The 57671-nt window shown below is 55.2% G+C and carries 45 protein-coding genes, 2 pseudogenes and 1 riboswitch (1 of these 48 cut by a window edge); of the genes and pseudogenes, 19 read left to right on the top strand and 28 right to left on the bottom strand.

The features are described 5' to 3' along the window. From ybaL to HB779_RS17985, 3 genes and pseudogenes are all read right to left on the bottom strand, one after another. On the bottom strand, window positions 1-1567 hold the 5' portion of the coding sequence (gene ybaL / locus HB779_RS17995) for a YbaL family putative K(+) efflux transporter (RefSeq protein WP_188343620.1). It extends 191 nt beyond the left edge of the window; 1567 of the gene's 1758 nt are visible here — the first part of the coding sequence; its start codon is at window positions 1565-1567; its stop codon lies off the left edge, out of view. Between the two features lie 185 nt (window positions 1568-1752). Next, window positions 1753-4286, bottom strand: a pseudogene (secD, locus tag HB779_RS17990) (protein translocase subunit SecD). A 108-nt stretch (window positions 4287-4394) separates the two neighbouring features. Continuing rightward, entirely contained in the window at window positions 4395-4811 is a 417-nt protein-coding gene (locus HB779_RS17985; protein WP_188343619.1) for a hypothetical protein, read from the bottom strand. Window positions 4812-5052: 241 nt separating this feature from the next. Here HB779_RS17985 and HB779_RS17980 point away from each other — a divergent pair, with 241 nt between their 5' ends. From HB779_RS17980 to HB779_RS17965, 4 genes are all read left to right on the top strand, one after another. After that, on the top strand, window positions 5053-5763 hold the full coding sequence (locus HB779_RS17980; protein ID WP_188343618.1) for a 2OG-Fe(II) oxygenase: 711 nt from the start codon (window positions 5053-5055) through the stop codon (window positions 5761-5763). A gap of 360 nt (window positions 5764-6123) precedes the next feature. Then, entirely contained in the window at window positions 6124-7353 is a 1230-nt protein-coding gene (locus tag HB779_RS17975) for a urate hydroxylase PuuD (RefSeq protein WP_188343617.1), read from the top strand. After that, window positions 7350-8666, top strand: a complete 1317-nt coding sequence (gene guaD / locus HB779_RS17970) for a guanine deaminase (protein WP_188343616.1) — start codon at window positions 7350-7352, stop codon at window positions 8664-8666. The genes HB779_RS17975 and guaD overlap by 4 nt, the downstream gene beginning before the upstream one ends. Window positions 8667-8747: 81 nt before the next feature. Continuing rightward, on the top strand, window positions 8748-9965 hold the full coding sequence (locus tag HB779_RS17965; RefSeq protein WP_188343615.1) for an FAD-binding oxidoreductase: 1218 nt from the start codon (window positions 8748-8750) through the stop codon (window positions 9963-9965). On the opposite strand, the gene HB779_RS17960 is transcribed toward HB779_RS17965, so the two are convergent. From HB779_RS17960 to HB779_RS17950, 3 genes are read right to left on the bottom strand one after another with little or no spacing between them, the layout of a single operon-like run. Next, complete coding sequence (locus tag HB779_RS17960) at window positions 9966-10553, bottom strand: sarcosine oxidase subunit gamma family protein (protein ID WP_188343614.1); 588 nt, start codon at window positions 10551-10553, stop codon at window positions 9966-9968. It abuts the gene before it with no gap. After that, complete coding sequence (locus tag HB779_RS17955) at window positions 10546-13536, bottom strand: sarcosine oxidase subunit alpha family protein (protein ID WP_188343613.1); 2991 nt, start codon at window positions 13534-13536, stop codon at window positions 10546-10548. Before HB779_RS17955 ends, HB779_RS17960 begins: the two co-directional genes overlap by 8 nt. Further along, window positions 13533-13820 (bottom strand): sarcosine oxidase subunit delta, encoded by a 288-nt coding sequence (locus HB779_RS17950; protein ID WP_188343612.1) that lies wholly within the window; start codon window positions 13818-13820, stop codon window positions 13533-13535. The genes HB779_RS17955 and HB779_RS17950 overlap by 4 nt, the downstream gene beginning before the upstream one ends. Before the next feature lie 408 nt (window positions 13821-14228). Here HB779_RS17950 and HB779_RS17945 point away from each other — a divergent pair, with 408 nt between their 5' ends. From HB779_RS17945 to HB779_RS17930, 4 genes are all read left to right on the top strand, one after another. Next, window positions 14229-16688 (top strand): mechanosensitive ion channel family protein, encoded by a 2460-nt coding sequence (locus HB779_RS17945; RefSeq protein WP_188345994.1) that lies wholly within the window; start codon window positions 14229-14231, stop codon window positions 16686-16688. A gap of 147 nt (window positions 16689-16835) precedes the next feature. Further along, window positions 16836-17099: a hypothetical protein gene (locus HB779_RS17940; protein WP_188343611.1), complete on the top strand. Its 264-nt coding sequence runs from the start codon at window positions 16836-16838 to the stop codon at window positions 17097-17099. 325 nt (window positions 17100-17424) lie between these two features. Then, window positions 17425-19941: an FAD-dependent oxidoreductase gene (locus tag HB779_RS17935; RefSeq protein WP_188343610.1), complete on the top strand. Its 2517-nt coding sequence runs from the start codon at window positions 17425-17427 to the stop codon at window positions 19939-19941. 174 nt (window positions 19942-20115) lie between these two features. Then, entirely contained in the window at window positions 20116-20913 is a 798-nt protein-coding gene (locus HB779_RS17930; protein ID WP_244642413.1) for a DUF1194 domain-containing protein, read from the top strand. A 203-nt stretch (window positions 20914-21116) separates the two neighbouring features. Here the strand turns inward: HB779_RS17930 and HB779_RS17925 are convergent, their stop codons facing one another. Both HB779_RS17925 and HB779_RS17920 read right to left on the bottom strand, forming a co-directional pair. Continuing rightward, on the bottom strand, window positions 21117-22115 hold the full coding sequence (locus HB779_RS17925; protein ID WP_105732279.1) for a GlxA family transcriptional regulator: 999 nt from the start codon (window positions 22113-22115) through the stop codon (window positions 21117-21119). Between the two features lie 218 nt (window positions 22116-22333). Next, window positions 22334-22594: a hypothetical protein gene (locus tag HB779_RS17920; protein WP_188343608.1), complete on the bottom strand. Its 261-nt coding sequence runs from the start codon at window positions 22592-22594 to the stop codon at window positions 22334-22336. Between the two features lie 141 nt (window positions 22595-22735). On the opposite strand from HB779_RS17920, the gene HB779_RS17915 reads away from it, so the two are divergent. After that, window positions 22736-23638, top strand: coding sequence for a LysR family transcriptional regulator (locus HB779_RS17915; protein WP_188343607.1), 903 nt, complete (start codon window positions 22736-22738; stop codon window positions 23636-23638). Window positions 23639-23871: 233 nt separating this feature from the next. On the opposite strand, the gene HB779_RS17910 is transcribed toward HB779_RS17915, so the two are convergent. From HB779_RS17910 to HB779_RS17870, 9 genes are all read right to left on the bottom strand, one after another. Further along, window positions 23872-24597, bottom strand: coding sequence for a copper homeostasis protein CutC (locus HB779_RS17910; RefSeq protein WP_188343606.1), 726 nt, complete (start codon window positions 24595-24597; stop codon window positions 23872-23874). Beyond that, complete coding sequence (locus tag HB779_RS17905) at window positions 24594-25508, bottom strand: ROK family protein (protein ID WP_188343605.1); 915 nt, start codon at window positions 25506-25508, stop codon at window positions 24594-24596. Before HB779_RS17905 ends, HB779_RS17910 begins: the two co-directional genes overlap by 4 nt. Window positions 25509-25586: 78 nt before the next feature. Beyond that, window positions 25587-27614 carry an ASKHA domain-containing protein gene (locus HB779_RS17900; protein WP_188345993.1) on the bottom strand — a complete coding sequence of 676 codons (2028 nt, stop codon included), beginning with the start codon at window positions 27612-27614 and terminating at the stop codon, window positions 25587-25589. Window positions 27615-27879: 265 nt separating this feature from the next. Further along, window positions 27880-28836 (bottom strand): methyltetrahydrofolate cobalamin methyltransferase, encoded by a 957-nt coding sequence (locus HB779_RS17895; protein WP_188343604.1) that lies wholly within the window; start codon window positions 28834-28836, stop codon window positions 27880-27882. An 11-nt stretch (window positions 28837-28847) separates the two neighbouring features. Further along, window positions 28848-29744, bottom strand: coding sequence for a methylenetetrahydrofolate reductase (locus HB779_RS17890; RefSeq protein ID WP_371823868.1), 897 nt, complete (start codon window positions 29742-29744; stop codon window positions 28848-28850). Beyond that, entirely contained in the window at window positions 29731-30033 is a 303-nt protein-coding gene (locus HB779_RS17885) for a virulence factor (RefSeq protein ID WP_188343603.1), read from the bottom strand. Before HB779_RS17885 ends, HB779_RS17890 begins: the two co-directional genes overlap by 14 nt. A 123-nt stretch (window positions 30034-30156) precedes the next feature. Next, window positions 30157-30828, bottom strand: coding sequence for an exopolysaccharide biosynthesis protein (locus tag HB779_RS17880; RefSeq protein WP_188343602.1), 672 nt, complete (start codon window positions 30826-30828; stop codon window positions 30157-30159). A 68-nt stretch (window positions 30829-30896) separates the two neighbouring features. Beyond that, window positions 30897-31481, bottom strand: coding sequence for a DUF4893 domain-containing protein (locus HB779_RS17875; protein WP_188343601.1), 585 nt, complete (start codon window positions 31479-31481; stop codon window positions 30897-30899). Between the two features lie 75 nt (window positions 31482-31556). Beyond that, window positions 31557-32189 carry a DUF1638 domain-containing protein gene (locus HB779_RS17870; RefSeq protein WP_188343600.1) on the bottom strand — a complete coding sequence of 211 codons (633 nt, stop codon included), beginning with the start codon at window positions 32187-32189 and terminating at the stop codon, window positions 31557-31559. Window positions 32190-32258: 69 nt separating this feature from the next. Here HB779_RS17870 and HB779_RS17865 point away from each other — a divergent pair, with 69 nt between their 5' ends. Continuing rightward, window positions 32259-32414 carry an entericidin gene (locus tag HB779_RS17865; protein ID WP_188343599.1) on the top strand — a complete coding sequence of 52 codons (156 nt, stop codon included), beginning with the start codon at window positions 32259-32261 and terminating at the stop codon, window positions 32412-32414. 87 nt (window positions 32415-32501) lie between these two features. Here the strand turns inward: HB779_RS17865 and HB779_RS17860 are convergent, their stop codons facing one another. Beyond that, complete coding sequence (locus HB779_RS17860; protein WP_188343598.1) at window positions 32502-33200, bottom strand: B12-binding domain-containing protein; 699 nt, start codon at window positions 33198-33200, stop codon at window positions 32502-32504. Window positions 33201-33452: 252 nt separating this feature from the next. Between HB779_RS17860 and HB779_RS17855 the strand changes: the two genes are divergently transcribed. From HB779_RS17855 to HB779_RS17835, 4 genes and pseudogenes are all read left to right on the top strand, one after another. After that, a complete protein-coding gene (locus HB779_RS17855) occupies window positions 33453-35039 on the top strand; it encodes a trimethylamine methyltransferase family protein (protein WP_188343597.1) in 1587 nt (528 codons plus the stop codon). An 86-nt stretch (window positions 35040-35125) separates the two neighbouring features. Next, the gene (locus tag HB779_RS17850; RefSeq protein ID WP_188343596.1) at window positions 35126-35812 is read left to right on the top strand and encodes a 4Fe-4S dicluster domain-containing protein; all 687 of its coding nucleotides are present in this window, start codon (window positions 35126-35128) and stop codon (window positions 35810-35812) included. Between the two features lie 80 nt (window positions 35813-35892). Beyond that, window positions 35893-36477: an RNA polymerase sigma factor gene (locus HB779_RS17845; RefSeq protein ID WP_188343595.1), complete on the top strand. Its 585-nt coding sequence runs from the start codon at window positions 35893-35895 to the stop codon at window positions 36475-36477. Window positions 36478-36479: 2 nt separating this feature from the next. Next, window positions 36480-38556: pseudogene (locus HB779_RS17835) on the top strand (von Willebrand factor type A domain-containing protein). A gap of 195 nt (window positions 38557-38751) precedes the next feature. Here the strand turns inward: HB779_RS17835 and HB779_RS17830 are convergent. The 3 genes from HB779_RS17830 to HB779_RS17820 form a co-directional block, all read right to left on the bottom strand. Beyond that, window positions 38752-39705, bottom strand: coding sequence for an IS110 family transposase (locus HB779_RS17830; protein ID WP_188343404.1), 954 nt, complete (start codon window positions 39703-39705; stop codon window positions 38752-38754). Between the two features lie 233 nt (window positions 39706-39938). After that, entirely contained in the window at window positions 39939-40952 is a 1014-nt protein-coding gene (gene bmt, locus HB779_RS17825; protein WP_188343593.1) for a betaine--homocysteine S-methyltransferase, read from the bottom strand. Window positions 40953-41040: 88 nt separating this feature from the next. Then, window positions 41041-41877, bottom strand: a complete 837-nt coding sequence (locus HB779_RS17820; protein ID WP_188343592.1) for a helix-turn-helix domain-containing protein — start codon at window positions 41875-41877, stop codon at window positions 41041-41043. Window positions 41878-41992: 115 nt separating this feature from the next. Between HB779_RS17820 and HB779_RS17815 the strand changes: the two genes are divergently transcribed. Next, on the top strand, window positions 41993-43027 hold the full coding sequence (locus HB779_RS17815; RefSeq protein WP_188343591.1) for a fatty acid desaturase: 1035 nt from the start codon (window positions 41993-41995) through the stop codon (window positions 43025-43027). Window positions 43028-43036: 9 nt separating this feature from the next. Further along, window positions 43037-43795, top strand: a complete 759-nt coding sequence (locus HB779_RS17810) for a PhnD/SsuA/transferrin family substrate-binding protein (protein ID WP_188343590.1) — start codon at window positions 43037-43039, stop codon at window positions 43793-43795. A gap of 206 nt (window positions 43796-44001) precedes the next feature. Here the strand turns inward: HB779_RS17810 and HB779_RS17805 are convergent, their stop codons facing one another. From HB779_RS17805 to HB779_RS17785, 5 genes are all read right to left on the bottom strand, one after another. Beyond that, window positions 44002-46578 carry an FAD-dependent oxidoreductase gene (locus HB779_RS17805; RefSeq protein ID WP_188343589.1) on the bottom strand — a complete coding sequence of 859 codons (2577 nt, stop codon included), beginning with the start codon at window positions 46576-46578 and terminating at the stop codon, window positions 44002-44004. 63 nt (window positions 46579-46641) lie between these two features. Then, window positions 46642-48174 (bottom strand): trimethylamine methyltransferase family protein, encoded by a 1533-nt coding sequence (locus HB779_RS17800; RefSeq protein WP_244642683.1) that lies wholly within the window; start codon window positions 48172-48174, stop codon window positions 46642-46644. A gap of 383 nt (window positions 48175-48557) precedes the next feature. Further along, window positions 48558-49628 (bottom strand): glycine betaine/L-proline ABC transporter ATP-binding protein, encoded by a 1071-nt coding sequence (locus HB779_RS17795; RefSeq protein ID WP_188343588.1) that lies wholly within the window; start codon window positions 49626-49628, stop codon window positions 48558-48560. Continuing rightward, window positions 49621-50508: a proline/glycine betaine ABC transporter permease gene (locus tag HB779_RS17790; RefSeq protein WP_188343587.1), complete on the bottom strand. Its 888-nt coding sequence runs from the start codon at window positions 50506-50508 to the stop codon at window positions 49621-49623. The genes HB779_RS17795 and HB779_RS17790 overlap by 8 nt, the downstream gene beginning before the upstream one ends. A 129-nt stretch (window positions 50509-50637) precedes the next feature. Next, window positions 50638-51639 carry an ABC transporter substrate-binding protein gene (locus HB779_RS17785; protein WP_188343586.1) on the bottom strand — a complete coding sequence of 334 codons (1002 nt, stop codon included), beginning with the start codon at window positions 51637-51639 and terminating at the stop codon, window positions 50638-50640. A 447-nt stretch (window positions 51640-52086) separates the two neighbouring features. Between HB779_RS17785 and HB779_RS17780 the strand changes: the two genes are divergently transcribed. Continuing rightward, window positions 52087-52506, top strand: coding sequence for a carboxymuconolactone decarboxylase family protein (locus HB779_RS17780; protein ID WP_188343585.1), 420 nt, complete (start codon window positions 52087-52089; stop codon window positions 52504-52506). After that, window positions 52503-52931 (top strand): hypothetical protein, encoded by a 429-nt coding sequence (locus tag HB779_RS17775; RefSeq protein ID WP_188343584.1) that lies wholly within the window; start codon window positions 52503-52505, stop codon window positions 52929-52931. Before HB779_RS17780 ends, HB779_RS17775 begins: the two co-directional genes overlap by 4 nt. Window positions 52932-53533: 602 nt before the next feature. On the opposite strand, the gene mmsB is transcribed toward HB779_RS17775, so the two are convergent. Next, window positions 53534-54424, bottom strand: a complete 891-nt coding sequence (gene mmsB, locus HB779_RS17770; protein WP_188343583.1) for a 3-hydroxyisobutyrate dehydrogenase — start codon at window positions 54422-54424, stop codon at window positions 53534-53536. Window positions 54425-54468: 44 nt separating this feature from the next. Then, a complete protein-coding gene (locus HB779_RS17765) occupies window positions 54469-55635 on the bottom strand; it encodes an isobutyryl-CoA dehydrogenase (RefSeq protein ID WP_188343582.1) in 1167 nt (388 codons plus the stop codon). Window positions 55636-55754: 119 nt separating this feature from the next. Between HB779_RS17765 and HB779_RS17760 the strand changes: the two genes are divergently transcribed. After that, complete coding sequence (locus HB779_RS17760; protein WP_188343581.1) at window positions 55755-57269, top strand: cobyric acid synthase; 1515 nt, start codon at window positions 55755-55757, stop codon at window positions 57267-57269. 160 nt (window positions 57270-57429) lie between these two features. Then, window positions 57430-57664: riboswitch (cobalamin riboswitch) on the top strand. The last annotated feature ends 7 nt before the right edge of the window (window positions 57665-57671 follow it).

Below are 57671 nucleotides of genomic sequence, written 5' to 3'. Positions count from 1 at the left end.
CAATCTGTCCTGCTTCAAAAGCGTTGGGAATAGCAATGATCAGCTGACGCGCCTCCGCAAGATTGGCTGCTGCCAGAACATCCCCATTTGCAGCATTTCCAACAATTGTTTCGACCTCATCATCGCGGAGTTTTGCGACGGTTTTGTCAGCGTCCTCGATAACGAGAAACGGTTTGCCTGCTTCCTTCAGCGCATCGCCGACCAGACTGCCGACGCGTCCATAACCGATAAGGACAGCGTGACCGGTAAGCGATGTCTGATGCAGTTCCTCCACATCAGGCTCTTCAACAATGACGGTTTCCGGGCTCGCGTCGACCGCAGGCGCTGATCGTTTTTCCAGCCAGGGTTTGAGATAACCGACGCCGGCAAACACCAGCGGATTCAAAAGAATCGAAAGGATCGCGCCACCCAAAATGAGATCCCGGCCTTCTTCCGGTAGCATGCCGAAACCAACACCAAGCTCAGCGAGAATGAACGAGAATTCGCCTATCTGCGCCAGACTCGCCGAAATAATCAGGGCCGTGCCGGTGGGATAACCAAAAGCCAGTACAATGAAAAATGCGGCGATGGATTTGCCGACGACGATGATGGCCAGAGTAGCCAGCAGGGGCAGGGGATCGTTGATGATCGTCATCGGATCAAACAACATACCGACCGACACGAAGAACAGCACGGCAAAAGCGTCGCGCAATGGCAGGGATTCCTCGGCGGCACGATGGCTGAGTTCGGACTCGCTCATGATCATGCCAGCAAAGAACGCGCCGAGCGCCAGCGAGACGCCGAACAGTTTTGAAGCGCCGAAGGCTACGCCCAAGGCAATTGCCAGAACGGCTAGGCGGAAAAGTTCACGCGAGCCGGTGTGGGCAATGGTGTGGAGCGTCCACGGAATGACACGGCGGCCAACCACGAGCATGAGCGCAACAAATGCCGCAACCTTGCCCAGTGTCAGCGCAATGATGCCGCCAATACCAAGATTGAAATAGGCAGCTATTGGATCACTTGCCACATGGGCAGCAGCATCAGCGGCGGGGTTCTTGCCATTGACGACATCGGCGATGGCCGGCAAGAGTACCAGAGCCAGAACCATGGCAAGGTCTTCGACGATCAGCCAGCCAACGGCAATGCGTCCGCGCTCAGTCTCGATCAGGCGGCGTTCCTGCATGGCCCGCAGGAGCACAACGGTACTGGCAACCGATAGGGCAAGACCAAAGACAAAACCGGCCTGCATGCTCCAGCCGAGAATCCAGGCGAGGCCTGCACCCAGCAGAGTCGCGACCATGATTTGCACAATCGCGCCGGGAATGGCGATCGCGCGGACGGACAGCAAATCCTTCAGGGAGAAATGCAGACCGACACCGAACATCAGCAGAATGACGCCGATTTCGGCGAGTTCTGAAGCCAATTCCTGATCGGCGACAAAACCGGGTGTATGGGATCCGGCAAGCACACCGGCGAGCAGGTAACCGACAAGGGGAGGAACGCGCAGACGGTTGGCAATCGCACCGAATATGAAGGCCACCACAAGGCCCACAACGATTGTCGCAATCAGCGGCGTTTCATGAGGCATATGTCGGTGTCTCCCCCTTGGTCGTGATGAAAAAATCAAATCAAACTGCGAGCAGCTAATGACTGCCTCAGTATTGCGTACACATGATGTCTTGCAAACAACTTTTGTCAGTCTGCGGCGCAGGAAATGCAATTTTTTCCATACGCCGCAGATATTTAGCCTGAACTGCTTAGATCAAAGTCTGATCAGCTCTTCACAGCCGGGGTTTCGCTCGATCCGATGCGATGGGTATGATTTTTTTCCCACCATGTTCCAAGCAGCAGAAGGATCGGTGCTGCAATGAAGATCGACGAACTTGTGGCGATCACAACACCGAACAACATCGGGAGAGCAAAGTTTTCCACGGCCTTGCCGCCCCAGATTGCCATGGGCAGCATGGCAAGGAAGATCGTCACGGATGTGTAGATACAACGTGCCAGGGTCTGATTGATACTCATATCAATGATCTCGCGCAGTGGCATCTTCTTGTGAATGCGCAAGTTCTCGCGCATGCGGTCATAGACCACGACCTTATCGTTGACGGAATAACCGATCATTGTCAGAAGCGCGGCAATGGCGGTGAGGTTGAAATCCAGACCCATCAGAGCAAAGAAACCAACCGTTTTGGTCGTATCGAGGATGAGTGTGGCAATGGCACCAAGTGCGAAGTGCCACTCAAACCGCCACCAGATGTAAAGCAGCATGGCGATACTGGCGAGGATAACCGCAAGAACACCAGAGCGTGCCAGTTCCTGACTGACCTTCGGCCCGACAACTTCCGAGCTTTCGATCTTCACACCGGCATCGAGCTTTTCGACTGCTGCCTTGACCTTGGTCACAGCGACTGTCTGGGCTTCTTCGCCGCCTTCCTGACGCTGAACACGGATCAGGACCTGATTGTCGCCACCCGCCTGCTGAAGCACAACCTCTCCGAGGCCGAGATCTTCAAGCGAACTGCGCATGGAAGCGAGATCGGCAGGCTTGGATGTGGTGATTGCAACCTGAATACCGCCCTTGAAGTCGATGCCATAGTTGAGGCCCGGGTGGATGAACAGGATGATCGAGGCAATCGACAGGAAGATCGAAACGCCGATACCGAAGAATCGCGCGTTCATGAAGGAGATTTTCGTGGTCTCCGGCACGAGCTTGACCACATGTTCGATGTGGATCGTCTTCATCTTCCGGCGGCGCACAATAGCCGTCATGACAATGCGGACAACAGTAACGGCAGTGAACATTGAAATGAGCGTGCCAATGACCATCGTCACCGCGAAACCACGGATTGGACCGGTGCCGAAGAGGAACAGCAGCAGCGTCGAAATAAGGTGGGTGACGTTGGCGTCCACGATGGTTGCGTAGGCATGTTTGAAACCACGGTCGACAGCGGCCATGGCGCCAATGCCTTTGCGGGCTTCTTCCCGGATACGTTCGTTGATCAGAATGTTCGCATCGACCGCGAAGCCGATACCAAGGATAATAGCGGCAATGCCGGGCAGGGTAAGGGTTGCGCCGATGAGGCTGAGGACGCCGAATGTCAGGATAACGTTAAGCGCCAGCGCCAGATTGGCAATGAAGCCCCATGTTCCGTAAAGAACAAAGATAAAGCCGACAACGAGGGCAAAACCGACAAGACCGGTTAGGATACCCATCTTGATGACGTCGCCGCCAAGATCTGGGCCGACAGTACGCTCTTCAATAACGGTCAGGGGTGCTGGCAATGCACCGGCGCGGAGCAGAGCCGCTGTGGTAACCGTGTCCTGAACGGTGAAGTTGCCGGTAATCTGACCGGAGCCACCGGTGATTGGCACCTGAATCACCGGTGCAGTCAGCACTTTGCCGTCGAGCACGATGGCGAACGGACGGCCGACATTCTGGCTGGTAATGTCAGCAAACTGACGCGCACCAACATTGTCGAAGCGGAAGGAAATGATCGGCTGATTGGTCTGCGGATCAAAGGCTGCACGGGCGTCCGTGAGACGTTCGCCACTGAGAGCGACGCGATCCTCGACCGGATAAGTCTCGGCAGGGTTTTTAGCATCCGGAAGGATGGAGATGCCGGGCGGCGGCGTATCGCCGAAATTCCGGTCAGCAACCATGTGGAATGTCATCTTGGCCGTGCTGCCGAGCAGCTGGCGCAACTGCGATGGATCCTGAAGACCCGGAAGCTGGACAACGATACGATCTGAACCGACACGCTGGATCGAAGGTTCGGCAACACCGACCTGATCGACGCGGCGGCGGACAATTTCAAGACTCTGCTGCAAAGCGTTGTCGAGCCTGTCTTTCATACCAGCGTCAGTCAATGTGAGGCGTACCTGATTGTCAGTCGCGGTAATGTCGATATCACTCACAGGAGCCGCAAAGCCGACCTGTGCGACTTGAGCTGTCAGTTCTTTCAGCACAGTTACTGCACGGTCACGCTGTGCCGGATCAGTAATCGTAACGACGACAGAATCACCAGCCAGCCGGATGGACTGAGCCTGAATCCGCTCGGTGCGAAGCTTATTGCGAGCGTCATCGAGCATGGCGCGAACACGGTCTTTTTCAGCGCCGCAGCATCGACTTCAAGGACGAGGTAAGAACCACCGCGAAGATCGAGACCAAGCGCGATCTGCTTCTTTGGCAGCCAGTTTGGCAATGCATCAAGCTGAGCCTTGGTGAACAAATTCGGGAGCGCAAGAATAATACCCGCGACAATAATGAAAATATAGGTTCCAAGAACCCATTTCGAAGTACGCATATCAGTGTTCCGTTATGAATTGCGGCTGTGCTGCCGAGAGATGATGTCACCTGTTCCGGGCGGCTGCCGATGTTGTTGGTTGTGTCCGTTGCCGAGCAACAGACAGCCTCAGGCAGTAGCGGAGGGAGGTGCCCGGGCCCTGAAAAGGCTGATCTGTTCAAGAATGATGCTTGAACGAATTTCGTTTGAGGCCGTGTGATGACGATCTGCGAAAAAGAGCTGGCGGGTATTCGGCAAGAGGCCGTCATGCGTTTCTGCGTTCGCGCGTAGGCTGCTCTTGATTTTAAGGTGCAGGGCCTCGAGGGCGGCGATACGCATCGAATTCTGTGCGGGCGCTGAACGATTGTCATTTTCATGCGCCACCCGCGCATCGTCACGAACCGGCGCATTGGCGCGATTATTGCGCAGATCGGTTTCAGGCGCTGCGATATAAAGCGCGCCCAACGTTGCAATAAGCCAGAAAATAGAAATCAGCAGCGGAGCGGACCCACGCCTTCCTGATTTGCCATTCCTGTAAAAGCTCATATGCGTTTCCAATGTTTCACGGCGCGAGCTTTCGACCCTCGTTGCGACTCTATTTATGAAGTCCGGGGACCTGAGTCATCTAAAATCGTCGTGCGTGATGTGCAACAGGTCAAAAAACCCGATCTTTTCCGGTGGTTTGACAGGTGTTTATTCCGTTTTGCGTGCAGGAAACAGGAATCGGGTGGTTGTTGGCGGTTGAATGAGTTTCCATCACGCATCGTTTTTGATTTGGGAAATTCAGATGCCTGACGTTGTGGATAAGCCGGAAAATATCGATTGGGATGCCGCAGAAACAGCGCTGAATAGTTTTGGTTGTGCTGTTCTGCGCAACGTTCTTTCAAGATCGGATTGTCAGAATCTGGCGGATGCCTATCCCGACGATGCGGCCTTTCGCAAACGTATCGTTATGGCGCGGCACGGGTTTGGGCGGGGCGAGTACAAATATTTTTCCTACCCGCTTCCGGCACTCGTGGCCTCATTGCGGCAGTCGCTGTATGAGCCGTTGGCATTGATAGCCAATCGCTGGAATGAGCAGATGGGCATCGAAATTCGGTATCCAAAAAAGCATTGGGCTTTCATCGAACGTTGTCATGCTGCCGGGCAAGACCGGCCCACACCATTGCTGCTGGAGTATAGCGAGGGTGATTATAACTGCCTGCATCAGGACATTTACGGCGTTCATGTCTTTCCGCTGCAGGTCGCGTTCCTGCTGAAAGAGCCCGAAAAAGATTTCAGCGGCGGAGAGTTTGTCCTGACGGAACAGCGTCCGCGCATGCAATCGCGTGTCGAAGTGGTGCCACTCAAGCAAGGCGATGGTGTGATTTTTCCGGTGAGCCAGCGCCCGGTCAACGGATCGCGCGGATTTTACCGGGTGAATATGCGCCATGGCGTCAGCCGTATCAGAAGCGGCAAGCGGCATACGCTTGGGATTATCTTTCACGATTCGAAGTAGGGGGATTGCAGTATCAGGTGGGTTTATCTCCCCCCTTGTGGGGGAGAAAGCGATTTCAGCATCTTAGCCTCTTGGCTAAGTGCTAGAAATCGCAAGAGAGGGGATTGGAGATTGATCACTATCCCCCTCACTTGGATTTTCTAAGGATTTAGCAAAGAGGCTAAATCCAAGAAAATCCTTTCTCTCCCGCAAGGGGAGAGATAACGGAACTATATTCTGCAATTGTAGCCCTGCCTTGCAGCCACCCAATTCCCTCATGGTGAGCCTGTCGAACCACGCACCAACGTATTGCGGCCATCACCTTGCATCGGGTTGCGAACACACGCATTGTAAACGCGATCTGCTTTGTGTGAGGCCTCGATGGATTATCTTATTTTCTGGGAATGGCTCAGCTTTGCAGCACGCTGGCTGCATGTCATCACAGCGATTGCCTGGATTGGTTCATCATTTTACTTCATCGCGCTTGATCTTGGATTGCGCCGCCACCCGAATTTGCCGCAGGGCGTAAACGGCGAGGAATGGCAGGTCCATGGCGGCGGTTTCTACCATATCCAGAAATACATGGTCGCACCGCCCAATATGCCGGAGCATCTGATCTGGTTCAAATGGGAGTCCTATGCGACCTGGCTGTCCGGTTTTTTCCTGCTGTGCATCGTCTACTACGCTGGTGCGGATCTGTTTCTCATTGATCGCAATGTGCTTGATGTCTCGACCCCTGTTGCGATCCTGATCTCTCTGGCCTCGATAGGACTTGGCTGGCTGATCTACGACTTGCTGTGCAAATCACCGCTGGCCAGCAATGATACCGCGTTGATGATCATTCTGTATGCGGTCATCGTCTTCATGGCGTGGGGATACACGCATCTGTTTACTGGCAGGGCGGCTTTTCTGCATCTGGGGGCGTTTACTGCCACCATCATGTCGGGCAATGTTTTTTTGCTCATCATACCAAATCAGAAGAAAGTGGTTGCCGATCTCATAGCTGGAAAAACACCTGATCCGAAGCTGGGAAAGCAGGCGAAACAGCGCTCGACCCATAACAATTATCTGACGCTTCCCGTTATTTTTCTGATGCTGTCGAACCACTATCCCCTGGCGCATTCGACCGAATTCAACTGGATCATAGCAGCCCTTATCTTTGTTATCGGCGTGCTGATCCGTCACTATTTCAATTCGAAACATGCGGGAAAGGGTAATCCTCATTGGACCTGGCTTGCCTCTGTTGTTCTCTTCATTGTGATTATCTGGTTGTCCACCGTGCCAAAGATTTTGACCGGTGAGATGAAGACGCCGGATACCGCTGCGGCTTTTCTGGCGGCGCAGACTTTCCCGCAGGTGCGGGATACCGTAATGGGGCGCTGTTCCATGTGCCATTCGGCTCAACCATCCTGGGAAGGGCTTATGACGCCGCCAGCGGGGCTGCGTCTCGATACGGATGAATTGATAGCAATGCATGCCCGTCAGATTTATGTGCAGGCGGGTGCAAGCCACGCCATGCCGCCGGGTAATCTTACTCATATTACGGATGCCGAACGCGCCCAGATTGTTGCGTGGTACCGCTCGGCAGTTGCAGGAAAAACTACCCAATGACTGAATTGCTGCTGCGTGGGCGGATATTGACGTTCCACGACGAACCTTTGGCTGGCGAAGCGAGCCCCGAGACGTTTACTTATCTCGAAGATGGCGGGCTTCTGATCCGCGATGGCAAGATTTGGGCCGTTGACGATTTTTCGCGCTTGCAGGCAGGTGAAGGCCGGAACGTCGAAGTGATTGATCACCGTCCTTATTTGATCATGCCGGGTTTCATCGATACGCACATCCACTACCCGCAAATGCAGGTCGTGGGCTCCTATGCGGGCGAGCTGATGGAATGGCTGAACAAATACACCTTCGTTGAAGAGCAGAAGTTCTCCAATCAGGGGCATCCGGAACGTATTGCCTCGGCTTTTTTTGATGAGCTGATACGGCATGGCACAACCACGGCCGCCGCTTATTGCACGGTTCACAAAGCGTCGGTCGAGGCGTTTTTTACTGAAGCGGACAAGCGCAACATGCGTATGATTGCTGGTAAAGTGATGATGGACCGCAATGCTCCGCCCGGCCTTCTGGACACGGCTCAATCGGGCTATGACGATAGCAAGGAACTGATCCGCAAGTGGCATGCTAAAGGGCGCCAGCTCTATGCAATCACGCCGCGCTTTGCGCCGACATCAACGCCGGAACAACTGGAGATGAGCGGAGCGCTGGTGCGCGAATATCCAGAGCTGCATGTCCAGACCCATCTTTGTGAAAACACTGCGGAAATAGCCTTTGTCGCCGAACTTTTTCCATGGAGCCGTGATTACACACAGGTCTATGAGCATTATGGCCTGCTTGGTCCCAAGGCCTTGCTCGGCCATTGCATTCATCTGAGCGATGCGGAAATTGCCTCCATTGCCAATAGCGGTTCCGTTGCCGTTTTTTGCCCGACCTCCAACCTTTTCATCGGGAGCGGCCTGTTCAATCTCGCCCGTTTGGAAGCGTCTCACCCGCCTGTGCGTCATGCGATTGCCACGGATATCGGTGGCGGTACATCCTATTCCATGCTGCGCACACTGGATGAAGGCTACAAAATACTGAACATTCAGGGACAGCGGTATCATCCGCTCCGGTCATTTTATCAGGCGACGCTTGGCAATGCTCGTGCGCTTTCATTGCAAGGGATCATCGGCTCGTTCATGCCGGGCACGGAAGCCGATTGTATTGTTCTCAATGCCCGCTCAACGCCCGCAATGCGCTTGCGGATGGAAACAATTGAAACGCTGGTGGAAGAGCTTTTCCTTATGCAAACGATGGGGGACGACCGGACCATTGCCGAAGTCTACGTGGCAGGCAGCCCCGCCAAGAGCAGACTGGCTTCGTAGCTCTGATTTGCAGCTTCTGCGGAACCAAGTGATGCTCCGGCCCGTTCGGCTCTGTCACTTCCTCGGGTTCCAAGGGTCAGCATGGCAACGCAGCATCGCGATTTGAGAACCGGACAGCCAATCTGGTTGAAGCGTCCGGCAAATAATGTGCAATACAGTGCGCTTTCAAACGATATTTCGGTGGACGTGGCTATCGTCGGAGCGGGGATCAGCGGTGCACTCATCGCGGAGAGTTTAACCGAAGCCGGGTTTTCTGTTGCGGTTTTTGACAGGCGCAAACCCGTAACGGGCTCGACACCGGCGAGCACTGCACTGCTGCAGTTCGAAATTGATACCCCGCTGCATCATCTGGCGAGAAAGATCGGCCTTGTAAATGCCGAGCGTGCGTGGCGGCGTTCAAAGCTCGCCGTCGATGTCTTGCGTGAGCGAACCCGTGAACTCGGCATATCCTGCGAAATGCAAAACCGGAATTCGCTCTATCTTGCCGGCGACGTTCTGGATGAAAACGGACTGCGCAAAGAGATGGACGCTCGCCGTCACGCCGGATTTGAAACACGTTTGCTGACACGGGATGAACTGAAAGCACGGTTTGACATTGATCGGGCGGCTGCCTTGATGTGCTTCGACAATATCGAGGCCAACCCGCGTAAACTGGCCCATGGATATTTGCGGCAGGCTGTTGCCCGCGGTGCGTCAGTCTATGCGCCTGTCGAAATCGTGTCTGTGGAATCAAACCCAAGACATGTGTTGGCGATGACAAAAGAGGGTCTCAAGGTTCGTTGCAAGCACCTTGTTTACGCAACGGGGTACGAAATGCCGGATCAGGTGCCGAAGGCAGGCCATCAGATTATCTCGACCTGGGCGCTGGCAACACCGCCGCAAAAGGAAAATCTATGGCCGGAACGTTGTCTGATCTGGGAAGCGTCTGATCCCTACCTTTACATGCGTACCACGCGAGATGGCCGGATTATCGTCGGTGGTGAGGACGAGGAATTTGAAGACGAGGCCAAGCGTGATGCCAAACTGCCGGCCAAAACCAAAGCCATACTTCGCAAACTGAAAAAGCTCTTCCCAAACGTGAAGGCTGAAGCGGATTTCGCGTGGACGGGCAGTTTTGGTGCCAGTGACACCGGCTTGCCATCCATCGGGCAAATTCCGGGCATGGACCGCTGCTACGCCATATTGGGATATGGCGGCAATGGCATCACGTTTTCGATGGTTGCAGCGCAGCTTGTTCGCGGGCTGATTACCAAGACAGGCGATACGGACGCCGATCTCTTCGCATTTGAAAAAAGCTGATTACTCGACGCGATAACCCACTTCGGCGGCGGCGTGACCCAATGTCAACCAGAACGACCGGGCAAAGGTGCGGAAGACATAGAGATCGAATGTTTCCTCATCGATGCGTTGGATATTCGTGTGAATGTCATGGTGCAGTGTCGCGCGGCCGAATCCGACAGGAAACGCATGTTCGGAAAAATCGATTGCGAAAAGCTTGGACAACACCCATTCGGACCATGGGCCTTTGACCCGGATGGCCGTGCGGCCGTGGGTCAAATTGATGACTGTTCCGGCCTCAAGATGAACCGCACTGCGTAAACGCTCTTCCAGATCGCTCGCCTGTGCCACGACAAAATATCGGCCCGGCGCGAAGCCAAAGACCGATTTTTCACCGGCGCTGCGGCCAGCACCCGGTTTATCGGGGACGTTTAGCCCCGTCACATTGCTTATTGCTGTCACGACGGCAGGAATGGTCTCGCGCCAGGCGGTAACCTGTACAATCGACAGGGCTGCTCGCTCGTGGAGCGTGATACCGATGCCACCTGCAGCATTGCCATGATCACCGGGCACGAACGCGTGCCCGAGAGCAGATTGTGGTTCAGCCATGCATCCGGCTCCCCTCAGGATCAAACATATGGTGACTGACAATTTCCACAGGGCAGTGTTTGCCGCGCAAAAGATCAGTCGCAAAGGCACGATTGCCTATCATTGACGTGCCATGCTTAACCAAGGCGAGTGCGATGTACTTGCCAAGGGCAGGCGAATAACAGGCTGCTGTAACGTGACCGAAACTGTCGGCAGGTTCGCGGGGGGCCGCATCGCTGACGATATGACTGCCGCCGTTGATCGACTGGTTGTCCAGCGAAATCAGGCCAACGAGCGACAATCGATTTTCGTCAGTCAGCCCGGCGCGGTCTTTCATGCCAGACCCGATATAGGGTTTCTTCTTCGACAACATCCAGTCGAGATGCAGATCGTGCGCCGTTGTCCGGCCATCGATTTCGGCACCGGTAACGTGACCCTTTTCGATGCGCAGCGTTCCGAGCGCTTCCAGCCCATACGGCATGATGTCGTAAGTTTTACCTGCCTCCAGCAATGCTTCCCATACCTGCGTGCCAAACCCTGCACCGCAATAGACTTCATAGGCGAGTTCACCGGAGAAGGAGAGGCGGCAGATCATGACAGGAATATCGCCGATTGATCCGTAGACAATACCCATGAAAGGCAGTGTTGCATTGTCCACCTTGGTCCCTGTAACGCAAGCTTCCAGAACGGCGCGAGCATTCGGACCGGAAATGGCTGTACCTGCCCAGACATCGGTGACGGATGTCAGATGCACACGCAGGTCAGGCCAGACGCAATCGAGGTAAAACTCCATATGCTGCATGACATTTCCGGCATTGGCCGTGGTGGTTGTCATCAGAAACTGTGTTTCACTGAGCCGCCATGTGGTGCCATCATCAAAGACAATGCCGTCCTCACGCAACATCAGGCCATAGCGCGCCTTGCCGACAGGCAACGTGGAGAACATGTTTGTGTAGACGCGATCAAGAAACTCGGCAGCGTCCGGCCCTTGAATGTCGATTTTGCCGAGCGTCGAGACATCTACGATGCCAACACTCTGGCGCACGGCTCGCGCCTCGCGAACATAGGCCTGCTCGACTGTTTCGCCGTGGCTGCCATAGATCATCGGGCGGTGCCACAGTCCTGCTTCATATGTTTTGGCGCTGTTGGCGAGATGCCAGTCATGCATGGGCGTCAGCCGGTGCGGCCGCAAATCGCCGTAGCGCTCGCCAGCAATGGCGCCGAACGAAACAGGGGTGAACGGCGGACGGAAGCGTGTGGTTCCCGCTTCCGGAATGGTGATGCCACGAACATCGGCCATGATGGCCAGGCCGGGGATGTTCGAGGTCTTGCCCTGATCTGTAGCCATGCCAAGTGTGGTGTAACGCTTCAGATGCTCGACCGAGTGAAACCCTTCACGATAGGCGAGGCGGATATCATCCGCAGTGACATCGTGCTGAAAATCAACAAAGGCCTTTTGCGATTTAACCGCTGGTTCGATCTCGAAAACCGGCGCAGGCGATGGGTCGAACATGGGCGCATCGACGCTGGGCAGCTTTGCTTTGGCTTTTGACGACGAGCCTTTGGTCGCTCCGTCGGAGAAAACACTGACTGTATCCATGTAACCGGCTGAAGAGCCTGCAGTAACCCAGTTCTGGTTGGGTTCCGGCGGAAGGAACGCCTGCAGATCTTCGTCCCATTCCGGCTTGCCACCCGCCTGACTGGCGAGGTGAATAGCCGGAGACCAGCCGCCGGAAACACCGAGACAGTCGGTCTTGATCTCGCGTGGTGTTCCGGAAACATGACCCGTTACGGCATTGAAATGCTGCACGGTGATCGAACTCAGAGTCTTGCCCGCATGGGTGCCCGTCACTGCATGGCCAAGAACGAGCTCGGCCCCGATTGCCGTTGCAATCTCGCTGCAAGCACCGGAAACGTCCAATCGCACATCGACAATGGCAGCAATATTAACCCCGGCTTGGGCCATGGCGCGTGCGGCTTCATATGCACTGTCATTGTTGGTGAAAAGCGTGACGTTGTTTCCCGGCGCCACACCATATTCGACAGCATATCGCCGTACCGCATCTGCCAGCATGACACCGGGGCAATCATTCCCCGGAAATACGATCGGCCGCTCGAAGGCACCGGTTGCAAGGATGGTCTTGCCTGTGCGGATGACCCAATGCCGCTGACGGGCCTGTCCCTTGGTGCGGTTCGGCTTATAATCTGAAAGATGTTCGATGGCAGTCAGAACATTGCCGTCGTAATAACCCCAGACAGAGGTGCGTGTGAGAAACCGGACATTGGGCCTGCCGGCAAGTGCTGCAGCTTTTTCCCGTGCCCAGACGGCGGCATTGCGCCCATCAATGATTTCGGCTGATGCGAGCAGAGAGCCGCCCGCAACCGGCCGTTCTTCAGCGATGATAACGCGGGCCCCGGTTTCTGCAGCGGCTTCTGCGGCGATCAATCCAGCTGGCCCGGTGCCAACCACGAGTACGTCGCAAAAAGCATTCACGCGCTCATAGTGATCAGGATCTGCAGCAATGCCTGCCTTGCCAAGCCCGGCGGCCCGGCGAATGAATTTCTCGCAGAACATCCAGAACTTTGTGCTGCGAAGCGGACCAATCGCCGGTCCCATAAAGGTCTTGTAGTAGAAACCCGCTGAAAAAAGCGGCCCTGCAAGCTGATTGATGGCCATGAAATCATGCTCGAGCGATGGAAAGCGGTTCTGGCTTTCCGTCACGAGGCCATCGTGAATTTCCAGCTCTGTCGCACGGACGTTGGGCTCGCGAACATCACCGGAAAGAACGGTAACAAGCGCATTGGGTTCATCGCTACCTGCCGCAAACACACCGCGCGGGCGATGGTATTTGAATGAACGGCCGAAAAGCGTGATACCGCTGGCAAGCAGAGCAGAGGCAAGCGTATCGCCCGGGTGGCCGCTATAGGCTTTGCCGTCAAACGTGAAGCGAACAGTCTTGCTGCGATCGATCCGACCGCCTTTGGGGAGCCGCGAACTGGTCATGGGCGATCACCGCTTTTGGCCGTTCCGGTGGTATCACGGGCAAAGCCGACCGATGAAATGACATGCGTGGCCATATCGCGAGTCACGATCAGATGCTGACGGCAGCCGCCGCTGTGCAACCAGAATTCGCGATGCGAACCCATGGGGTTGGCGCGATCGTAGACATAAGCGTTCCATGCAATCTGATCGGAGGATGCCGGATCGGGGCGTTGGCGTGTTGCATCGCCTTGATAGGTGAATTCGATGACGTCACGCGGTCCGCAATAGGGGCATTTGATTATCATGGTCTTCTTGTCTCGAAAGCGAATCTGTTGCGTTTTGACGTTTTATTGCTTGGTTGTGCCAGTCAACAGTGTGGACCTGAACTGGTCAAGATGAGGACGAAGAGAAGGTGAGCAAAACCGTTATTTTCGCAAGAATTTCCTATTGGCAAGCGAGTGACGATTCATGATTACCCCAGCATTATGCTACTGTCTGATGACAAGGGTGGTCATCACGATAGCGGCGAGCAGTATCAGCAAGCCGACCAGTCCCGGACGTGAAAGCATAAAGTGCCTTGATTGTGCCGACATGAACGGGCAAATCGACGAAGCAAACTATTCATAAATGGATCTAGACCTGTGATCTCATATTTTCTTCGGCAGATTCTTCTGACGATTGTCGCTGTTTCGTTTCTGGCAGCCCCATTGTCTATGGTAAGCGCCCAGACGCCGGCACCAGCACCGGCCCCCGTAGCGGCGGCTCCAGCTCCTGCACCAGCGGCGCCAGTTCCTGCCGCTCCCGCACCTGCAGCAGCGCCAGTGGTCCAATCGGGTATCGTTGCCGAACAGCGTCCTGCCATCGATGCACTGAAGAAGCAGATATCGGCCTACGAACAGAAATTCAAACAAAAGGCCGATGCGGATGCGGCTCTTGCGAACCTTCGTCTCGATCTTGAGGCCACGGCAAAGAAGTTGCTGGATATCGGTGTCTCTTTCAGACCGCGCATCACCGAGATCAATTCCAGGCTGGAACAGTTGGGCGCACCGCCTGCGCAGGGCCAACCGGCTGAAGCGCAGATCGTTACCGACGAGCGGATGCGGCTGACAACGGAAAAAGCCGAGATCAATGCGGTCTTGGGTGAAACCGAAGACCAGTTGCTCGAAGTCAACAAGATGATTGACGCGATCGGCGATGCGCGTCGTGAGCTGTTCGCCAATACGTTGTCGCAGCGCGTTGACATCAATTATTCGCTGGGCAGCGAAGTAATGGATGCCTATGGCCGTGAAATCGGTACGATGAACCAGCTGATTTCGTCATGGTGGCGGTTTGTTATCACATTTAAATGGCAATCAGCGCTGGCCGCTGCGTTCTTTGCCGCCATGGCCGCTCTTGTCCTTCTGATTGGCGGCCAACGTACGCTTGGCCACCTCTATCTGCGCGATCCTGCCCTGGAAGAGCCATCCTATCTCAGCCGTCTGGCGGTTGCCTTCTGGTCAACCCTGATGCGGTCTCTGACAGTAGTCGTATTCCTTGCCACAACATACGTTTTCCTGAATTATTTCAATATATTGCGGCCTGATATCGCGTCCCTGTTTTATACGTTGTTTTGTGTTATCGGCATTGTCTATTTTGTGCACGCGCTCGCCGAGGCCGTCATTTGCCCTGGCGCACCCAACTGGCGCCTTGTTCAAGTGGCTCCCCGGCCTGGCCGCATTCTCATGGTCCTGATCACGGCGACAGCCACGATAACCGGGCTCGATTATCTCGCCGATACAATCAACCAGATTGCCTCATCGCCGCTGTCACTCACTGTTGCAAAAAGCCTTTTCGCAACGGTTCTCGTTGGCTTGCTTATTATTGCCATGGCGTTGCTGAAGCCGTTGCAAGATCCGGAAACGGGAGCAGCAAAGCGCTGGCCAAGGCCCATCAGGCTTTTCCTCTACGTTGTCGGGCTGGTTCCCATCATCGCAGCCCTGCTTGGCTATATCGGTTTTGCGCGGTTCGTTTCACAGCAGATCGTGATCAACGGTGCCGTTCTCATAACAATGTATCTGGGTTTCCTGACGGCTCGTGCTGTTGCCGATGAGAATGCCCTGAGCGGAACCGTGCTTGGCCGTACGGTTCAGACGCGTTTCGGGATTGACGAGTCCACACTGGACCAGCTCGGTCTGGTCGCCAGCATCATTATCAACGTCTTTGTCGTTCTGCTGGGAATTCCCATCATACTGCTTCTCTGGGGATTCCAGTGGAGTGAAATGACAGTCTGGTTTTTAACGATTGCGACCGGGTTTCAAATCGGCTCGGTCACGATCTCTCTGGTCGCCATTGCGATCGGCATCCTGCTGTTCGCCATGTTCTACTTCTTTACGCGCTGGTTTCAGGGCTGGCTCGATATGCGGGTCATGGCACGTGGCAAGCTTGATTCCGGTGTGCGCAACTCGATCAAGACTGCTGTCGGCTATCTCGGCCTTGGTATTGCCGGCCTTATCGGCATTTCAGCCGCAGGCATCAACCTTTCCAGTCTGGCCCTCGTTGCCGGTGGTCTGTCGCTCGGTATCGGTTTTGGTATGCAGGCCATCGTCTCGAACTTTGTCTCCGGCCTTATCCTGCTAGCGGAACGGCCGTTCAAAGTAGGCGACTGGATCGAAACGAGCGGCGTTGGCGGTATCGTCAAGAAGATCAGTGTTCGCGCGACGGAAGTGGAGACTTTCCAGCGCCAGTCGATCATCATTCCGAACTCGTCCTTTATCAACGGCAATGTCGGCAATTGGACCCATCGCAACAAGCTGGGCCGGGTCGAGATTCCAATTGGTGTGTCCTACAAGGTTGATCCACGGCGGGTGCATGCCATCCTGATGGATATTGCGCGCAGTCATCCGCTTGTTCTCAAAAACCCGGAGCCGTTTGTTGCATTCAAAGCTTTGGCCGATTCAACCATGGATTTTGAAATGCGGGTGCATCTGGCCGATCTTTCAAACTCTGGAACCGTGCAGAATGAAATTCGCTTTGCGCTGGTTGATCGTTTTGCTGAAGAAGGTATCGAAATTCCTTTCCCGCAACGGGATGTGAATATCCACCTTGATGACGCCGATGCGATCGTTCAAATGATCACGGAACGCGTGAAAGCTGATCTGGCAGCACAACCGAAAAAGCCAAGGTCTAACGGTTGATGTCGGGGGATAGACTTGTGCATTTTCAACTGGATACTGAAAAATAACAAAGCGTTCAGTTGCCGTTCAGTTTCACACCGCTATAACTATTATCGAAAGGGCAAGTAAGGCCCTCGATAACAGGGGCGGTGGGAACACCGGGTTGAGATGAACAAGTTTGCTGTTGCCATTCTGTTGAGCGTCGTGACTGCTGCACCAGCGTTTGCTGCGAGCATCAAGAACAGCGATGCCAGCGTTCAGACGATCGTTGTTACCGAAGGCTCTGCCAAATCGCAGGTGCAGGTTGCTGCTGGTGATACGGTTGATTTTTGCAATAGCGGTTGTTTTGTCACATTCCCCAATGGTGATCGTGAAGCTTTGACCGGTGGGGAAAGCATTGAAATCAAAGGCGGCAAGGTTTCAATCAAATAGACAAAACCCAGCCACCAACGGAGATGCAGACCCGGACTGTTTCAACAGTTCGGGTTTTTTAATTTCTGATTTGCTGTTTTTCTCTGGAAGGCATCTCGAACCGGCGCTTGAGGACTAATCTCACGGCAAGAGTTCTCCGCGTTGGCTGAAATCATTTCTGCAATATCATCCGAAATCCTTGCAAAACGCAGCCAGATTGCCACGCGTCGCGGCATGTTTTAGCCATGTCGCAAACAGGCCTTAGCAATGGACAGCACGAACGGCATAGTGCAGAAAATTGGCGAGTGCTGCCAGACCACCGATTGATATCAGAGGACGGAATGAAATGAAGACCCAAGCGCGTGTAGTTGTTATCGGCGGTGGTGTGGTGGGTGTATCAACACTCTATCATCTGGCCAAGAAGGGCTGGAGTGATGTGGTGCTCATCGAGCGCAAGGAACTGACGTCCGGCTCGACATGGCATGCCGCCGGTCTGCTGCCGCTGTTCAACATGAGCTATTCCGTCGGGCAGATTCATAAGTACTCTGTAAAATTCTATCAGGAACTGCAGGAAGAAACTGGCATGAATGTCGGTTTCACCAATTGCAGCAATATCCGTCTCGCCCGTACCAAGGATCGTTGGGACGAGTATATGTATTATGCCGGTGTTGCTGAGACGATTGGCGTTCCTGTCAAGTTATTGACACCGGAGCAGGTCAAGGAAATCTGGCCTCTGGCGGAAATGGACGGAATTCTCGGCGCCATTCAGCATCCGGAAGATGGTTACATTCAGCCGGCCGATTTGACACAGGCCCTGGCCAAGGGGGCACGCGATCGCGGTGCCACCATTTATCGCTACACGACGGTTCTCGGTATCGAGCAGCTGCCGTCCGGCGAGTGGCTTGTCAAAACTGACAAGGGCGACATCACCGCTGAGCACGTTGTTTCGGCAACCGGCAACTTTGCCCGCAAGACCGGCAAGATGGTTGGCCTCGACGTGCCGGTTATCCCTGTTGAACACCAGTACATTGTGACGGAGCCGCATCCTGCCATTCTCGAGCGCAAGGCCAAGGGCCTGCCGGAGATGGGCGTGCTGCGCGAAAGCGATTCATCCTGGTATATGCGTGAGGAAAACGGCGGCTTGCTGCTTGGACCATATGAAAAGGGCGCGCCTGTCTGCTACGTGGATGGGCCGTCCGATGCCAGCGAATACGAGCTCTTCCAGGAAGATCTCGACCGCCTTGAGCCCTATATCGAAACAGCCATTGCCCGCGTTCCAGCCTTTGGTGAAGTTGGTATCAAAAAGGTCTACAACGGCGCTATCGCCTACACCCCCGATGGTTCGCCGATCATTGGCCCAGCACCGCGCCTGAAGAATTTCTGGCTCAATGAAGGCCATTCCTTCGGCGTGACTGCCGCAGGCGGCGCTGGCTGGCAGCTGGCTGAATGGATTGTCGAAGGCGAGCCTTCCATCGACATGATGGGCGTTGATCCCCGCCGCTTTGGTCCTTATGCGACCGAGGGTTATCTTAAGGAGAAGAACGAGGAAGCTTATGCTGAGGTATTCTCGGTGCATTACCCGGATGAAGAGCGCGGTGCTGCCCGTCCGCTGAAGCGTTCACCCTCCTATGATCGCCAGAAGGAACTTGGTGCCGTGTTCGGTACTGTCTATGGATGGGAGCGTGCCAACTGGTTTGCGCCACAGGGCTATGGTCTCGACGTCGCCAAGCTGGATAAGCCCGACGTATTGATGAACCACAATCATCCAAAGCCGGATGCTGATGGAAAGGTGAGAGAAATCTGGTCTTTCCATCGCTCGAATTATTTTGAGCATGTCGGCAACGAGATCAAGAACGTCACCAACAATGTCGGTCTTCTTGATATGTCGGCCTTTGCCAAGATTGAAGTGTCAGGTTCGGGCGCACGCGAATGGCTGGATTCCATTCTGGCTAACCGTATTCCCAAGAAACAGGGTCGTATCGCGCTTTGCCACCTTCTGACCAAGCAGGGCGGCGTGCGTTCCGAATTCACGGTCTACGAATGGGCTCCGGGCAAGTTCTATCTGGTTTCCGCCGGTGCCTACGAGAATCACGATCACGATTATCTCTTCAAGCTGCTTCCTGCAGATGGTTCGGTGACCCTTCGCCCGATTACGCAAATGTATGGCGTGCTGGTTATTGCAGGTCCAAAGAGCCGTCAGTTGCTCGAAAAGGTTACGCGTGCCGATTTATCCAACGAAGCTTTCCCTTGGCTATCCGGCAAGGAAATCAGCGTGGGTACGGCGACGGCACATGCTCTGCGCGTCAACTTCGTTGGTGAACTCGGCTGGGAACTGCATCATCCGATCGAACAGCAGAATACCATTTATGATCTGCTGCTTGAGGCCGGTGCCGAATTTGGCATCAAGCCTTTTGGTATCCGCGCCATGACGGCAATGGCCGTTGAAAAGTCCTATCGCCTGATACCGCGTGAATTGTCGATTGAATACAATGCGTTTGAAAGCGGGCTTGACCGCTTTGTTCATCCGAACAAGGGTGATTTCATCGGCCGGGATGCGGTTGTGAAGGCGCGGGAAGATGGTCTGAAGTGGAACTTCGTCACGCTTGAAGTGCACGTTCCTGGTGTTTCAGACATTGATGCCCGCGGCAGCGAACCGATTTACGCCAATGGTCAGCTTATCGGCCGGGCAACCCATGGCGGCTATGGCTGGCGTCTGGGCAAGAGCCTGGCGCTTGCTATGGTCAAGCCGGACTACTCGGCTTTGGGTACGCAACTTGAGATCAAGATCCTGGGCAAGACACACAAGGCTACCGTCATTCCGGAAGCACCGTTCGACAGTGAAAATGATCGCCTGAGGGCCTAAGTTTTCTGATCGCATTCATGCGTTGGGGAAGGCGTCCGAAAGGGCGCCTTTTCTTTTCGTTCAATAGAGCGTGAATGGCTTTGATCGTGCTTTGTATTCAGCGCGTTTGCGCTACACTTCACCATGGCATCGCATCGGAAAACCAGTCGTGTTTTTCTCCTCCTTGCTGCATCTTTGGCAAGTTCAGCTGCATGCGCCCAAACGCCCATAGATGTCGATGTCGAGCTTGTTCTTGCCGTCGATGCATCGCGTTCCATGGAACCGTTTGAGCAGAAAATCCAACGTGACGGCTATGTCGCCGCTTTGCGGCACCGGGACGTCATCGATGCAATTCGCGATGGCGTGCATGGACGCGTGGCGATCACCTATGTCGAGTGGGCGGGATCGACCATACAGCGCATTATCGTGCCATGGACGCTGGTTGATAGTGCAGAATCCGCCGAACGCTTCGCTGTCGCGCTCGACCAGCCCATTCCCTCGACGCAAAGCCGGACTTCCATTTCAGGGGTCATTGATTTCGGCGCGACACTTTTTGACAATAATGGGTTCCACTCGAAGCGGCATGTGATCGATATCTCCGGTGATGGGGCAAACAATCATGGAAGACCGGTCATTGAAGCGCGTGCAGATGCCATCGCCAAGGGCATAACCATCAATGGTTTGCCACTGATGACCCAGAGTGACTTCTATTCGGATTGGGCTGTGGCCGACCTGGATGTTTATTATAGCAACTGTGTGATTGGCGGGCTTGGTGCATTCATGGTTCCCGTGAACTCATGGGAGCAGTTTCCGCAAGCGGTGCGCCGCAAGCTTGTTCTCGAACTTGCCGGTGATATGTCCGCCACGCAGACCGCAGAATGGCTGCCGGAGGCCAAGCTTCCCGTTATCCTTGCACAAGCCAAGAAAGATTATGATTGTCTGTCAGGCGAAAAAGTCTGGCAAAGGCGCATGCAGGACTGGGAGTCGCGATAGCACTAACGGCATAATGCAGGCTGTATCCCCATTGTGCGTGGTTCGACAAGCTCACCATGAGGGAGAGCGGTGCTGTAAAACCAATATGAAACATTGCGGCATGAACAATCTTGCAGAATATAGCCCCCTGCAATCCTCCATCTCCCTCATGGTGAGCTTGTCGAACCACGCACTATATGTCTGCAATACCCGCGTTGATCAGATCAAGCTGCCATCAACTGCTTGCGGTCAGCGCGTTCCTGCTGTGGCGAGCGGCCATAGAGCTCGCGGTAGCATTTGGAAAAATGCGATGCGGAGACAAATCCGCAGGCGACCGCCACTTCAACAATAGGCATGGATGACTGAATCAGAAGATGGCGTGCCCGGTCCAGTCTTATCTCGAGATAGTATCGGGCAGGGGAACGGCCCATTTCCTGCCGGAACAGACGCTCGATCTGGCGGCGGGAAAGACCAACATGATCGGCGATCTCGATCAGTGAAAGCGGCTCGGAGAGGCGCGCTTCCATAAGCTCAATAATGGTCAAAACCTTCGAGTTCTGAACGCCAAGACGGGCGCGCAGCGGCAGACGCTGGCGGTCGTGCGGGCTGCGAACGCGGTCTGTCAGCGCCTGCTCGCAAACGCGGTTGACGATGTTGTCACCAAAATCATCGCCGATCAGCTTCAGCATCATATCGAGTGCTGCCGTGCCACCGGCGCAGGTGTAGATATTGCCATCGACTTCGAACAAATCGGCGTAAACATCGGCCTTCGGAAAGGCTTCAGCGAAACCGGGAAGGTTTTCCCAATGGATTGCGCAGCGCTTGCCCGAGAGCAGGCCGGCTGCTGCCAATATGTGCGCGCCGGTGCAAAGGCCGCCCACAGCAACGCCTCGATTGAATTCTTCGCGCAGCCAGGCATAAACAGATTTATTCTGGAATTTTTCAACGTGTACGCCGGAGCAGACGAAAACCATTGAAGGCCGGTCTTCGCCGGTCAGAAAGCGGCGCTCATCTTCAAGGGAAGAGTTCGCAGCGCATTCAACGCCATTGGACGCGGTAACAGGTTTTCCATCCACTGAAGCGAGGCGCCAGCGATAGGCCTCATACCCAAGCATGCGATTGGCAATGCGAAGCGGCTCGATTGCCGTCGCAAAAGCGATCATCGAAAAATTCGGTACAAGGAAGAAAACAAAAGACCGCTTGTTGAGGCCTGTCTGGTTCATGATGATTCTAGGTTCCCGTATCTCGCTACGAGGCCATGTCGCACCTGAAGTAGTCACTTCAAATCACGGGCGCGGTCTCTAGCGCTTTTTTTCAGATAGAACCATAGAATTATTCTAAAGGGAAGGGAGTGTGCCTGTGTCGCAAAAGCGCAGGTAAACTGCATAGGAAAAGGAGCATCTATGGATTGAGATGCTCCTTTTTTGCTGTCGCCTCATGGTTATTGGTGAGTCCGTCCGGCAGTATTGCATTCAATAATCTGGCGGTCGTAGAGATCTGGCCAGCCGATGTCGCTTCGAATTCCCTCAGGCAGGCCATCCAAAGCGGCTTCAGTGGCGCGTAGCCGGCGTTGCCGAATGAAGATATCCCGGGAGTGCCCCACGGCAGCCGTGATGTGCTCGACCGTATGTGCGACTGTTGCAAACAGACGATCACCTAATCCTGCTGGGTGGTTCGTGTGGTGTTCATTGCAGATACTCATTTTCTGCTCCTTTTAAGTAAATGGCGGTTTTCCGTGGCACCGCTTGTTCCGTGATCTTGACTATTGTTCGAAGTTGATGTTCAATCAAACGAAATTACGGAACAGTATGTTTCAGAAAAAATTGATGAAGGAGACGCAGCAATGTCAGCACCGATGCAACATCCCATTCCGATCCTTGATCTCGATGTGTTGCGTACATTTTCCATGATTGCTGAGACGGGTAGTTTTTCGAGCGCGGCCAATGCCGTGTTCCGGACGCCCTCTGCGGTTTCAATGCAGATCAAAAAGCTGGAAGAGACTTTGGGTCATGTTCTGCTGGAGCGCGATGCGCGTTCAGTAAAGCTGACACCGAGCGGAGAGCTGCTGCTTGGCTATGCCCGCCGCATGCTGGCGCTGAATCGCGAAACAGTAGCAAAATTTATTGCTCCGACGGTGTCCGGTGTCGTGCGGCTCGGTGCGCCTGACGATATCGGCGAGAAGGTTCTGCCTTTCGTCTTAAAGCGCTTTGCCGAGTCGCACCCTGATGTGACCGTGGATGTGGTCATTGACCAGAGCAACAGCCTGCGTAAGCGGCTGGATGAGCAGCGCCTCGATGTGACCCTGGTGAATGTCAACGAAACCCTGGCAAAGCTCGATGAAGTCGAAGTTCTCATGACCGAGGATATCATTTGGGCGGGGGCGAAATGTGGGACGGCGCATGAGCGCAACCCGCTACCGCTTTCCATGTGGGAAGAGGGTTGCATCTGGCGCGCCAATGCCATCAATGCGTTGGAAAGTGCAGGCAGGGATTATCGCGTCGCCTATATGAGTGCCCACACGATGGGGCAGCGCGCTGCCATCGTGGCTGATTTGGCAGTCGCGCCGTTCTCAAAGTTCCTGCTCGAAGACAACATGGTCGAGCTGGGTGCCGAGCACGGTTTGCCGCCACTCGGGGAGTCTAAACTCGGCATGCTGGTGGCCAAAAATGCCGGTGCGCACGTTAAAGCTGTCGCCCAGCACCTTCGGGTTTATTTCGAGGGCTATGAGCGGACCGGTAAGCTTTAGGCTTTGATTGCAAGACTTATGGTACGTGGTTCGGTCATGTTTAACTGCGAGTGGGTTTTCACCCCCTCTGTCCTGTCGGACATCTCCCCCACAAGGGGGGAGATCGCATCGACATCGGTTATATCGCTCAGTTTTCAATGTTTCAGAATTTGGCAAGATGGTCATGAGAGCTGATCTCCCCCCTTGTGCGGGAGATGTCCGACAGGACAGAGGGGGGTGTTCAAGTCCCACCCTCAACGCGTCAGGCAAAAAGCCTTCAATGCTCTTACCAATTCAACGCTGGTGCGTTTTTGCGTGGTGGTTTCGAAACCAAGCCGCTGCGCTGCTTCGCTGACAGGCTCGGCAACCACGGCGCATGATGAATGAATTTCCCTGAACGGGATACGCTGCAGCAGAGCATCGGCATTGCCGATGTTGACGCCAGACCCCGGCATGATCTTGATCCTGCCCGCTGCAAGCGCGAACGTCTTTTCCAGATTGTCCAAGCCCTGTGCTGACGTTGGCGTGCGCCCCGAGGTGAGGATGCGCTCAAAACCAAGCTCTATTGCTGTTTCAATCGCTTCTTGCAGGTCAGGCACGAGATCAAATGCCCGGTGCAGCGTAACGCCCAGCCCTTCGCAGTTGCGCATCAGACGCTCAAGCGTTGTATGATCGAGGCGACCGTCAACGTGATTGGCACCGAAGACGACGCCTGCGAGACCAGCGCTGCGTATCATATCGATCTCTCGCAGCATTGCATCGATATCTGCTTCAGCGAAGACAAAATTGCCGGGGCGGGGGCGGATCATGGCGTAGATGGGAATGGGGGAAACAATTGCCTGACCGATGAGGCCCGGTGTTGGCGTGAGGCCGCCCAGTTCCAGTGCGGAACAAAGCTCGACACGGTCCGCGCCTCCGGCAATGGCAGCAGCAAGGCCATTAGAATCATCAACGCAGACTTCCAGAAGAATACCGCTCATTTCGTTTCGCCCATCAGTCCGAGAACCCCGGCACCGATGAGGCCAGGTTCGATTTTCAGCTCCGCCGGTATGACGAGCGGCTTGCTTGTTTTCCAAAGAATGCGGTCGCGTACAGCCCGGTCCAGCCGTTCGATCAGCGGTACTGAATTGGCAAGACCTCCACCGACCGGAACAATGGACGCACCGACGACATTCAGCGTCATGGCCAGAGGGCCGCTGACGATATCGATGTAGCAGTCAATGGTACGTTCGGCCGCCGCATCACCATTGTTCCATGCTGCGATAATCTCAGTGCTGGGAAGATCCACACCGTGGATGTGGGCGTGCAGCCGTTCCATGCCACGCGCGGCGCCAACAGCATCGACACAGCCTACCTGTCCGCAACCGCAGGCGTAACGTGGGATGGCAATCGGCGGATTGCCCGCCCATGTTGCCGAGATCGGGCCGTGGCCCCATTCACCGGCAAAGCCGCCGGCGCCCTCATGAATTTTGCCGTTGATGACGAGGCCGCCACCGACACCGGTGCCAAGAATGACACCAAAGACGACGCGGTGTCCGCGTCCGGCGCCGACAACCGCCTCAGATAGGGCGAAACAATCGGCATCATTGGCGACAAGCACCGGGCGGCGCAATTTTTCGCTGAGGTCTTTGACGAGCGGCCGACCATCGATGCAGGGGATATTGGCGCAGGTGATCTTTCCGCTATCGGCGTCCACGACACCGGCAATCGAGATCGAAATCAAGGATGCTGGGTTAGCACCGCCATCGGCTGCAATCTTTTCAATGACAGCGGCGAAAGCATCAAAATCATGCAGCGGCGTGGGGACCTTGGGCAATGGCCGGATGTCTTCGGGCGCATAGGCTATTGCACCCTTGATGGCCGAACCACCAATGTCAAAACAGGCAATCATGGGAAACTGTTTCCGGAATCAATCATGGAGAATGGTGATAGCGGAATTTACCCTCATGGCAAACTCAAGTGAATGGATTTATTCGCGTGATCTGCGGGCTGCCCGGTCTTCGCGCGAACGTCTGCGCGGCGTTGCATCGCCTGCCTGTCCGTCTTCACCAACATTTTTGCGTGGCGGCAGGGTCACTGCCAGCGATAATTTCGGGAAAGGATCGACCTTGTTCGGCATGGCCATGGCGTAGACAAAATGCTCTTGAAACTTGGGTTCCAGTGCCGTCTCGATCTTCTCGATACGTGTCACCGTGTCCTCGATTTCGCGGCGATAATCGCGGTTGAGCAGCGCCATCCGTGCGCCGGTTCCAGCGGCGTTGCCGACAGCCTTGACCTTGTCGAGATCGCAATCAGGAATAAGGCCAAGCACCATGGCGTATTTCGGATCAATAAAGGAGCCGAATGCACCTGCAAAACGGATCTGGTCGACATGATCGATCCCCTGCTTGTCCATCAGCAGCTTGACGCCGGCATAGAGGGCAGCCTTTGCCAGCTGGATCGCGCGAACATCATTCTGCGTGATGATGATGGTCGGCGAACCCTCATGCAGGAGATAGGAGAAGGTACGGCCAGTTGGCCGGATACGCGGGGATTTTGCAGTAAGGCTGCCATCGACCACGCCATCTTCTGAAATGATGCCGGAGAGGTACATTTCCGCGACGACTTCGATGATTGCCGAGCCGCAAATACCGGTAATGCCGCTGGCCTGCACCGCTTCGTCAAAACCCGGTTCGTCCGACCATTGCTCGGTACCGATGACGCGGAAGCGTGGCTCAAGCGTTAAGGGATCAATGCGCACACGTTCGATTGCGCCGGGTGCAGCACGCTGGCCACCGGAAATCTCTGCGCCTTCAAATGCCGGGCCCGTAGGGGAGGACGCTGCGACCGTGCGCTGCCGGTTACCAAGCACGATTTCGGCATTGGTGCCGACATCGACCAGAAGCATCATCGCGTCCTGCCGGTGCGGACCTTCCGCAAGCGTTGCGGCTGCAGCATCAGCGCCAACATGTCCGGCAATGCAAGGCAGCATATAAACCCGCGAACCGGGGTTCATATGCAGGTCAATCTCGCTGGCTTTCAGATGAACCGCGCCGGAAACGGCCAATGCAAAGGGCGCGCCACCGAGCTCGGTCGGATCGATACCGAGAAAGAGATGATGCATGATCGGGTTGCCGACAAAAACGGCATCGAGAATATCTTCGCGGGCGACATTGCCTTCGGCGCAGACCTTGCCGATAAGATCATTGATGGCTTCACGCACTGCCTTGGTCATGCCTTCCCGGCCATCCGGATTCATCATGACATAGGATACGCGGCTCATCAGATCTTCGCCGAAGCGGATCTGCGGGTTGGATGTGCCTGCCGAGGCAATGGTGCGCACAGACAGCAACGAGGAAAGATGCATGGCGATGGTTGTCGAGCCAATATCGCAGGCAATGCCATAGGCCTCGTTCTTAAGGCCCGGCCAAAGGCCGATCATCGTCGGCCGCGATGTTTCTTCATCGTGATGGATAGCGGCGGTTACGGTCCATTCGCCCTTGCGCAGGATTTTCTGCACTTCAGGGAGAAGATAGGTGTCCACATCCAGATTGCGGATGCCCCATTCTTTCTCCAGTGCGGCTTTCAGGCGATCAAGATCGCCAAGCGGCTTGTGCATATCGGGTTCTTCGACTTCGACATAGCACATGTGAACGGCGGGGTTGCGTTCGATGATGCGCGTATCGGCATCCTTGCGCACGACCTGTGCATTAACCTGAACATCCTGTGGTACATCGACGACGAGATCTCCCAGAATGGTTGCGGAACAGGAGAGGCGGCGCCCATCCTTCAGGTCGCGCTTTTCAGCGTAACGCTGTTCTTTCGGGCCAAATTCTGAAATGTGATCGTTGGATGATGTTATGCCGTGTTTGGCAAACCGGCCCTCCTGCACGTCGATCTGACAACGGCCGCAAATGCCACGCCCGCCGCAGACACTTTCCACATAGACACCGAGGGTTCGAGCCGCGTCGAGGACAGTTGTGCCAACCGGAAAATGTCCGCGCTTGCCCGAAGGCATGAACAGAACGAGCGCGTCCTTTGCCGATATGTCAGTGTCTTTCACTGGTGCGTCCAAGATCTATGCTCCAAGTCCCGCATGCCATTTGCTTGCAACGCCATTATGCGTGGTTCGACAGGCTCACCATGAGGAAGATTGTAGCTGCAAAGCTAATCCGTGGAGATTGCAGAATATGGCTCAATGCAATCCTCCATCTCCCTCATGGTGAGCTTGTCGAACCACGCACCACAGCTGATGCCGCCAATAGCGTGGCATTACAAATCAATCAACCGGCAACGCCGCGCCGGGCTTCACGACCGCCACGCCGCCTGCCGCCACCGGCATCCGCAGGTACCGAAACGGGTGCAGCCCCGGCTGCAGCCGGCTGATGGTCACGATACTTCTTGATCCAGTAAGTGCAGTTGGCATCGGTGCCGTTGAGGACGTTGGCGGCATGAACCGCTTCCATTTCCTGCGGACGGCACGGATTCATGATGGCCGAGGTCATACCCGCGCCAATAACCATCGGAATGAACCCGGCATTGATACCGTGACGATGCGGCAGGCCGAAGGAAATATTGGACAGGCCACAGGTGGTGTTGACCTTCAGTTCTTCGCGCAGACGGCGCAGCAGTGCGAAAACCTGACGGCCCGCATCGCCCAAGGCGCCAATCGGCATAACCAGGGGATCGACCACAATATCATGGGCTGGAATGCCGAAATCGGCGGCGCGCTGCACGATCTTTTTGGCAACGGCGAACCGGACGTCAGGGTCCATGGAAATACCGGTTTCATCGTTGGAGATAGCAACGACCGGCACATTATACTTTTTGATCAGAGGTAGAATAGCTTCAAGCTTTTCCTCTTCGCCCGTCACGGAATTGACCAGCGGACGGCCCTTGGCAACTTTCAGCGCCGCCTCAATTGCCGCAGTAACGGAGCTGTCGATGGACAGCGGAATATCGACAAGATTTTGCACGATCTCGAGTGTCTGGACAAGAAGCCCCGGTTCCGTGGCGTTCGGATCGACTGAGGTAACACCTGCATTGACGTCGAGCATGGTTGCACCCGCGGCAACCTGTTCCAGCGCATCCTTGATGACCGTATCAAAAATGCCGGCAGCCATCTCGGCAGCAAGCTTTTTGCGGCCGGTCGGATTGATACGTTCTCCAATCACGCAGAACGGCTGGTCAAATCCGATGATGATTTCTCTGGTTGCCGAGGCAACAATCGTACGGGTCATTCAGGAAATCCTCAATTGTTGACGGCGGATGCAAAGGGGGCAGACGCGACATTCCAGGAGCCGCGATCAACCAGCCACTCAGACGATTTTTTCAGGCCGCCAAACGGGAAGATGTGGATTTGCTTGATAGCCGAAGCTGGATTGTTGACCACATGCTGTTCGATCGGGCCAACCACGCCTTCCGGCGAATGGCTTGTCGCAAGAGCCGTCAGCGACAGCGCATTCTTCTTCAGGAAGCTGATCGAATTGCCGACACCGCACATTGCCGCGTATTTGATCAATGTGGTGATCTTGGCAGGGCCGGCAACCCCCAGATGCACCGGCAGATCAACGCCATGTTCGCGCAGCGATTCTGAATACCGGATGAAACGATCGGCGTCGAAGCCGAACTGGGTGACGACGCGCAGCCGGGCACCCGTGCGCTCGCCAAAATTCTTCTTTAGGCGCAAAGCTTCGAGCGCTACGGCTTCGGAAAACTCAGGGCTGCCTTCAGGATGACCGGCAACGCCCATTTCGGTGATGCCATATTTGTCGAAGAAGCCTGTTTCCAGTACTTCCATCGTCGAGGAGAAATCTCCAGCCTGACGTTCGAGACCGCCACCGATGACGAGTACGTCGGTCACGCCTGCTTCTTCAGCGGCGCGGCGGATGCGGGTTTCCAGAGCGGCCCGTGTTCCAAGGCGGCGGGATGCGATGTGGGGGACGGGCTTGTAGCCGAGATCATGAATGCGCTTGGCAGCAGCGGTCAATGTATCGACGCCATCGGTTCCCATATCCGTGATGTAGACCCGTGTCCCTTCCGGGAACAGACCAGGCAAGTCCTGCGATTCGATAGCCTGGCGTGCCGCCACTTCAATGGATGCTGCGATCTTTGTCATTGGCTTTGCTTTCAGTTCATGGATTGTCATGTCCGCCTGCCTTTACTAGCGCCACGAGGCGTTCCCGATGATATTCGCTGTCAATACGGGCGAGGGCTGCATCAGCCTCTGCGTCCAGATCATCACTCACCGGCACCGGAGTTCCCCGGCGCCATTCTGCCAGATAGGCGTCGGAATCCCGGGCGCCTATGCGCATCGCACACATGTCGATGGCCTCAGTAAATCGGAGAGGAAGTTCGCGCTTGGCGGCTTGACGGCCTTTTTTGACGGTCACTTGTGCAGGAATGTCCCGCCAATAAACGACAATAAGATCGGCCATGCGCTTAATCCTCCAACAAGGACCGTTTTGCCGGAAAATCAGGGGGTAAGCTTGCTATCTCACGACGTGCGCCCACTCAAATGCGACGCCCGGCATTGTTGCTTTTGCGACAGTAATTTTAGTTCAGAACGGCCAGAAGGTGAGGAGGTAGGCAAACACATTGGCGGCAATGAAGGCAAAGCCGAAGACAATGCTGATCGAGACAACGCCCAGTATAAGACCGCCCAGCATCAGTCGGCCATCCCGTTCGCACAGGGCGATGCCGATGATGGCGGTGGCAAGCGCCGGAAGCCAATTGGAAAGCGGCATGGGTATAACGACGGACATGCCCAAAACCGTCGTGAATGCGCCAAGCCAGCGGTCGCCCTGACGCTGCGAGAATGGCCAGTTGCGCGGGCGAATAAATCGCTCCAACCACTGGAGCCACGGCACCACCTTGTTAGAAACTTGACGGAAGCGCTCTGGCGCAATGGATTTTGTCCGCATAAATGCCGGGAGCCAGACGGACTCACGCCCCATGACCATTTGAACGGAAACGAGAACGAGTGGAATACCTGTTACAATACCGGTTCCCGGAGGAAGCGGCAGCAGATTGAGAATGGCGAAGAATGTCAGAAGGGCTGCAAAGCTGCGGTCGTTGAAGGCATCTTCAAGTTCGCTGAAAGATACCGGCGCGGTGGTTGTGCGCGCCAAATCTTCGAAAACCTGTGACAATGGCCGCGAGTCATTTTCCATTTTTGAATGCGCTGCCGCCTCATCCGATTTCTTCTGATCTTCTACGTCTATTGCAGCCATGAATCTCGTCTTTGTTCAACTTTGCCCATATGGAGGGCGAAAGGTGACATTGCAATGACGAGCGGCCGTCAGCGTTTCAATTCCATAATATCCATGAGGGATTCGCGATACGGTGCGGGAAACTCAACACGAAAGGCATTTTTCCCGGTGCGATAGGCATAGCCAGCCTCGTCGGTTTCCGGGCCTGCACCGTATTTGGCAGGTTTTTTACCGGAGACATAGCCAGTGCCAAGATAGGTCAGGCGGGTATCACTCTCGGTATAGAACCGGCCTTTGGTGCGCTGTGAGCCCGTTACCTTCTCAAGTGCCCAGCCTGATCCGTCATCCGTTACCTTGCATTTGAACCAGCCATAGATAACGAGTGCAGGGGCCATGCCTCCAAGTTTGATGGTTCGGCATTGCCAGTTTCCCGTCATGTCGAAATCCTGGCTGAAGGGGAGGTTAGGCTTGGTCAATATCTGGTTCAGGGTGGAAATATCGGCCGGGGTTCCGCTCTTTTTGGCCTCATCAACAGCCTTTGTCCTTGTCTGTTGGTATTTTTCCAGACGTGTCTTGTCGGACGCTGTGATGAGGCGGGTTATGGCACCGTCCGCGTACGCGGTATTCAGGACTGTCAAACTGATAGCCGCAGTGAGAAGGGTTCGAAACATCATCGGGGCGAATCCTTTTATGATTATTGTCGTAGGGAACTGGAGAAGCATGCCCATTTGAAAGCGCAAAGAAAAGCCTCAGGAAGCGGTACCGGCCGCAGCCTGTGTCAGGGCAGGGACGAGATCCCCATAGGCAGTAAAGCGCCGTTCATAGGCGAGACCAAGAAACTCGGCGGCTCGCTCGGCATTGGCACTCAGTCTTGGATTGTCGGTCTGTGCGAGATAGATCATCTTGGTGTAATTGCCAAAATACATGTCGCGCAGTTCCGGATGGCGGTCGAGGCCGAGTGGTTTGACCATGAATGCTTCGAAATGCCGAGCAAGGAAATCGGTCATGAAGAATGACGTCATGTCATCGTCCCATTTCGAGGCAAAGGCGTCGTTGCCGACATAGAACGAAAAACAATGTGGTCCCTCAATGCGTTCCACGCCGTGTTTTTCACAAACGCGATCCAACAGGCCACCAGTACCGCAATCGGCATAGCCGACGAAGATGCGCTTGATGCCTTGAGCCTTGGCTCTGACAATGGCGCGGTCCACAGATGGAGCGATCTTTTCCGGGTGATGGTGATAAACCGCAGGAAGGCATTTGAGCTCGATATGATCGAGCCCGAATTGTTCGCGTATAGCCAGTATTTCCCGGGCGATCATACCACAGGCGATGACCCGAACGGTTTCTGGTGATTTATTGGAATTCTGGCTAACATTCATGGAACCGATTTCGCTCCATCGCGTTATGCGGTTGTTAGATTTAATTTATCAGAACGGGAGACCCTGTCCATGAAGCTATCACGCGTTGTACCTATCGCCGCTGTCCTTGCTGTTGTAGCCCTCGCAGGCTGCGCCAACACGATCCGTGGTATGGGCGCAGACACGGCCAATACGGTCAATGCGACCCAGTCGGCTGGTCATCGGGTAGCAAAAGCTGCCAACTAATTGCCTTGATCCCATCGGATCAATTTCAGCACACATATACTATATATGAAAAACGGCCGCATTTTGATGCGGCCGTTTTGATTTGGTTCAGGCGCCCGACATCTGATTGTGCTTGCGCTTCATGAAATCTTTGGCAGTTTCAACGGCCACTGCGGCATCCCGGCAATAGGCATCAGCGCCTACAGCCTTGCCGAATTCCTCATTCAGCGGTGCGCCGCCGACGAGTACGACATAATCGTCGCGAATGCCCTTTTCCTTCATCGTATCGATAACGACTTTCATATAGGGCATGGTGGTCGTGAGAAGTGCGGACATGCCGAGAATGTCGGGCTTGTGCTCTTCGATAGCGGCCAGATAGTTTTCGACCGGATTGTTGATGCCGAGGTCGATAACGTCAAAGCCAGCGCCTTCCATCATCATTCCCACCAGGTTCTTGCCGATATCGTGAATGTCGCCCTTGACTGTGCCGATGACCAGCTTACCCTGCTTTGGTGCACCCGTTGCCGCAAGGAGAGGGCGCAGGATGAACATACCAGCCTTCATGGCATTGGCAGACAGCAGAACTTCCGGCACGAAGAGGATGCCATCGCGGAAATCCTCGCCGACAATGCGCATGCCTTCAACCAGTGCTTCGGTCAAAACCCGGTATGGTATCCAGCCGCGTGCCAGAAGGATATTCGTGCCTTCCTCGATCTCTTCTTTCAATCCATCGTAGAGGTCATCGTGCATTTGCTCGACGAGTTCGTCGTCAGAAAGCTCCGAAAGAATGATTTCGTCGTCGGCCATGGGTCTCTTCCCTTCAAGCGTTATGCACAGGTCATTATCAGTACTGGCATTCCCTTAACATATCGGGCAAGTTGCCGAAAACGCATTGCTTAAATGCGACCTCGTAAATGACGAAAACGACTGTCTGTTTGTCTTCCATGCGCCATTGTTTGACGCACACGGGAACGCCCCTATATGTGCCGCGGGTAGGATTTGGTTGTTGAGGTCATGACCGAAGAACCAATCCGCGCATCAAGCGCCTGGAGAAATAAAATGAATGAGGAAACGCCAGTCGATGCTCCCGTGGAGACTGCGGAAGGCGGCGGACGCCGTGGACGCGGTGCCGGTGCGGGCGCTGCTGCACGCCGCGCCGCCCGTTCGGGCGGTGGGCCGGGTAAATCACTCACCTTCATAACGCGCAAGATTCGCGAATATGAGGTGCTTGATGAAGAAGGTCTGGCGATCATCGAAGCCAATGCGGATACGGTGCTGGAAGAAATCGGTATCGAATTTCGCGATGATGCAGAAGCGCTGCAACTGTGGCGGGAGGCTGGCGCCGATGTCAAAGGCGAGCGGGTGCATTTCCCCAAGGGACTATGCCGCTCACTCCTGAAGACTGCGCCGTCCATTTATACACAGCACGCCCGCAATCCTGAGCGCTCAGTTCAGATCGGCGGCAAGGCTACTGTGTTTGCACCGGTTTATGGCCCGCCCTTCGTACGCGACCTTGAGGGCGTTCGCCGTTACGCGACAATCGAAGACTTCAATAATTTCGTAAAGCTCTCCTATATGGCGCCATCGATCCACCATTCTGGCGGAACTGTGTGCGAGCCGGTTGATGTGCCCGTCAACAAGCGCCATCTCGATATGGTCTACGCACATATCAAATATTCTGACAAGCCATTCATGGGCTCTGTTACGGCGCCGGAACGGGCAGAAGATACGATTGCCATGTGCAAGCTGGTATTTGGCGAAGATTATCTCGACCAGAACACGGTGCTGACCAGCCTCATCAATGCCAATTCGCCAATGGTGTTCGACGAGACAATGCTGGGCGCCCTGAAGGTTTACGCCCGCAACAATCAGGCCTGTATCATCACGCCGTTCATTCTCGCTGGTGCGATGAGCCCGGTAACTGTTGCCGGTACACTGACACAGGTTCTGGCGGAAGTGCTTGCTGGCGCATCGTTCACCCAGTTGATCCGGCCGGGAGCTCCGGTTATTTTCGGAACATTTGCTTCTTCGATTTCGATGCAATCCGGTGCGCCGACATTTGGCACGCCCGAACCATCGCTTGTGTCGTATGGCGCGGCGCAGCTGGCACGGCGTCTTGGACTGCCTTTCCGTACAGGCGGATCGCTCTGTGCCTCGAAAGTCTCCGATGCGCAGGCAGCTTATGAAAGCGCGAACACACTGAACTCGACAATTTTGGCGGGTACAAATTTCGTGCTGCATTCGGCCGGTTGGCTCGAAGGCGGTCTGGTTTCATCTTATGAAAAATTCATGATGGATATAGACCAGCTCGGCATGACGCAAAAGTTTTCCGAGGGTGTCGATCTTTCTGAGAACGGCCAGGCGATGGATGCCATCCGTCAGGTCGGTCCGGGTAGCCATTATCTTGGCTGCGACCATACGCAGGCAAATTTCCAGACCGCGTTCTACCGGTCGAACATTGCCGACAACAATTCCTACGAGCAATGGCTAGCCGAGGGCGAAAAGCGGGCAGACCAGCGCGGTAACGAGTTGGCACGGCGCTGGCTCGAGACCTACGAGGCTCCGTATCTCGACCCGGCGATTGATGAATCACTGAAAGAGTTCATTGCGAAGAAAAAAGCGTCGATGCCCGACGCATTTACCTGAAAGAAGCCCGAGGACGGCCGGGCTAAAGTGGCCAATCTGATCCACAAGGAAGTCTGGGCCTCTGCTGTCAAAGGTTCAGGCCCGGGATGACTTTTGCCGATCCAATTGTTGAACAAATTACCGCCGCGCTGGAACCTCATGGGCTTGTTCCGCGCGGCGGCTTTGTTTTCTCCGCCGGTGATGGCGCGCCTGACCTCAATCACGGTGTTCCGGCGCAAAGTGTGGTTCTGGTCGGACATTTCGGGTCATCCATCTGGCCGCATTTCGCTGCGTGGCGCCGTGAGCATCCTGATAGTGCCGATCCGCTTGATGCTTGGTCCAAAGAGGTTTTAACGCACATTGCTGGAGACGTTGGCGGGCAAGCCGTTTTTCCGTCTGACAGGCCATATTTGCCCTTCCAGCAATGGGCGAAACGTGTGGAGGGATTATCGGCATCACCTTTGGGAATGTTGATTCACCCTGAATTTGGTCTCTGGCAGGCATTTCGCGGTGCGATTCTGTTCAGCCGCCCAATCGTTTTCTCTTCAATCGCCTCTATTGATCACCCGTGCGACAGCTGTGTGGAAAAGCCTTGTTTGCATGCCTGTCCGGTTGATGCTTTCGATGGAAACAGCTTTGCAGTTGATCGCTGCCGCAGCTATCTGGCGACGCCGGAAGGGCAACCCTGCCTTGATGACGGATGCCTGGCCCGTCTAGCCTGCCCAGTAGGCCGCGAGCATGCCTATGTCCAGGATCAGCAGCGTTTCCATATGGCTGCATTCGCTCACGCCTGACAATTTTTAAAAATATTTTGATTGATTGCGTTTTTTGACCCAAGGATTGATGTGGTTGCATCGTCAAAGGGGCGATGAACATGGTAACGCGCATTTTGGATACTTCCGGTTCGATGGATGAAACAGCGGCAGTTTCGACCCTTGTTGCGCGAGTGCAGGGAGGGGATCGCGCCGCGTTTGGAAGCCTGATCGAACAGAATTATGATTTCATCCATCGTATCGCCTGGCGCTGGTCAGGCAATCGGAATGATGCTGAAGATATTGCGCAGGACGTTTGTATCAAGCTCGGCAGCGCAATCTGGAACTGGCGCGGACAGGGCGCACTTCGCACATGGCTTTACCAGCTGACTTTGAATGTAGCGCGCGATCATCTGCGCAAGCATGCCCGGGATAAACGCAAGGCCGAGGCCTATCATCGCGAGTTGCTCAACGATGATCCCGTTTCGAGCGCAAGCGATGTCGATGCGGATATCAGCGCTCTTTGGGCTGGGGTGAAGACATTGCCTGACAAGACCGCCGATGCAGTTCTGCTGGTCTATGGAGAGGGACTGAACCATGCGCAGGCAGCCGAAGTGCTGGATTGCGCCGAAGCCACGATTTCGTGGCACATACACGACGCCAAGAAACGGCTGAAGCGCATCTTGCGTACGCCGGAGGGCTTTTAGATATGACCAACGATCAAAAACTGAGTGAACTCAGCAAGCTGACGCCACCACAGGCATCTAATACGGCAAAGCGTGCTGCTTTGCAGGCGGCTATGCAGTCGTTCGATGCAGCAGATGCAAAAAAGTTTCGGTTCAGACCCAAGGAAGCGGTTTCATCCGCCGTCTTAGTTCCATCGCAACCCAATTGTGGAGTGAAACGATGGAAAAGAAACTCTTGCTCTCGACGTCAGCTCTTGCCGGCCTGCTCATATTGCCGATCGCCGGCTACATGACCTGGAACATGATGCACGATCCGCGCATGCTGACGGGGGATCAGCCAAAGGATGAGACCACCATAAGTCAACCGCCGCTCGCTGCCGCACAGCCGCAACCGGCACAACCTTTGTCTTTGCCGCAGCCTGTGGAGCCGCTGGCAAAGCCCGCGCCCGCAGAGCCGCGCGTTGGCGTGACGGAAATGGCGAAGAGGGAAGCCCCCTCGCGTTGAAGGAACAACAGGCCCCAAGTGGTGCCACGGCGGTCGTTTCCCAGCCATCGAGTGCAACGGTTGATCTGGCACAGGACAGTGCCGCAGTACCAGCAACGCCGCCGTTGAATTCAAACCAGGGCTATGCCCGGATGGATGCAGAGGGATCGGCACCGCCGCAACCATCGCGTGACCGCGTTGCTCAATTTGAAACCAACCCCGTGAAGCGCGTTGCCGATGATCCAGTGTCAACGTTCTCGATTGATGTGGATACGGCGTCCTATGCGATGGTTCGCCGGTCTTTGAAAGACGGTGCGTTGCCCGATCCCGAGAGCGTTCGGGTCGAGGAGATGATCAATTATTTCCCCTATGACTGGAAGGGGCCGGATAGCCGTGAAACGCCGTTTAATGCGACGATTACCGTGACGCCGACGCCATGGAACCAGAACACCAAGCTAATGCATATCGGTATCAAGGGTTATGACGTCATCCCGGCGGAGAAGCCGCGCGCTAATCTGGTGTTTCTGCTGGATGTGTCGGGGTCCATGAACGAACCCGATAAACTGCCTCTGCTGAAATCTGCCTTTCATATGCTGGTGAGTAAGCTGGATCCAAAAGACACAGTGTCCATCGTTACTTATGCGGGCAATGCGGGAACGGTGCTGGAGCCGACGCAGGTAAAGGACAAGGCCAAGATTTTCGAGGCGTTGAGCCGCCTTGAAGCTGGTGGCTCGACGGCTGGCGAGGCGGGTATCAAGGAAGCCTATCGTCTGGCCAAGGCAAACTTCGTCAAGGATGGTGTTAACCGCGTAATGCTGGCAACCGACGGCGACTTTAATGTCGGCCAGTCCAGTGATGACGAACTGAAAAAGCTGATCGAAGACGAGCGCAAGTCCGGTGTATTCCTGTCGGTCTTCGGTTTTGGTGAGGGCAATTACAATGACCAGATGATGCAGATTCTGGCACAGAACGGCAATGGCACCGCCGCCTATATCGACACGCTGGCCGAGGCCGAAAAGACGCTGGTGCAGGAAGCAACATCCACGCTATTTCCAATTGCCAAGGATGTGAAAATTCAGGTCGAATTCAATCCGGCTGCTGTCGCGGAATACCGGCTGATCGGTTATGAAACCCGCGCCTTGAAGCGGGAGGATTTCAACAATGACCGTATCGATGCTGGCGAAATTGGTTCGGGCCACACGGTGACGGCCATTTATGAGATCACCCCGAAGAACAGTCCGGCTGTCCTGACGGACGATCTTCGTTACGGCAAGCCGAATGCTCCCGTTTCTGATGCAAAATCGGATGCAGGCGAATTTGCCTTCTTCAAGATCCGCTACAAGCTGCCGAACGAAGATGTCAGCAAGCTGATCACGACACCCGTGACGAAAGCCAATGAAGTATCGGATACGGCGTCTGCCTCAAGTGATGTGCGCTTCTCGACGGCGGTGGCGGCCTTTGGCCAGAAACTGCGGGGGACGGATGCTATGGCAAATTACAGCTACGCCGACATAGGCAAGCTCGGCATCGGATCGCGGGGTGACGATACATTCGGCTATCGCAGCGAGTTCCTGTCGCTGGTGCGTTTGGCCGATGCTTTGGAAAGCAAGAAATAGCACTGCTGCATTTTCCAAAAGCAAATGGCCGGGGAAATCCCGGTCATTTTTGTCATATTATTCAAGGCTGCATAGTTATTGTGCGTGGTTCGACAAGCTCACCATGAGGGAGAGTGCGGCTGAAAGGTTAACCGGAAAGATTGCAGGATATGGCTCCTTGCAATCTTCACTTTCCCTCATGGTGAGCAACTGTGTTTATGTTTGAATGTTTGGTTGCCAATCTGTTTGGTTTTTGATCATTGCGTTGAGGGTGACGATGAGCTTTCGCATGAGTGCGACAATGGCCAGTTTGAAGGGCTTTCCGTTGGCTCTGAGCCTTTGATAGAAGGCGGCGAGCGGGTGTTTTGCGCAACGTATGACGCTTAAGGATGCCATATAGAGGACGCGGCGGATGCCTGCCCGTCCGCCCTGGCACTTTCCGCTGCGGCTGCTGTTTCCCGATTGGCGCGGATGCGGAGCAACGCCGGTCAGGCTGGCCGCCTGACGGCTGGATAGCGTGCCAAGCTCGGGCATGGAGCCGATGAGTTCGGCGGTCAGGACGGGACCGGCTCCCGGCATCGAGGCGATGCGCCTTGCCGTTTGTGCCTGTGCGGGATTGCGGGCTATGGCGCTGCGTATATGTGCTTCCAGTGTCTTGATGGCTTTGATGTGCTGGTCCATCAACACGCCAATGATGCTGGCAGCATCCGCATCGCCCATGCGCGCCTCGTGGCTTTTCAGCTCACTCAGTCCGGCAATCAACCGGCGGCGCAATGTCGTCAACTCTTTGATGGCGCTCATGGTTGTGGACCGGATCGCCGGTTTGCGGGTGGCAACGGCAACCTGCAGTGCCCGGGCAATGGCGATCGCATCCAGCCGGTCCGTCTTGGCCCGCCGGCCCGTCAGGCGGCTATGGGAGCGCACATCGGAAGGATGCAGGCAATAGGCTGCCATGCCAGCTTCACCCAGCACAATCAGCAGGCAATCCTCATAACCGCCTGTGGCTTCACAGCCAAAGGCAACCCCTTCCAGCACACCGATGCGCTGCAGCAAAAGACCAACGCCTGCGCGGCTGTTGGGCACCCGCAGTTCCAGCCCATCAGGCAAACAATGCAGATCGAGGTAAGCCTTGCTCACATCGATGCCGACAAAACGCGTAAACTGTGTCATGATGAAAACCCCTGGCTTGTCATGCGGGGTCGATGCCCCTGGCAACTGTTCGGGTGTCATCGAAGGACCGGGCCTTGCTCACCATCGGACTGGCAAACGTCCGGCTGTCGAAACGGCCTCAGGTCCATCGGTCCACGTGCCGTCAATGGGCACGTGGACCAAGCCAGTATACACACTTCAAACAGACAAGCTTGTCGAACCACGCACCATGATCGTGCAATCACAAACGGGTATCACCCACGCCGCCCGCGGCGTTCGCGCTTGGGCATGGCATCTGCGTGGGCAGCCAGCTTGTTTCTCATCGGCCCAATGGTTTCGACAATAGTCTCGACTGTCGGCCGTGTGCCCTGAATATGGCTATCAAGCGCATGACGCATGGCAGCCAGATGCTGGAAAGAGGTTCCGCAGCAGCCGCCGATTATTTTTGCGCCGCCATCAATGGCGAGTTTCGCATAATCAGACATGAGTTCAGGCGTGCCGGAATAGAAAATCTCTGACCCGCGGAATTCCGGTATGCCGCAATTGCCCTTGATGACAATTGTTGCCGACGGATCAGCTTCCGACATATCCAGCAATGAAGCCAGGATATCTGACGCACCCACTCCGCAATTGGCGCCAACGGCAACTGGGCGCTCAGCCAAACCATCAACGACGCCGTGAATTTCCTTGGGTGGCAGACCCATCATGGTCTTGCCCGCCGTGTCGAACGATCCGGTATAGACATAGGGGAGCCCAACCTTCACAGCGGCTTCAGCAGCGGCGCGGATTTCGCCCGGAGCCGACATGGTTTCGATCCATGCCACATCGACGCCGCCAGCCTTGAGGCCTTCGAGTTGTTCGGTAAAGGCTGCAACAGCATCTTCTTCGGTCAGTGCACCAAGCGGCACCAGCAATTCACCGGTTGGGCCAACGGAGCCAGCAACAATGACCTTGCGGTCTGCCTTGTCGGCAACATGGCGCGCCAGCTCAGCGGCCTTCTTGTTCAGGTCAAACACGCGATCTTGCGCGTGATGCAGCTTCAGCCGGTGGCGTGTACCGCCAAACGAGTTGGTCAGAATGATATCCGCGCCCGCATCGACAAAGCCCTGATGCAGGGCAATGATCTTTTCCGGCTGGGCTTCATTCCATAGTTCCGGTGCTTCACCCGCTTCCAAACCTGCTGCAAACAGGTTGGTGCCGGTCGCGCCGTCGGCCAACAGCACACCCTTTTCGGCAATCAGATCGGCAAGTGGATTGGCACTGGTCATGGTCGGCAATTCCTGTGAAGTCGTTAGATAACGATATAAGGAAGTCTTTATATGTGGTCAATCATCATTTGCGACAAGCCCTGCCGCATCATTCAACTTTCAAGGATGACGCATAGGATGCTGCCTCATGGGCATTGATGCGTGCAACGCGGATTAATCCGTCGAAATGCCGCTGCATGGTCAGGACGGCCTCCGTCGTATTCAGCACCAGATACATCTCGCCAACGAAAATAGCAGCGCGATAGGGACCGAACACGGTGTAGGGAACGGAGAAGCGTTCACGTCCGTCAAAAAGATAGAGCCGGAACGATGGATAGAGTTCATCGAGCAGCGCGCTCATATGCTCGAGTTGTTCTATGCGAACCTCGCGTGGCAGGTCGCCCCAAATGCCACCGCCAGCTGCAAAATCCTGCAGGGTCTGATAGGGCATGCAGACTTCCATATCGGTGCCCGGCTGGCGATTATAATCCAGCCGAAACGCGGTCTCGGTAATCTGCGTGGCCGGATCGCGATGGACGAGCGATGTCTCGTAAGCAATGACGGCTTGAGTGCGCAGGAGATCCGGAATGCGGGCAGGTACATATCTGATCTTGCTGCCGGATGCCTCACCATGCCAACGTACCAGAAGCGTGCGCTCGAAGCCGTCAACGCCTTCCTCGATCTCCATGCTGGCACGCAATTCACCGATAATGCCTTCGTCCTGGCTGAGGCCAAGCAGCCAGTCGAGCGAGACGGAATAACGTTCTGCAATGTTGAGCAGAGTTTCGACACGGGGCAGACGGGCGGACTGCCCGGACAGAAGCTGGGAAAGTGCAGAACGGTCAATGCCTACTGATGCGGCGAAGGATGACTGGTTGTCGCCGCTTCGGTTGAGCAGGCTCCTGATCCGTTCCTGAAACAGGCGGGAGAGGTCTCTTTTGTCCATTTCGACGCCTCGTTGTTTACTAAATACAACAATTGCACTGTTTGGTGCGCAAAATCAACGCTTTCGCACTAAAATATCATTGCTGACAAATCCTGACAGTGAGACCATGAAAGTCATGGAATCAGAAGCACATACCGATAATACTTCCCTCATGCCCAACCAGACGCGAAAGCATCCGGGCATCGAATGGCCGACTGTCGGCCTCATGATCGCCTGTTACGGACTTTGGGTTATCGCCGGATTTTACCTCTATTCAACCATGCCGATCGTGGCTTTGGCTTTGATGGCGATCGCTGTCGCCTTGCATTCTTCATTGCAGCACGAAGCGTTGCACGGCCACCCGACCCGGAGCGGCGTGCTGAACGAAATTCTCGTCTCATTGCCAATCGGCTTGTTCTATCCGTACCGCCGTTACAAGCATCTGCATCTCAAGCACCATGCGGATGAACGGCTGACCGATCCCTATGACGATCCGGAAAGCTACTATCGCGCGCTGGGCGATTGGGAGAAGCAGCCGGCTGTTCTCAAGGTACTTCTGAACTGGAACAATACATTGCTTGGGAGGATCATTATTGGTCCAGCGCTCATGATCGTCGGGTTCCTGATGACCGACATGAAATTGATTTCGGGCGGAGACCGAAAAGTCAAAACGGCGTGGCTTTTGCATGCCGCCGGGCTTGTTCCCATGATCGCTTTGCTTTTGCGCTTCGGCATCCCGCTCTGGCTCTACGCACTCACTGCGGTTTATTGGGGATTGGCGATCATTGCGATCAGATCCTATTGCGAACATCAGTGGTCCGAACGCCCGGATGGCCGTACTATTATCGTCGAGAAATCGCCGCTGGCGCTGCTGTTTCTCAACAACAACCTGCATTTCGTTCACCACAAGCGTCCCACCGTTCCGTGGTATCATCTGCCTCGCCTTTACCGGGAGCAGCGTGAAGAATGGAAGACAATGAATGGCGGGTATGTTTTCCGCAATTACTTTGAAATTCTTCGCGCCTATGCGTTTCACAGAAAGGAAGAGGTTGCCCATCCTGTGCTGCGCCGTGACCCGCCTACAGCCCGTGCGTTCCAGCCGCGCCGTCATGGCATTTCCCTGCAGGGCGGGACGAGCCTGCCTATTCCCGCCGAGCCTCCAAAAGAGTAAATATCGGGCATGACCCTTGTAGCCGCGTTGCCGATGTACGACTGGCCGGAACTCCGCGCCGATGTGGACGCCCAATGGGTGTTCATGCGCGACAGGCTGATGGCGAAGGGTTTTGATGCGCCTGATTTGCTGACGAGACGCAATGGCGATCTTCCGTCCGTTCCCGGCGGTATTCGTGACGCTGCGGGTGTCGTGATTGCACCGGATCCTGCAACGCTTCCACCCGACGAGCTTGATCTGCCGACGCTGTGGCGCCACCCCGCATTGCTGATCACCCAGACATGCTGGGGTCCAATGGAATTGGGCCTTGCGCCACACGTAAAGCTTGCGGGTCAGGACGAATATTCCGGAATTGAGGGCGGCGACGGTGAACTCTATTCAAGTGCGCTGGTGATGCGACGCGGTGAGGGACAGCCGATGCCGACGCCTCGCAGCAGTGATCCGGTACTGCCGATTGATCACATGCGCAGGAAACGGCTGGCATTTAACAGCCACGACTCGATGTCCGGTTATCTGGGTATCAAGCGGGACCTTGAAAGCAAGGGTGAGAGCCTGTCGCTGTTCGCCAGCCTTGTCGAGACGGGTGGCCATCGCATGTCTGTTGAAGCGGTTGCCTCCGGCCGTGCAGATGTGGCCGCAATTGACTGCAAATCATGGGCATTGGCCCAGCGCTATGACGAAGCGGCGAGTGCCTTGATTGTTGTGGGCTGGACCGGCAAGCGCAAAGGCCTGCCGTTTATTTCCGCTTTTGAGGGTGTGAGTCTCTGAATCATTGCAGAGCCGATGTGTGTGGTTCGCCCTTCGACAAGCTCAGGAGGCTCACCATGAGGGAGATGGAGGATTGCAGGGAACTATATTCTGCAATGTTGCCGTTAGTTTTGCAGTCTACCGTTCTCCCTCATGGTGAGCTTGTCGAACCACGCACTATATTCATGCAAAGGGCTTCACCACACCAGCGTGGTGAAGCTGTTTAATCACCCGCGCATCTTGGCTCCCGATGGATCGAATGGCGGTTCCAGATTGATGCGGGCAGAGCGGCGAAGGCCGAGAATTTCGACTTCAAAGAGACCACTGGTTTCATTGTTCGCCAGCTCTGCCGGAACATAGCCCTGTGCCATGGAATGACCGACATAGTGACCATAGCCGCCTGATGTGACCCAGCCGACAACACGCCACTCGCCTTGCACCGCACCTTTGTCGCCAGCAAAGGAGACAACCTCGCCGGCGCCGTTGAAGCGGGGCGCACCGACGCCGTGTCCAGCTTCTACCATGCCGTAATCTTTGGTAACTTTGGCCCAGATCGGTTCGTCGCCCATGACATCCGCTGCCCCGTCGCCATTTGGCACGTCAATAATCAGCGAGACACGGCGCAGTTTCTTGCTCGTGCCCGCATCGAACTCTGCCTTTTCCTTGGCGGCAGCCTCGCGTCCGATGAAATCATTTTTGGAAAGTTTGACGAACCGGTCCATTGAGCCCTCATAGGGTCCGTAAATCGGACGCAACTCACGGAACCACGTCGGAAAGTTCTTCTCAAGCCGCATGGAAAGCAGGGCCCGCATGCCGAAATCGACAATATCGAATTCCTCGCCCGCATCCTTGATCGCCTTGTAGACAAGTCGCTGGTAGGCCGGCTCCATCCAGATTTCATAGCCCAAATCGCCGGTATAGGAGATACGGTTGACTTTGCACGGCGCACCGCCAACGGCTATTTCGCGGAAATCCATGAACTTGAAAGCTTCGTTCGACACATCTTCATCGACAAGCTTGGCCAGAAGATCGCGGGACTTCGGTCCGGCAATCGACAGGCCAACGAGGGTTTGGTCGAAGCGGTGGATATGAACCGAGCCGTCCTTTGGCTGATGTGTCTGGAACCAGCGCATGTGATAGCGCTGCGCTGCGGAGGAGCCCCAGATGAGAAAACGGTCTTCGGCAGCTTTGGCGATGGTGAAATCGCCGATCAGCTTGCCTGTCTCATTCAGCATGGGCGTTAGAACCAACCGGCCGATTTTCGGCATGGTGTTGGTCATGAGGTAGGACAGAAATGCTTCCGCACCGCTACCGGTGACTTCATACTTGGCGAAGTTGGCAATTTCGGTGACGCCAACGCTTTCACGAGTCGCACGCACTTCATTGCCAATATGCTCGAAATCGTTGGAGCGATGATAGGAGACGATGTCTTTGGCTTCCGTACCCTTGGGCGCAAACCAGAGTGGCGTTTCAAGGCCCCAGGAATCGCCCATGACAGCATTCTGGTTGACCATCGTGTCATAGAGCGGCGTTGTCTGCTGCGGGCGTGCGGCGGACAGTTCCTCATTGGGAAAACGGATAGAGAAGCGACGCGAGTAGTTCTCACGCACTTTGGCATTGGTATAGCGCAGTGTGGCCCATTCGCCGAAGCGTGCTACATCCATGCCCCAAACGTCAAATCCGGGTTCGCCGTGGACCATCCAGTTGGAGAGAGCGAGGCCAACGCCGCCGCCTTGGCTGAACCCGGCCATAACGGCGCAGGCGGTCCAGTAATTGGTCAAGCCGGGAACGGGGCCGACAAGCGGGTTGCCATCAGGCGCAAAGGTGAAGGGACCGTTGATGATCTGCTTGATACCAGCCTTCTCGATGCCGGGGAAATGTTTGAAGCCGACCTCGAGTGATGGAGCGATGCGGTCGATGTCCGGCGCCAGCAATTCGTGGCCAAAGTCCCAAGGGGTGTTGACCGGAGACCATGGCTTGGCGGCCTTTTCATAGGTGCCGAGCAGGATGCCGTTCCGCTCCTGACGGGTGTAGATTTCACCCTTGAAATCCATGACGCCGATCAATTCGCGCCCAGTAGACTGGTTGAATTCTATCACTTCGGGTACATCTTCGGTCAGAAGATACATATGCTCCATGGCAAGAACCGGCAGTTCCAGCCCGACCATGCGTCCGACTTCGCGAGCCCACAATCCGCCGCAGTTGACGACGTGCTCAGCTTTCACCGTGCCCTGTTCAGTCACAACGTTCCAGGTGCCGTCCACTTCCTGCGTCAGTTCCACAACGCGGTTGCGCAGGGAGATTTCTGCACCCAGTTTGCGGGCGGCTTTGGCATAGGCGTGGGTTGTTCCCGATGGATCAAGATGGCCTTCAACCGGATCCCACATGGCGCCAACGAAGTTGGTTTCGTCCATCAGCGGAAACATGGCCTTGGCTTCGGAAGGCGTGATCAGTTCCGTATCCATGCCGAGATAGCGGCCGCGCGCGTGGGCCAGCCGTAGAAAGTCCATGCGTTCCGGACTGTCGGCCATCATCACGCCGCCGGTCAGATGCAGGCCGCAGGACTGGCCGGACAGTTCTTCAATTTCCTTGTAGAGACTGACCGTATAGGCTTGAAGCTTGGCAACGTTCGGATCGCCGTTGAGAGTGTGGAAACCGCCAGCAGCATGCCACGATGATCCGGATGTCAGTTCCGAACGTTCGATCAGCAGAACATCTGTCCAGCCAGCGCGGGCGAGATGATAAAGGACAGAACATCCGACAACGCCACCGCCAATGACAACTGCTTTAACGTGCGATTTCATTCACTTATGCCTCTTGGATAGAAATATGATTCAATGCGTTGAGAGTTTGATTCAAACGCGTGATTAGAAGTCCGTAGGGGCGCCGCCCTCTGCCTTGCGTTTGGCAACGAAGGCGTCGATTTCTTCTTCGATACCGGGATCGATGGCAGGCTTCACGTAGGTGGCGAGACGCTCTTTCCAGACGCGATTAGCCCGGTCGATTGCTGTTGGCGATCCGGCTTCCTGCCACGTTTCATAATTGCGCCAGTCGGAAATGATCGGCGCATAAAACGCTGTCTTGTACCGGGATTGCGTGTGGGCTGTGCCAAAGAAATGTCCACCGGGACCAACATCACGCATGGCATCCAGACCCAGTGCATCTTCTGACAGATCGAGCGGTGTCAGGAATTCCGCCACCATCTGCAGCAGGTCAAAGTCGAGGATCATCTTTTCGTAAGAGCAGCACAAGCCGCCCTCCAGCCAACCGGCCGAATGCAGCATGAAATTGCCGCCGCCCTGTATTGCCCCCCACAGGGAGAAAACGGATTCGTAGGCAGCCTGCGCATCGACCGTATTGGCTGCACAGACATTGGATGTGCGGTAAGGGATATTGTAGCGGCGGGCGAGCTGTCCGCCGACCATCTGCGCCTTCATATATTCCGGCGTACCAAATGCGGGCGCTCCAGACTTCATGTCGACGTTGGAGGTGAAGCCGCCATAACCGACTGGCGCACCCTTCTTGACCATCTGGGTGAAGGAGATGCCAGCGAGGGCTTCGGCATTCTGCTGGACCAAGGCACCGGCGATGGTTACAGGCGCCATCGCGCCTGCAAGCGTAAACGGCGTGACGATAACGATCTGGCCATTGCCCGACATATGGATGATACCTTCCATCATCGGCACATCCAGTTTCAGCGGCGAGTTTGTATTGATGATGGTGTAGCAGGACGCCTCATTTTGCAGCTGTTCCTGACTGACGCCACGGGCAATACGTGCGATTTCAATTCCGTCCAGATTGCGCTCCTTGCCGAGCGAATAGATGTGGAATGCCTTGTCGGTCAGGGTAGCAAGGTCGCGGATGCATTCGAGGTGACGCACCGATGGATGGATATCAATCGGCTCTACGGGATAACCGCCCGTTGTGTTGATGATATTGTGCATCTGCGCAAGTTTAATGAAGTTGCGGAAGTCCGCCTGATTGCCGGACCGCCTGCCATTGTCCACATCGGAACAATTGGGTGCTGAACCCATCTGCGAGAAAATCAGGTTGTTGCCGCCAAAACGCACATTGTGAGCGGGGTTGCGCGCGTGCAGCGTGAATTCGGACGGCGCATAGCCGACATATTCGAGAATCATGTCCTTGTCGAAATGAACACGCGCTGAGCCGAGGCGCACGTCGGCACCGGCATTTTTCATGATGTCGCGTGCGCCGTCATGCAGCACATCAACACCGATCTCCTGCAAGACCTTGAGGGAGGCGTCGTGGATCGATTCCAGCTCATCGTCCGAAACGATCTTGGTAGGCGTGAAGGGAATTTTAAGCTGACGGAACGGCGGCTGGTCAAATGCACCGCTTTCAATACTGCGGGGGCGGGGACCGTCCGCCACGGCGGCCATGATCGCGTGCCGTTGCGGGGATTTCGATTTCTGTTGCCGGTTCACTCATTGCTCATGCCCTTCACTTGCGATGGTGCCACTATCGCCAGAGCGACGACAATCGTGCGCGGCTTGAGCGACGCCGAGCGCAAGGGAAGCGACATGGATGCGTGAGAGGGAAAATGGTTGATTAGGGGCGATGTTTCTTGTGGGGCTGCATCAAAAGAGTGCGTGGTTCGACAAGCTCACCATGAGGGAGAGTGATGCTGTAAAGTCAATCTGAGGCATTGCAGAATATGGCTCCCTGCAATCCTCACTCTCCCTCATGGTGAGCTTGTCGAACCACGCACTTTATTCATGCAAATTACCCCTTTTTTGAAAGGGGTAATTATTTACCTGCTGGCTTACTCCGCAGCCTGTACTGTCAGATGGCTGATCGGGGTGACCATCGCCTGGATCAGACTGTTCATGCTGATTACGCCCATGGGCTTGCCACTTTCATCCACAACCGTTGCATGTTGCTGGTTGGCGTCGGTCATGGTCTTGGCAGCTTCCTCAAGGATCGTGCCGGTTTTGACCGTGACGCCGCCCGCTGTTGCCGCACCATCGCCTTTGGTGGAAATTGTATCGACCATGATGACCCGGCCGCGGTTCACTTCCTTGACGAAGCTTGAAATATACTCGTCCGCCGGTTTCAGCACGATGTCCTGTCCGGTGCCCTGTTGAACCACTTCGCCGTCACGCAGGATGGCAATGCGGTCGCCAAGACGCAGTGCTTCATCAAGATCATGGGTGATGAAGACGACCGTCTTCTTGATTTCCTTCTGCAGATCAAGAAGGACAGACTGCATATCCATGCGGATGAGAGGATCGAGCGCCGAGAAAGCTTCATCCATCAGCAAAATGGGCGCATCATTGGTCAGCGCGCGTGCAAGGCCCACGCGCTGCTGCATGCCGCCGGAAAGCTGGTTCGGATAATTGTCTTCAAAGCCTTTCAAGCCGACGCGTTCGATCCAGCGCCGCGCCTGTTCTTCCTGTTTTGCCCGGCTCAATCCCTGGATCTCAAGGCCATAGACCGTATTGTCGAGAACCGTGCGGTGGGGAAGCAGCGCAAACTTTTGAAAGACCATCGCCGTCTTGTGGCGGCGAAACTCACGCAGATCGTTCTGGTTCATCTTGCAAACGTCAGCGTCGCCGATGATGACTTCGCCGACCGTTGGGTCGATCAACCGGTTGATGTGGCGGATAAGGGTTGATTTGCCGGAGCCCGACAGACCCATGACCACCTGAATGCAACCCGCAGGCATGTCGATATTGATGTCGCGCAGGCCGAGCACATGGTTGTACTTTTCATTGAGTTCGGTCTTCGTCATGCCTTTCTTGACGGCATCGACATAGGTTCCCGGCTTCTGGCCGAAAATCTTATAGAGATTTTTAATCTGAATACCGGCGCCTTGAACAGAACGATCAGCCATGAACCACCTCCTGGTGCTTTTGAAGGCGCATGCCGTAAGCCTGGCTGACGCGGTCAAAGATGATGGCAATGCCGACAATGGCAAGACCGTTAAAAAGTCCGAGTGAGAAGAACTGGCCGTTGACCGACCGCAGCACCGGCTGACCGAGACCCTGAACGCCGATCATCGAGGCGATAACCACCATGGCAAGCGCCATCATGATTGTCTGGTTGATGCCAGCCATGATTGTTGGCAGGGCGAGTGGGATTTGCACATTCTTCAGGCGCTGCCAGCTGGACGAACCAAAAGCATCAGCCGCTTCCAGCACATCCTTGTCGACCAGTCTTATGCCCAGATTGGTCAGGCGGATCATCGGCGGAATGGCGTAGATCACGACGGCGATCAGACCGGGTACCTTGCCGATGCCGAGCAGCATCACCACGGGGATAAGATAGACGAAGCTTGGCATGGTCTGCATGACGTCTAGGATCGGATTGACGACACGCTGGACTGTATCTGACCGTGCCATGATAATCCCGATCGGAATGCCGACGACAATGGACACGACCGTGCCGACAAAAATCATCGCGATGGTTTTCATCGCGTCGCTCCACATGTCGAAATAACCGATCAGGAGGAGGGTAAGGATTGTTCCTGCGACGATCTTCCAATTCCGGCTGGCAATCCAGGCGATGCCCGCGATCAGAAGGACCATGAGAGGCCATGGCGTTGTCGTCATGAACTTCTCAGCCTGAATAAGGAAATATTGCAGCGGCTGGAAAAACGACTCGATCACATCGCCATAGCTGCGGGTGAAAGCCTTGAAGCCCTCATCCATAGATTTTTTTAAATTGCGGAGTGTCTCGTCATTCATTTTCGGGAATGAATAGAACCAATCCATATGTTGCGCCCCTTCTTTGTGGGTCAAAAAATGACCATCGCGACCGAGCGTGTTGACACTCGGCCCATTCGGGATGGTGTGACGCGGCGGAGAAGGTCTTCGCCGCGTCAGTCAAGGCCAACGCCCCGGTTACTGGACTGCAGCTTTGATCTTGGTTGCCGCTTCTGCAGAAACCCACTTGGACCAGGTGGCTTCGTTGTTCTTCAGATAGTATTTTGCACCATCTTCGCCGGTGGCCTGATTGTCGACCATCCAGGCGAGAAGCTTGTTGAACTCTTCCGTCGAAAGCTGACGCTTCTTCAGATATTCAAAAGCAGGCCCTGACTTATCGACGAATTTCTTGGTGACGATCGTATAGATATCCGATTTGGCCCAGCCATTTGGCTTGGGATCCGGGCAATCGGCAATCGTCGTGCAACGGTTCCATTCCTTCTCGTCAAATGGCACACCATTGTCGAGTTTGACCATAGGATATTTGCCGAGGACCGCAGTTGGACCCCAGTAATAGCCCAGCCAAGGTTCCTTGCGCTCATAGGCCTTGGCAATCGATCCATCGAGGCCAGCGGCGGAACCCGTATCAACAAGCGTGAAGCCGTGCTTGTCGCCTTCATAGGCCTTGTAGAAATTGGTTGTCGTGATCTGGCAAGCCCAGCCTGATGGGCAGTTGTACACGGCACCCTTCTTCGGATCTTCCGGCGAAGGGAACAATTCCGGATGCTTCATGGCATCGTTGATTGTCTTGATATCCGGATGCGCGTCGGCGAAATATTTGGGGATCCACCAGCTTTCTGTGCCGCCTTCAGTGATTGCAGGCGCGGCATAAACCAGCTTGTTTTCCTTGACCGCTTTTTCAAGCGGCTCGCGCACTGAATTGAGCCAGCCTTCCGGAGCTATGTCCGGCTGTCCCTTTTCGATCATCGATGTGAACGTTGGAACAGTATCACCTGCAACCAGTTCCGCATCGCAGCCATAACCTTGGCTGAGAATGATCTTGTCGAGATTGGCCAGCGCTTCGGCAGATTGCCAATTCATGTTTGCGATTGTAACAGAACCGCATTCTGCGGCCGATGCGGCTCCGGCAAAGCCGAAAAACCCAGCGGCCAATAGTGTTGAAGCAAGCAGCTTCTTCATATGCGTAGTCTCCCACTCGTGTTGACAGTTCACCCGATACGAATCTCAACTTGGTCTGTCTTGCCCAGTTCGTTCGCTTATGTGCCATTTGGCATCCTTATACCGTCAGAATGCAACGCTTTGGTTGAATTAATGAGGTATATCGCGACAGCACCTGTCGATATAGCGACGCGGGAAAATCAATTGTGAAGCCGAATGTCACAATGTTCGTGAAGGCAATGTAACAAGCCAGGTGATGAAAGATCAATGCTTTAGGCAATTTTTCTTTACTAATTCATTCGCAATGGGTCGTTTTCCCCCGTTTTTCTGGCTTAAAAGGCGGAATTTTCTTGTGCAAGAATTCCCATAGACTTTCCCGTCCGACGGGTCTCAAGTTGTGTTTTCCACGCCATATTGTCCGACCTGTCGGACTGGCGTTTGCCACGTTCAGGAGTGCGAGAGAGCAGAATGACGGATGAAGCAATTGTTCCGATGATCGAATATGACGAGGCCAATGCGGATGTGCGCGCGGTCTACGATGACATTATGAAAACGCGGGGTACGGACTGGATCAACAATTTCTGGAAAGTGCTGGCCAACGATCCCAAACTCCTGAAACGGACATGGGAAAGCCTCAAGGAAGTCATGGCGCCGGGTGCGTTGGATCCTCTGATCAAGGAAATGATTTACATTGCCGTTTCGGCGACCAACAATTGCGATTATTGCAGCTGGTCGCACACGGCTTCGGCCCGGGCCAAGGGCATGACCAATACGCAACTGATGGAACTTCTTGCAGTTGTTGGCATGGCGAATGAAACCAATCGGCTTGCCAACGGTTTAAAGCCACCGGTGGATGCCGCGTTCAAACCAAAAGGGCCCAAACAATGAAGTCTCCCGTAAAACGTCGCGCTCCCGTTCATGATCTGCAAATGGCGTCCACAGTGATCGCCATGCGCCTGCCGATGATGATGATGGAAGGGCTGACGGAAAGCTCTTCGAAGTCTGAGGCCACACGTGCGGTATCGGAAAAGATGGCGGCCGTTACCGAAGGCGCGGTCGCGGCGCAGATATCGGTCATGAATTCAGCGGCAACCTTCTGGTTCGATATCTGGAGCGGTAAATCGCCGGCCGCTATTGCGCAGGCGACCATTGATAAAGCGACAAATGCCGCATTGCAGCCGGGCAGAAAAACCCTGCGGGCCAATTACAAACGTTTGACGGGGGAAGCTGAGAACGGACTTTTCTGTCAGCGCCATGGCCGGTTTTACAGACTTTCCGGCGAAACAGTAGCAAGGGCAAGGCGAGGGATGTGATTTTTGCATGGCTGCCATGCGTAATCGTGAACCTCATTGCTGTAAAAGCGACACACTATGGCGAAAATTCGTGATCAAACTTTAGGCAGAAAGCGCATTTGAGCGGCAACAACGATTTTACCCTTGAGGTGCCCAAATGCTTTACATATTCAACCGCAATAACCGTGTTCACATTGCATGGAATGCTACGGAAAAGCGCAGTGCGCCATCCAGCAATGCAAAGAGCGGCATCGCTTCTGCGATTTCGTTTATCTGGACCCGTTCGGCCGGCTAATCACCGATCGCAGTGAACTATTCTGAAAACCGCTGCCTCATCGAGGTGGCGGTTTTTCTTTGCGTTCCTGTATGGGAATTTGCTTTGACCATATCAAAAACCGCCCTGTCCGACGGGAACAGTGCGGTTTTTTGCCAAATTACGCATGGCCTTCTGCCGTACAATACGCTGGCAGAAATTACAGCTCCGGTACGCAGTACCTGATCCGGAGCAAGAAGCAGGGTCTTGTCTGCTTCTTGCAAAGTTTTAACCAGACATCGTTACCGCGAGGTTAGCGAGAGCTTAAGCAAATCTAAATTTTGGAAATTTCCAAGCTTTTGTTGCGGAATTAATCTTCGCGGGTTGTATCGCGCAGGTAGTTGATGATGCCGGAAAAATCGGAACCCTCATTTCCGGCGGCGCCAAATTGGGCATAAATTTCTTCCGCATGCTGACCAAGCGGTGTCGCAGCACCGACGCTCCGTGCGGCTTCCTGTGACAGTTTCAGGTCTTTGAGCATCAATGCAGCGGCAAAGCCGGGCTTATAGCTGTTATTGGCCGGGGAGGTCGGAACAGGACCAGGCACGGGGCAATAGGTCGTCAGCGACCAGCATTGGCCCGATGAGGTCGAAGCAACGTCAAACAGAGCCTGATGCGACAGGCCGAGTTTTTCTGCCAGGGTGAAAGCTTCGCTGACACCGATCATCGAAATGCCGAGGATCATGTTGTTGCAAATTTTTGCCGCCTGACCGGCTCCCGGTTCGCCGCAATGAACGATACGGCCAGCCATCGGTTTGAGAATGGGTTCGGCAACAGCAAAGGCGTCGCTTGCGCCGCCCACCATGAATGTCAGCGTGCCTGCCGCTGCGCCGCCGATGCCGCCTGAAACCGGAGCATCAACAGACAACAGGCCGTATTTCTTCGCAATCTCATGGGCCCTGCGGGCAGAATCAACGTCAATTGTCGATGAGTCGATGAGCAGGGCGCCAGCCTTCGCCTTTGCAGCGATTTCCTCATAGACGGACAGAACATGCTTCCCTGCCGGCAACATCGTGATGACGACATCGGCATCGGCGACAGCTACGAGAGCGCTTGTCGCGATGGTCACTCCATTGCTCTTTGCCGTTTCCAAATTGTCCGGCAAAAGATCAAAACCCAGCACCGTGTGCCCTGATTTGACCAGATTGGCTGCCATGGGATTGCCCATATGCCCAAGACCAATAAAAGCGACTGTCGTCATCGCGTAGTTCTCCCTGATAATTGTGCTTGTTCAAATGGCGCGGTTCAACGGCCCATCATGGAGCGGGAAATAATCACCCGCATAATCTCGTTGGTGCCCTCGAGAATCTGGTGAACGCGCAAATCGCGCACCAGCTTTTCCACGCCGTAATCATGCAGATAGCCATAGCCGCCATGTATTTGCAGCGCGTCATTGGCGACATTGAATCCCGTGTCGGTGACGAATCGCTTGGCCATGGCTGACCATTTCGAAGCGTCATGCGCCTTGCGATCCAGTTTTGACGCTGCCGTGTAGAGCAGCATGCGGGCGGCGGAAAGTTCCGTTTCCATGTCTGCAAGTTTGAACTGCAATGCCTGAAATTCATTGATCGCCTTGCCGAAAGCCTTGCGTTCAGACGCATAAGTTACAGCCTTGTCGAGTGCGGATTGGGCACCGCCAAGCGAGCAAGCGGCAATATTCAGGCGTCCGCCATCAAGCCCGCCCATGGCAATTTTGAAACCATCCCCTTCAGCGCCGAGAAGATTGTTCGCGGGAACGCGGCAATTATCAAAGATAACCTGCCGTGTGGATTGAGCATTCCAGCCCATCTTGAATTCGTTGGCGCCGAAAGAAAGACCGGGTGCATCCTTCGGGATGATCAGTGTCGAGATGCCTTTGGGGCCATCTTCGCCGGTGCGAACCATGGTGACATAAAGGTCCGTATCGCCTGCACCTGATATGAACTGCTTGGCGCCATTGAGTACATAATGATCACCGTCACGCACCGCGCGGGTTTTAAGGGCTGCAGCGTCAGAGCCTGAATTGGGCTCGGTCAAGCAGTAGCTGGCGAGCCACTCCATCGACGTCAGTTGCGGCACAAATCGCTGGCGTTGTTCGTCATTGCCATAGAGGTCGATCATCCATGTTGCCATGTTGTGGATCGAGATGAAGGCGGAGAATGCCGGACAGGCGGCAGACAGTGCTTCGAAAATGAGCACAGCGTCTAACCGCTTGAGCCCGGATCCGCCGAATTCCTCTTTGGTGTAAATGCCGCCCATGCCGAGCGGGCCCGTTTCACGAATCACATCGGCGGGAAAATGTTTATCACGGTCCCAGGCAAGGGCATTGGGCGCCACGCGGTCTGCCGCAAAGGCGCGCGCCATATCCTGAATCGCCAGTTGATCCTCATTGAGTTCGAACTGGCTGGACGCCGTATCAACGACCGCATCCATATTAACCTCCCTGAATTCCTCTTGTTTTGCACTCTATCGCATGTGCAAGGCCGCGCAACGCTTCAGATGCGTTTTGACCGGGGCTTGGAACAGAAAGACATATCCGCTACTCAAAGCCCATGACGCACGCAATCATGTTGCAAGGAACAGGCTCTGATGTTGGGAAATCCGTCCTCGTGGCCGGACTTTGCCGGCTCGCACGCAACCGCGGATTGAAGGTTCGACCGTTTAAACCGCAGAATATGTCGAACAATGCTGCTGTCAGTGACGACGGCGGCGAGATCGGCCGGGCACAATGGTTGCAGGCAGTGGCTTGCGGCGTATCGTCGTCAGTTCATATGAACCCGGTGCTGTTGAAGCCACAGTCGGAAACTGGCAGCCAGATCATTGTGCAGGGGAAGGTCTGGGGGCAGGCGAAGGGCCGCGATTATCAGAAGTTCAAGGCACAATTGCTGGATGCCGTCATGGCTTCATGGGACATCGTCCGCGAAGGCGCTGATCTCGTCATTGTGGAAGGCGCGGGGTCACCGGCGGAAATCAATCTGCGGGCGGGCGATATTGCCAATATGGGTTTTGCCACGCGGACCAATGTGCCAGTCGTGCTGGTGGGAGACATCGATCGCGGCGGGGTGATTGCCTCGATTGTCGGTACCCATGCGATCCTGCAGCCGGAAGACCGCGCCATGATTGCCGGCTATCTCATCAACAAGTTTCGTGGCGATATTTCGCTGTTTGACGATGGTCTGAAATCCATCACCCAATTCACCGGCTGGCCTTCGTTCGGAGTGGTGCCTTGGCTGAAAGATGCGGCGCGTCTGCCCGCCGAAGATTCGGTTGTGCTGGAGCGGCTGGTGAAAGGTGAGGGCCGGGCGCTGAAAATTGCCGTTCCCGTGCTCGACCGCATCGCCAATTTTGATGATCTCGATCCGCTGATGGCGGAACCGCAGGTCGAGGTGGTGATGGTCCGCAGCGGCGAGCGGCTGCCAGCCGATGCGGGGCTTGTCATCATTCCCGGTTCGAAATCCACGATCAGTGATCTCATGCGTTTCCGCGAGAACGGATGGGACAAGGATTTGGATCTGCACCGGCGGCGCGGTGGTCATATCATTGGCATCTGCGGCGGGTTCCAGATGCTCGGACGGATCGTGCGTGACCCCGATGGGATTGAAGGCAGTTTGACCGAGACCGAAGGGCTGGGGCTTCTCGATATCGATACAGTAATGGAGCCGGAGAAAACGGTTCGCAATGTCGAGGCTCATTCATTGCAGTTCGATCTGCCGCTCAATGGCTACGAGATTCATCTGGGCAGGACGACCGGTCCGGATTGTGCCAATCCTGTTGCACGCATCAATGGGGTGGATGACGGGGCCATCTCTGGGGATGGCAAAGTTTTCGGCACCTATCTGCACGGGCTCTTTGCTGCGGACAAATTTCGTGCCGCACTTCTGGGCACGATGGGCATTGCCGCTGATGAGTTCGATTACCGGGCGGGAGTGGACGCTGCCTTGGATAGTATCGCCGGACAGCTGGAAACGGTACTCGATGTGGATGCGCTCCTCGCATGTGCCGGGGTGCGCGGTTCGTCGTTCGACAAGCTCACCATGAGGGAGAGCGGTGCTGTAAAGCCAATATGAAACATTGCGGCATGAACAATCTTGCAGAATATAGCCCCCTGCAATCCTCTATCTCCCTCATGGTGAGCTTGTCGAACCACGCACTGTACACATGCAAGCAATGCATCGCGCTCTAAGCAAACCACATAGATTCAATTGACATTTCTCATGGGGGATGAATAACGTCCACCGCATGATTGGTTCCCATATTGGCCAAAGGCCAAGGGATCAAAAGGGAATGCGACGGTCGTACCCGAATGGGCGATCCCACCGCAGCCGACCCCGCGACTGTAGAGCGGCGAGGATCAATGCAAAGCCTGACGCATATGCAGAAGGCAGTCACTGGGAAACCGGGAAGGCAGCATCGATCCCGTGACCCGCGAGCCAGGAGACCTGCCAGTCATAGAGCGTTTCCCAGGAAAC

It is taken from the genome of Phyllobacterium sp. 628 (assembly GCF_014189505.1).
Taxonomy (GTDB): Bacteria; Pseudomonadota; Alphaproteobacteria; order Rhizobiales; family Rhizobiaceae; genus Phyllobacterium.
This window is presented reverse-complemented; position numbering and strand designations above follow the sequence as displayed.

Excerpts from the sequence above, each read along its gene's own strand:
- HB779_RS17790 (WP_188343587.1), bottom strand. The coding sequence starts at position 50,508 with ATGGATTGGTTCTATTCATTCCCGAAAATGAATGACGAGACACTCCGC.
- HB779_RS17805 (WP_188343589.1), bottom strand. The coding sequence starts at position 46,578 with ATGAAATCGCACGTTAAAGCAGTTGTCATTGGCGGTGGCGTTGTCGGA.
- HB779_RS17975 (WP_188343617.1), top strand. The coding sequence starts at position 6,124 with ATGGATTATCTTATTTTCTGGGAATGGCTCAGCTTTGCAGCACGCTGG.
- HB779_RS17780 (WP_188343585.1), top strand. The coding sequence starts at position 52,087 with ATGACGGATGAAGCAATTGTTCCGATGATCGAATATGACGAGGCCAAT.
- HB779_RS17945 (WP_188345994.1), top strand. The coding sequence starts at position 14,229 with ATGGTAAGCGCCCAGACGCCGGCACCAGCACCGGCCCCCGTAGCGGCG.
- HB779_RS17910 (WP_188343606.1), bottom strand. The coding sequence starts at position 24,597 with ATGAGCGGTATTCTTCTGGAAGTCTGCGTTGATGATTCTAATGGCCTT.
- HB779_RS17855 (WP_188343597.1), top strand. The coding sequence starts at position 33,453 with ATGAATGAGGAAACGCCAGTCGATGCTCCCGTGGAGACTGCGGAAGGC.
- mmsB (WP_188343583.1), bottom strand. The coding sequence starts at position 54,424 with ATGACGACAGTCGCTTTTATTGGTCTTGGGCATATGGGCAATCCCATG.
- HB779_RS17890 (WP_371823868.1), bottom strand. The coding sequence starts at position 29,744 with ATGACAATCCATGAACTGAAAGCAAAGCCAATGACAAAGATCGCAGCA.
- HB779_RS17815 (WP_188343591.1), top strand. The coding sequence starts at position 41,993 with ATGGAATCAGAAGCACATACCGATAATACTTCCCTCATGCCCAACCAG.
- bmt (WP_188343593.1), bottom strand. The coding sequence starts at position 40,952 with ATGACCAGTGCCAATCCACTTGCCGATCTGATTGCCGAAAAGGGTGTG.
- HB779_RS17885 (WP_188343603.1), bottom strand. The coding sequence starts at position 30,033 with ATGGCCGATCTTATTGTCGTTTATTGGCGGGACATTCCTGCACAAGTG.
- HB779_RS17865 (WP_188343599.1), top strand. The coding sequence starts at position 32,259 with ATGAAGCTATCACGCGTTGTACCTATCGCCGCTGTCCTTGCTGTTGTA.
- HB779_RS17795 (WP_188343588.1), bottom strand. The coding sequence starts at position 49,628 with ATGGCTGATCGTTCTGTTCAAGGCGCCGGTATTCAGATTAAAAATCTC.
- HB779_RS17905 (WP_188343605.1), bottom strand. The coding sequence starts at position 25,508 with ATGATTGCCTGTTTTGACATTGGTGGTTCGGCCATCAAGGGTGCAATA.
- HB779_RS17760 (WP_188343581.1), top strand. The coding sequence starts at position 55,755 with ATGACGCACGCAATCATGTTGCAAGGAACAGGCTCTGATGTTGGGAAA.
- HB779_RS17860 (WP_188343598.1), bottom strand. The coding sequence starts at position 33,200 with ATGGCCGACGACGAAATCATTCTTTCGGAGCTTTCTGACGACGAACTC.
- HB779_RS17985 (WP_188343619.1), bottom strand. The coding sequence starts at position 4,811 with ATGAGCTTTTACAGGAATGGCAAATCAGGAAGGCGTGGGTCCGCTCCG.
- HB779_RS17900 (WP_188345993.1), bottom strand. The coding sequence starts at position 27,614 with ATGCCTTCGGGCAAGCGCGGACATTTTCCGGTTGGCACAACTGTCCTC.
- HB779_RS17980 (WP_188343618.1), top strand. The coding sequence starts at position 5,053 with ATGCCTGACGTTGTGGATAAGCCGGAAAATATCGATTGGGATGCCGCA.
- HB779_RS17935 (WP_188343610.1), top strand. The coding sequence starts at position 17,425 with ATGAAGACCCAAGCGCGTGTAGTTGTTATCGGCGGTGGTGTGGTGGGT.
- HB779_RS17810 (WP_188343590.1), top strand. The coding sequence starts at position 43,037 with ATGACCCTTGTAGCCGCGTTGCCGATGTACGACTGGCCGGAACTCCGC.
- HB779_RS17960 (WP_188343614.1), bottom strand. The coding sequence starts at position 10,553 with ATGGCTGAACCACAATCTGCTCTCGGGCACGCGTTCGTGCCCGGTGAT.
- HB779_RS17915 (WP_188343607.1), top strand. The coding sequence starts at position 22,736 with ATGTCAGCACCGATGCAACATCCCATTCCGATCCTTGATCTCGATGTG.
- HB779_RS17850 (WP_188343596.1), top strand. The coding sequence starts at position 35,126 with ATGACTTTTGCCGATCCAATTGTTGAACAAATTACCGCCGCGCTGGAA.
- HB779_RS17765 (WP_188343582.1), bottom strand. The coding sequence starts at position 55,635 with ATGGATGCGGTCGTTGATACGGCGTCCAGCCAGTTCGAACTCAATGAG.
- HB779_RS17895 (WP_188343604.1), bottom strand. The coding sequence starts at position 28,836 with ATGACCCGTACGATTGTTGCCTCGGCAACCAGAGAAATCATCATCGGA.
- guaD (WP_188343616.1), top strand. The coding sequence starts at position 7,350 with ATGACTGAATTGCTGCTGCGTGGGCGGATATTGACGTTCCACGACGAA.
- HB779_RS17845 (WP_188343595.1), top strand. The coding sequence starts at position 35,893 with ATGGTAACGCGCATTTTGGATACTTCCGGTTCGATGGATGAAACAGCG.
- HB779_RS17920 (WP_188343608.1), bottom strand. The coding sequence starts at position 22,594 with ATGAGTATCTGCAATGAACACCACACGAACCACCCAGCAGGATTAGGT.
- HB779_RS17785 (WP_188343586.1), bottom strand. The coding sequence starts at position 51,639 with ATGAAGAAGCTGCTTGCTTCAACACTATTGGCCGCTGGGTTTTTCGGC.
- HB779_RS17950 (WP_188343612.1), bottom strand. The coding sequence starts at position 13,820 with ATGATAATCAAATGCCCCTATTGCGGACCGCGTGACGTCATCGAATTC.
- HB779_RS17820 (WP_188343592.1), bottom strand. The coding sequence starts at position 41,877 with ATGGACAAAAGAGACCTCTCCCGCCTGTTTCAGGAACGGATCAGGAGC.
- HB779_RS17800 (WP_244642683.1), bottom strand. The coding sequence starts at position 48,174 with ATGGCCGCCGTGGCGGACGGTCCCCGCCCCCGCAGTATTGAAAGCGGT.
- HB779_RS17875 (WP_188343601.1), bottom strand. The coding sequence starts at position 31,481 with ATGATGTTTCGAACCCTTCTCACTGCGGCTATCAGTTTGACAGTCCTG.
- HB779_RS17880 (WP_188343602.1), bottom strand. The coding sequence starts at position 30,828 with ATGGCTGCAATAGACGTAGAAGATCAGAAGAAATCGGATGAGGCGGCA.
- HB779_RS17925 (WP_105732279.1), bottom strand. The coding sequence starts at position 22,115 with ATGAACCAGACAGGCCTCAACAAGCGGTCTTTTGTTTTCTTCCTTGTA.
- HB779_RS17830 (WP_188343404.1), bottom strand. The coding sequence starts at position 39,705 with ATGACACAGTTTACGCGTTTTGTCGGCATCGATGTGAGCAAGGCTTAC.
- HB779_RS17775 (WP_188343584.1), top strand. The coding sequence starts at position 52,503 with ATGAAGTCTCCCGTAAAACGTCGCGCTCCCGTTCATGATCTGCAAATG.
- HB779_RS17870 (WP_188343600.1), bottom strand. The coding sequence starts at position 32,189 with ATGAATGTTAGCCAGAATTCCAATAAATCACCAGAAACCGTTCGGGTC.
- HB779_RS17955 (WP_188343613.1), bottom strand. The coding sequence starts at position 13,536 with ATGACCAGTTCGCGGCTCCCCAAAGGCGGTCGGATCGATCGCAGCAAG.
- HB779_RS17965 (WP_188343615.1), top strand. The coding sequence starts at position 8,748 with ATGGCAACGCAGCATCGCGATTTGAGAACCGGACAGCCAATCTGGTTG.
- HB779_RS17940 (WP_188343611.1), top strand. The coding sequence starts at position 16,836 with ATGAACAAGTTTGCTGTTGCCATTCTGTTGAGCGTCGTGACTGCTGCA.